Origin of the sequence: Xanthomonas sp. LMG 12462, from assembly GCF_009192885.1 — a bacterium.
Lineage (GTDB): Bacteria > Pseudomonadota > Gammaproteobacteria > Xanthomonadales > Xanthomonadaceae > Xanthomonas_A > Xanthomonas_A sontii.
The window spans coordinates 56,609-110,251 of sequence record NZ_NMPP01000002.1; the positions used below are offsets into that span (position 1 = coordinate 56,609).

Here is a 53,643-nt window from a genome sequence, read left to right on the forward strand (position 1 = left end):
ACCACCGCTGTTCTCCTGATCCACGGGTTGCCGTTCCCGTGCCGCGGCATCGCTGCGGCACGCCCTCGTGCCGATGGAATTTTCGCCATGTTCCGTTTTCCTGCCATGCCACCGGTGGTGGCGTGCTGTTGTGTGTGTCTCGCCGCGGCCGCGCCCGCCCATGCCGCCGACGCGCCGCCCGGCGCCGCCGGCGATTCCGTGCTGACCCTGGGCAAGGTCCAGGCCGTCTCGCCGCTCGCCGCCGGTTCCAGCGCGCGCAGCGTGTTCAGTTCCGTCGACATCCTCGGCGGCGATCTGCTGCAGGACCAGTATGTGGACTACAGCTGGGAGTTGCTGATGCGCGCGCCCGGCGTACAGGTGACCCAGTTCAAGATGGGCACCGACGCCGGGCGCTTCTCCTTCCGCGGCTTCAACGGCGAAGGCCGGATCAATGCGGTCAAGCTGCTGATCGACGGCGTGCCCAGCAACGACAATGCCGGCGCCATGCCGTACCTGGATGCGGTGTTCCCGCTGGACATCGCCGCGATCGAGATCGTGCGCGGCACCAACGACCCGCGCTACGGCCTGAACGCGATCGCCGGCAGCGTCGACGTGCTGACCCGCAGCGGCGGCAACGACGGCCGCGCCAGCGTCACCGTCGGCAGCTTCGGCACCCGCGAGGTGCAGGCGACGCAGGGCATCGAGCGCGGCGCCTGGAGCCAGAACTACTTCGCCGCCTGGCGCGACAGCGACGGCTACCGCGACCACGCCGACGCGCGCAAGCATGCGTTCGCCGGCAAGTGGTTCTACACTGATCCGGACGGGCGCTGGCGTGCCGGACTCAGCGCGCGCGACTACCGCAACACGGCGCTGGAGGCGGGGTATCTGGACTACGCGACCGCGCAGCGCGCGCCGCGCAGTTCGCCCGACTACGCGCGCGACGACCGCAGCCAGCGCCACACCACGCAGGTGTCGCTGCACCTGGATGCGCGCCTGGCCGAGACCGTGCAGGGCAGCGCCAAGGCGTACTGGAACCGCTACGACAACCAGCGCTGGGTGCGCTTCACCGCGGCCGGCGCGCAGCAGGAACGCGACACCGACGAGCGCCAGCGCGGCATGCTGGCCAGGTTCAGCTGGCGCCCGGCGCTGGCGCGTGCCGACGCCTTTGCGCTGGAGGGTGGGGTCGACGCGCAGTGGCAGGACAACCTCTCGCAGCGCTACCGCACCGTGGCGCGCGTGCGCACCGCGCCGCTGCGCGACTGGGATTTCGATCTGCACACCGAAGGCGCCTACGTGCAGGCGGTGCTGCGGCCGACCGCGCGCCTGCAACTGGTGCCGGGCTACCGGGTGGATCGGGTCGGCGGGCAGTTCCGCGACCTCGCCAGCGGCGCGCGCTATCCGACCTACGCCTACGGCACGATCCGCCAACCCAAGTTCAGCGCGGTGTACGCCCTGACCGCGCAGGCCAGCCTGTACGCCAACATCGGCCGCACCTTCCAGATCGGCAGCGGCAACGGCGCCTACCGTACCCAGGCGCGCAACCTGGCACCGTCCTACAACGATGGCTGGGAGACCGGCCTGAAGTTCGCCGGTGCGCAGCAGCGCTGGGACGCACGCGTGGCTTACTGGGAGCAGCGTGCGTCCGACGAAGTGGCGACCATCCTCGGCGTGAACGGCAGCGTCGGCACCGGCGAGGTCGGCAACGTCGGCAAGACCCTGCGCCGCGGCTGGGATGCGCAACTGAACCTGCGTCCGGACGAGCGCTGGACGCTGTGGCTGGCGTATTCGCGGCAGCGCGCGGTCATCGTCACCCCCGACCCGAGCGCGCCGGCCACACGCGGCAAGGAAATCGAGAACGTGCCGCACTACCTGGCCAACGCCGGCATCGACTGGCAGGCCACGCCGCGGCTGACACTGTCGGCCTGGGGCAACGCACAGGGCGATTACTACGTGGAGCGCAGCAACACCCTCGGCCGCTACGGCGGCTACGCACTGGCCAATCTCGGTGCGACCTGGCGCTGGCGTGCGCAGCGCGAGGTCTCGCTGCAACTGAAGAACCTGACCGACCGGCACTACGTCTACGCCTGGTACGACAGCGGGTCCTCCGGCTACTCGCCCGGCGACGGCCGCGCGCTGTATGCCACGTTGAGTTGGGGCTGGTGATGGCGACGCACTCTCCCGCGTCCGCTGTGGCGCCGGCACGCTTCTACCGCGCCGTGTGGCGCTGGCATTTCTATGCCGGCCTGCTGGTACTGCCGCTGCTGGTCTGGCTGGCGTTGACCGGTGCGGCCTTCGTCTATCAGCAGCCGATCGACGGCTACTTCCACCGCGCGCTGAAGACCGTGCCGGTACCCGCCCACGCGCAGACGCTGGCGCCGCAGCGGCTGCTGGACGCGGCGCTGGCCGCGCAACCGGGCCAGGCACTGCGCTACACCACGCCGCCGCGGCGCGATGCCTCGGCGGAAGTGACCATCGCCACCGCCGATGGCCGCCGCGAGGTCGTGTACGTGGACCCGTACCGGGCGCGGGTGCTGGGGCAGTTGCCCGAGCACGGCACCGTAGCCTGGACCATCCGCCGCCTGCACAGCCTCGACTACGTCGGCTGGTTCGCCAATGCGCTGATCGAGGTGGCCGCTGGCTGGGCGATCCTGCTGGTGTTCACCGGCGTGTACCTGTGGTGGCCGCGCGGGCGCCGCGGCGGCGTGACCACGGTGCGCGGGCGGCCGGCGCAGCGGCTGTTCTGGCGCGATCTGCATGCGCTCACCGGCAGCGTGGTCGGGGTGCTGCTGCTGTTCCTGGCGCTGACCGGGATGCCGTGGTCGTGGTTCTGGGGCGCGCAGGTCAACCGCCTGGCCAATGGTCATCACTACGGCTACCCGTCCGGGCTGCGGGTGGACCTGCCGATGTCGACGCAGCGGCTGAGCGACAGCGAGGTGCCGGCGTGGTCGCTACGCCAGGCGCGCCTGCCGCAGTCGTCGCCGCCGGCCGCGGACCCGCACGCGGCGCACGGCGCGCATGGCGGACACGAGGAGCATGGCGAACATGGCGAACATGGCGGCATGGCCGACATGCCGGACGCCATGCCGGCGGCGGGCGCGATCGGCCTGGATGCGGCGGTGGCGCGGTTCCAGGCGCGCGGCATCGCACCGGGCTACAGCGTGGCGCTGCCGCGCGGCGTGCGTGGGGTCTATACCGCTTCGGTGTATCCGCCGGACCTGGCGCAGCAGCGGGTGATCCACCTGGACCAGTACAGCGGCCAGGTGCTGCTGGACATGCGTTATGCAGACTACGGCCCGCTGGCCAAAACGCTGGAGTGGGGCATCAACGTGCATCTGGGCCAGGAGTACGGTGCGCTCAACCAGATCGTGCTGATCGTGGCCTGCCTGGGCATCGTGCTGCTGTGCGTGAGCGCGGCGGTGATGTGGTGGAAGCGGCGGCCACAGGGCGGGCTCGGGGTGCCGCCGCTGCCCGCGGACCGGCGCACGCTGCGCGGCGTGGTTGCGCTGCTGGTGCTGGGCGGGATGCTGTTTCCGCTGGTGGGTGTGTCCTTGCTGCTGATGCTGGGGCTGGACTGGGTGTTGGTGCTGCGGCGGGAGCCGGTGGTGGCGGCTTAGCAGGTCGATGTCGGAATGTGCTGTGATGCTGCCGCGATAAGCCGATCCATCGGCGCATCCGACTTGTTGCAGTCGGGACTGAAGTCCCTCTCACAAAGAGCGATCCGCGGTCATTGTTGCCGTCAGCCTTGCACTGGAGACAAGGGGCTGTCTCTATAGAGGCGGCTTCAGCCGCGACCGGGCGTTCCCATGAAACCCGGTCGCGGCTGAAGCCGCTTCTACTGAAAAGACGCGGTGTGGCCGGTAACGCCTGTCGCAGTTGACGCCGCGCCTACAAAAAGCCCGAACATGTGCTGGCACGTCTCACAGATCCTCGTGGATCCCGCACTCGCGCTTGAGGCCGAAGAAGCGGGTGTCTTCCTCGCGCATGCCCGGTTCCCAGCGGCGGGTGGTGTGGAAATCGCCGATGGAGACGTATCCCTGTTCCCATAGCGGGTGATAGGGCAGGTCGTGCTGCTGCATGTATTGCCACAGGTCGCGGTCGCTCCAGTCGGCGATCGGGTTGATCTTGTAGCGCTCGCCGCGCTTCTGCACGAACGGGGTCTGCGCGCGGCTGTCGGACTGGCTGCGGCGCAGGCCGGTGAACCAGGTGCCGACCTTCAGTTCGTCCAGGGCGCGACGCATCGGCTCGACCTTGCGCAGGTTGTTGTACTGCTCGATGCCGACCATGCCCTGTTCCCACAGGCGGCCGTGGCGCGCTTCCATCCAGGCGCGGCTGACCAGCGGGCGATAGATCTTGAGATTGAGCTTGAGCCGCTCGGTCAGCGCGTCGGCGAAGCGGTAGGTCTCGGCGAACAGGTAGCCGGTGTCGATCAGGATCACCGGGATGTCCGGGCGCTGCCGGCTCAGCAGGTGCAGGGTGGCGGCCGATTGCGCGCCGAAGCTGGACGACAGCGCCGCTTCGGCCGGGCCGTGCTGCAGCGCCCAGGCCACGCGCTCCGGCGCGGACAGCGTCGCCAGCAGCGCATTGGCGGCATCGAGATCCAGGGCCGGCACCGGTGCGTTGGCGGAGGCGTCTTGGGAGGCGGCGGGCAGAGCGCTCATGCGTGCAGTTCCGACGGAATCAGGTGACGGTGGGTGGGATAGGCGGGCAACTCGACCACGCCGGTGCGGTGCAGGAAATCGCCGAAGCGCTCGTCCTCATGCCGCTCGTTGGCATAGCGCGCGAACAGCGGTTCCAGCGCGGCGAGGATCTCCGGCTCGGCGATGTTCTCGCGGTACAGGGTGTTGAGGCGCTGGCCGCGGTGGTCGCCGCCGAGCATCAGGTTGTAGCGGCCCGGCGCCTTGCCGACCAGGGCGATCTCGGCCAGGTAGGGCCGCGAGCAGCCGTTCGGGCAACCGGAGAGGCGCAGCAGGATCGGCGCGTCCTGCAGGCCGTGGCGCGCCAGCAATGGCTGCAGCTGCGCGGCGAAGGCCGGCAGGTAGCGCTCGGCCTCGGCCATCGCCAGGCCGCAGGTGGGCAGGGCCACGCAGGCCATCGCCGCGCGCGCCAGCGCGGTGGGTGCGCGGTTGCCGGCGTCCAGCGCATGCGCGCGCACCAGCGCGTCGATCGCCTCGCGTTGCGCGGCGGGAACGCCGGCGATGACCAGGTTCTGGTTCGCGGTCATGCGGAAGTGCGCGCCGTCGCCGGCGTCGCGCAGCTGCGCGGCGATCGCGCGCAGGCCGCTGAGGTGCTGTGAGCCGTCGGCGTGGTCGGCGATGCGCCCGGCCGGCAGCGACAGGGTCAGGTGCCAGCGGCCGTCCTCGCCAGCCTGCCAGCCGGCGCGGTCGCCGTTGTGCTCGAAGGCGAAGTCGCGCGTGGGCTGCAGGCGCACGCCGGCACGGCGCTCGATCTCCGCCAGCACCGTGTCCAGGCCGTGGTCGTCGATGGTGTACTTGAAGCGCGCGCGCTTGCGCACGGTGCGGTTGCCCAGGTCGCGCTGGGTGGTCACCACCGCGGTAGCGACATCGAGCAGGTGCGCGCGGTCGATGAAGCCGACCACGTTGGCCACGCGCGGGTAGGTCTCCGCATCGCCATGGCTGGCGCCCATGCCGCCGCCGAGGCTGACGTTGTAGCCGGCCAGCGTGCCGTCGGCGTCGAGCACCCCGATGAAGCCCAGATCGTTGGCGAACACGTCCACGTCGTTGACCGGCGGCAGCGCGAAACCGATCTTGAACTTGCGCGGCAGGTAGGCGTTGCCGTAGATCGGCTCGTCCTCCTGGCCGCTGCCGGCGACCTGCTCCTCGTCCAGCCAGATCTCGTAGTAGGCGCGGGTGTTGGGCAGCAGGTATTCGGACACGCGCGCGGCGTCGGCGTAGAGCGTGGCGTGTGCCTGCGATGCCAGCGGATTGGCGGCGACCTGCACGTTGCGGTTGACGTCGCCGCAGGCGGCCAGGGTGTCGATCAGCGCGGCGTTGATCGCCTGCATGGTCGCCTTCAGCTCGCGCTTGATCACTCCGTGGAACTGGAACGCCTGACGCGTGGTGACGCGCAGCGAGTGGTTGCCGTAGGTGGTGGCGATGGCATCGAGCTTGAGCCACTGCACCGGATCGACCACCCCACCCGGGGTGCGCGTGCGGATCATGAACTGGTAGGCCGGCTCCAGCTTCTGCCGGCGCCGCTCCTCGCGCAGGTCGCGGTCGTCCTGCTGGTAGCTGCCGTGGTACTTGATCAGGGTCTGATCGTCCTCGCGCAGCGCCCCGGTGACCGGATCGGCCAGGCTCTGCAGCAGCGACCCGCGCAAGCGCTGGCTGTGGTGCTTGATGTCTTCGACGGAGTGGGACATTGGGCAGGGAATCGAGAATAGGGAATAGGGAATGGCAAGAGCTGGTGCGTCGGATTATGGAAAGCCCGTCGAGGCCGGCTGTTGCCCATTCCCCATTCCCGTTTCCCGATTCCCCACCTCAATAGACATCACGCGCATACCGCCCCTCCTGCTGCAGTTGGCTGAGGTAGGCGGCGGCGTCCTCGGGGCTGCGGGCGCCGTGTTCGGCGACGATGTGCAGCAAGGTGGCGTGCACGTCCTTGCCCATGGCGATGGCGCCGCATACGTACAGGTGCGCGCCGTTCTGCAGCCAGTCGTAGACGGCACGGCCGTGTTCGCGCAGGCGCTGCTGCACGTAGACCTTGGAAGGAGCGGTGTTCCCGCGCAGCGGTTGCACGTCGCGCGAGAACGCCAGGTCCAGCCGGTGCAGTTCGCCGCTGCGCAGCGCCTGCTGCCATTCGGCCTGGTAGAGGAAGTCGCGGTTGAAGTGGCGGGCGCCGAAGAACAGCCAGTTGCGGCCGCTGGCGCCGCTCTCGGCGCGCTCCTGCACGAAGCCGCGGAACGGCGCCACGCCGGTGCCGGGGCCGATCATCAGGATGTCGCGGCTGGCGTCGGCCGGCACCCGGAAGCGTTCGTTGGGCTCGATGTAGATCGGGGCGCTGTCGCCTTCGGCCAGGGCGGCCAAATAGCCGCTGGCGGCGCCACCGTGCGCATGGCCGTGGGCGTCGTAGGCCAGCACGTCGACGATGAGGTGAGCTTCGTCGCCGACCCGCTTGCGGCTGGAAGCGATCGAGTACAGGCGCGGGACCATCGGCCGCAGCGCCTGCAGCAGCGCGGCGTGGTCCCAATCCGCCGGCCAGCGCCGCAGCACGTCGATCACTTGGTGATCGGCGAGCAGCGCCGCCAGGCCGGCGGTCTGGGTGGGGTCGAGCAGCTCGGTCAGCGCGGTCGCGCCGGCGCGTTCGGCGACCGCGCTGAGCAACGGGCGAGAGGCCCGGGTCAGTTCGCGGTGGCCGCTGAGCCACTCGTACAGGGACAGTGTCTGCCCATCGGCGGTGAGCTCGGCGTGACCGTCCAGTCGCGTCGCGGTCAACACCGCCTCGACCAGCGCAGGCGGGTTGCGATGGCGCACGCCCAGGGCATCGCCGGGTTCGTAGTGCAGGCCGCTGCCGGCCAGCGACAGCTCCAGGTGGCGTACGTCCTTGTCGGCCGGGCCGTGCGCGGCGTAGCGCGGTCCCTTGAAGTCGCGGCCGCTGATCGGCTGGTTGGCCAGCACCTCGGCGGCGAACGGCTGGGTGCGGCTCCAAGCCGTCGCCGCGGTGCCGCGCAGCGGGGTCACCGTGGCCGACGGCGCCGCGAGCGTGTGGCGGCCCAGCACGTCGCGCGCCTGCGCCAGCGCCTGCGCGCGCCATGGCGCCGCGACCGTCTCGATCTCCAGGTCGGCCTCGCCCAGCGGCAGCAGGCGTTGCGCGCCGAGTTCGGCCAGGCGCGCATCCAGGCGCCGGGCGATGCCGCAGAAATCGGCGTAGCTGGAATCGCCCAGGCCGAGCACGGCGTACTGCAGCTGCGGCAGCTTTGGCGCGCGCCGGCTCTGCAGGAACTCGACGAAGCCGATCGCATCGTCCGGCGGGTCGCCCTCGCCCTGGGTGCTGATGACCACGTAGAGCAGGCGTTCGTTGCCCAGCTCGCGGGTCGGATAGACGTCGGCGCGCAGCAGGCGCACCGCCAGCCCGGCGGCTTCGGCTTCGGCGGCGACCTGTTCGGCGGCGCGCCGCGCGTTGCCGGTCTGGCTGCCATAGACGATGCTCAACTGCGGCGCGGGCGAGGGTGACGCGGCGGCACCGGCGACCACGGCCAGCGCCGGCGTTGCCGGCCCCTGCGCCTGGGCCAGGCCGGCGGCGTAGCCGGACAGCCACCACAGGCCGGCCGCGTCCAGGCCCTCCACGGTCCGCGCCAGCAGTGCCTTGCGCTCCTCGGGCAAGGGGCTGGGCGGCAACGCGGGCGAGGCGGCGGTCATGGCCGGTCCGGGTGTTGGGAAGGGATGACCGATGTTAGGGAAGCGTTGCGCGGTGCAGAAAGGAACAGGGGTTATCGGCTCATGCCCGGGGCTTATTTCTGCCGGGCGGCCGGCGCGACGCACACTGCCGCCCCGACTGCCACGACCGCTGCTACGCTTCGGTCCGGTCTCCCACTGCCTGCCGCCGCCGTCTCGATGAGTGCGTTCCCCCTGTCCCACCTCGACCGCCTAGAGGCCGAGAGCATCCACATCCTGCGCGAGGTCGCTGCCGAGTTCCGCAACCCGGTGCTGCTGTATTCGGTGGGCAAGGACAGCTCGGTTCTGCTGCACCTGCTGCTCAAGGCGTTCGCGCCGGCGCCGCCGCCGATCCCGCTGCTGCACGTGGACACGCGCTGGAAGTTCCGCGAGATGATCGCCTTCCGCGACCGCCGCGCCGCCGAGACCGGCGTGGAGCTGCGCGTGCACATCAATCCCGACGGCGTCGCCCAGGACGTCGGCCCGTTCAGCCACGGCGCCAGCGTGCACACCGACGTGATGAAGACCCAGGCGCTCAAGCAGGCGCTGGACCTGTGGAAGTTCGATGCCGCCATCGGCGGCGCGCGCCGCGACGAGGAGAAGGCGCGCGCCAAGGAGCGCGTGTTCTCGTTCCGCAACGCGCACCACCGCTGGGATCCCAAGCAGCAGCGTCCGGAGCTGTGGAATCTGTACAACCCGCGCATCCATCCCGGCGAGAGCGTGCGCGTGTTCCCGCTGTCCAACTGGACCGAGCTGGACATCTGGCTATACATCTACCGCGAAGCGATTCCGGTGGTGCCGCTGTACTTCGCCGCCGAGCGTCCGGTGGTGGAACGCGACGGCGCGCTGATCATGGTCGACGACGCACGCCTGCCGTTGCGTCCCGGCGAAACCCCGCAACTGCGGCGCGTGCGCTTCCGCACCCTCGGCTGCTACCCGTTGACCGGCGCGATCGAGTCGCAGGCCGACACCCTGGAGAAGATCATCGCCGAGATGCTGCAGGCCACCACCTCCGAACGCCAGGGCCGGATCATCGACCAGGATCCGGGCGCGTCGATGGAGCAGAAGAAGGTGGAGGGGTATTTCTGATGGGCTGGGAATCGGGAACAGGGAATCGGGAATCGCAAGTGCAAAAGCAAGCATCGCCGCCATCTGGCGCGTCGCAGGAGACCGCTGTTTCCATTCCCCATTCCCCATTCCCTATTCCCGTAGGCGGCGACGCAGTCGCCGCCTACCTGCAGCAACACGAACACAAGCCGCTGCTGCGCTTCATCACCTGTGGCAGCGTCGACGACGGCAAGAGCACGCTGATCGGTCGCTTGCTGTACGACAGCAAGCGGCTGTTCGACGACCAACTGGCTGCGCTCGGTGCCGACAGCAAGCGCCACGGCACCCGCGGTGGGGCCATCGACTATGCGCTGCTGCTGGACGGCCTGGCCGCCGAGCGCGAGCAGGGCATCACCATCGACGTAGCCTACCGCTACTTCGATACCGACCGGCGCAAGTTCATCGTTGCCGATTGCCCGGGGCACGCGCAGTACACCCGCAACATGGCCACCGGCGCGTCCACCGCCGACGTGGCAGTGGTGCTGGTCGACGCCGCCAAGGGCGTGCTGACCCAAACCCGCCGGCACAGCTACATCGTCGCGCTGCTGGGCATCCGTCACGTGGTGCTGGCGGTCAACAAGATGGACCTGGTCGGCTTCGCGCAGGCGACGTTCGACGCGATCGCCGCCGAGTACCGCGCGCTCGCCGCGCAGTTGGGCGTCGCCGACGTGCAGTGCATTCCGCTGTCGGCGCTGGAGGGCGACAACCTGTCGCAGCGTTCGGCGCGCATGCCCTGGTATGCCGGCCCGGCGCTGCTCGAACACCTGGAAGGGGTGCAGTTGGACGCGCGCGGCGGCGACGGCGGTCTGCGCCTGCCGGTGCAGTGGGTCAACCGCCCGCACGCGCAGTTCCGCGGCTTCGCGGGCACCGTGGCCGCCGGCGCGGTGCAGCCCGGCGATGCGGTGGTGGTGCTGCCGTCGGCGCGGCGCGCGCAGGTCGCGCAGGTGCTGATCGGCGCCGAGCCGGTGCCACGCGCGGTGGCCGGGCAGGCGGTGACCCTGACCCTGACCGAGGAGATCGACGTCAGCCGTGGCGACGTCATCGCCGCTGCCGGCGATCCGCCGGAGGTGGCCGACCAGTTCGCCGCGCACGTGCTGTGGATGGACGATGCCGCGCTGCTGCCGGGTCGCCCGTACTGGCTGAAGATCGGCGCGCGCACCGTGGCCGCCAGCGTCACCGAGATCAAGCACCGCATCGACGTCAACACGCAGGAGCGGCTGGCGGCCAAGCGCCTGGAACTCAACGAGGTCGGCTACTGCAACCTGGCGCTGGACCAGCCCATCGCCTTCGCCCCGTACGCGCAGGACCGCGCGCTCGGCGGCTTCATCCTGATCGACCGCCACAGCAACGCCACCGTCGCCGCCGGCACCCTGGATTTTGCGCTGCGCCGCGCTGGCAACGTGCACTGGCAGCACCTGGACGTGGACAAGGCCGCGCGCGCGCGGATCAAGGGGCAGACACCGAAGGTGCTGTGGTTCACCGGCCTGTCCGGCGCCGGCAAGTCGACCATCGCCAACCTGGTCGACAAGCGCCTGCACGCACTGGGCTACCACACCTTCATCCTCGATGGCGACAACGTGCGCCATGGCCTGAACCGCGATCTGGGCTTCACCGACGAGGACCGCGTGGAGAACATCCGCCGCGTCGCCGAGGTGGCCAGGCTGATGACCGATGCCGGCCTGATCGTGCTGGTCAGCTTCATCTCGCCGTTCCGCGCCGAGCGGCAACTGGCGCGCGAGCGCTTCGGCGAGGGCGAATTCCTGGAAGTGTTCGTCGACGTGCCGCTGCCGGTGGCCGAGGCGCGCGACGTCAAGGGCCTGTACGCCAAGGCGCGCGCCGGCCTGATTCCCAACTTCACCGGCATCGACTCCCCGTACGAGGCGCCGGAGCGGCCGGAACTGCACCTGCACGCCGATGGCGACAACGTCGAAGCGCTGGCCGTGCAGGTGCTGGCGGCGCTGGGGTTGCAGGACTGAGGTGGCGAGGGGGGCAATTGGCGCGGCAGGTGTCGACCGTCTCGCCGTGCCCCTGTAGCGCCCTTTGTAGGAGCGGCTTCGGCCGCGACCACGCTTTCCCGGTAACGCCCGGTCGCGGCTGAAGCCGCTCCTACAAGTTCCGCTCGTCCGACAAGCAAAATCAAGCAACAGCAACGGCTTTCGCCCTTTCGGGCGAGTTACTTTTCTTTGCTCGCGCAAAGAAAAGTAACCAAAAGAAAGCGCGCCCTGCCTTGCGCCCTCCGCGCTTTGCGCTCCGGGTCCGCGTCCATCCCGGGGATCCGCGGAAGGGGCATCCTGCCCCTGCCGCGGACGGCGCACATCCATGTGCGCCGCCCTTCGGGTGTTTCCCCGCGATGGCCGCCGCTGCGGAAGGGAACCCGGCAAGTCAAAAGCCGAAGCAACAGCGATAGCAAAGCGAATGCGCTGTACTTGGTGGCCGACGTCGCCTGTTGATCGTGGTGGGCACGCAACAACGCTGGCCTCCGCAGCAGCCGCGGGCGTCATTCGCGCGTGTGGAACGACTTCTGCCGGGACTTACGATACGTTGGCCGAGTTCACTGTGGGAGGGACTTCAGTCCCGACGCCTTTCAAGGTTGGGGCACAGCAGGCATCGTTCGTCGCGGCTGCATGACAGTTGATTTCTAAGACGAACTGCTCCCCCGCGCTAGCGCCTGTGTTGCCACACTGACCGTCACCACGTGACAGCCGCGGCCGCGCATGCTTAAGTCGTCGCCCTCCTCATCGGCGAAGGCCCGTCCATGCCAGCTCTGTCCCGTCGCGTGCTGTTCTCCGTCCTCGCGCTGTGCTGCGGCGCGGCCTGTGCACAGGCCTCCGATGCGGTGCCGACCGGACGCCTGCCGGATTGGGCGGTGCCGGAGCACTATGCGCTGGACTTGAAGATCGATCCGGAGCGCACCGACTTCGACGGCACCGCCACCCTGCGCGTGCGCCTGGAGCGCGCCTCCGACCATCTGTGGCTGCACGGCAAGGAGTTGCGGGTGAGCAAGGCCACACTGCGCACCGCCGATGGTGCGTCGTTCCCGGTGCGCTACACCCAGGCCGACGCGCAGGCCGGCGTGGCCCGCATCGCTTTCGGGCGCACGCTGCAGCCGCAGGAACTGACCCTCACCATCGTCTACAGCGCGCCGTTCAACCAGCAGTTGCAGGGGCTCTACCAGGTCAAGGCGCAGGGGCATGCCTACGCCTTGACGCAGATGGAGCCGATCAGCGCGCGCTACGCCTTCCCCGGCTTCGACGAGCCGGCGCTGAAGACGCCGTTCGCGCTGCGCCTGACCGTGCCCGAGGGCGAGCAGGCACTGGCCAATACCCGCGCCGAGTCCACCGAACCGGCCGGCAAGGGCTGGAAGATCGTGCGCTTCGCCGAGACCGTGCCGCTGCCGACCTACCTGGTGGCTTACGCGGTCGGGCCGTGGGACGTGGTCGACGGGCCGGCGCTGCCGGCCACGCCGCAGCGCCCGCAGTCCACCCCCTTGCGCGGCGTCGCTGCACAAGGACAGGGCCCGCGCATCCGTCGCGCGCTGCAGCAGACGCCGGAGATCATCACCGCGCTGGAGGACTACTACGACTTCGGCTATCCGTTCGACAAGCTGGATCTGGTGGCCGCGCCGGACTTCTCCGCCGGCGCGATGGAGAACCCCGGTTTCGTCACCTTCCGCGACTGGCTGCTGTTGCTGGACGAGGATTCGCCGCGGCACAACGTCGAGGGCTCGTTCAACGTCACCGCGCACGAACTGGCGCACCAGTGGACCGGCGACACGGTGACCATGGCGTGGTGGGACGACCTGTGGCTCAACGAGGCCTTCGCCACCTGGATGCAGCAGAAGATCACCATGCGCCTGCGGCCGCAGTACCGCGCGGACCTGGACCGCATCAGCGCCGCGCATGACGCGATGAACAACGACAGCCTGGTCAGCGCGCGCAAGATCCGCCAGCCGATCACCGGCAACGGCGACATCGAGACCGCCTTCGACAGCATCACCTACCGCAAGGGCGCCGCGGTGCTGGGCATGTTCGAGCAGTTCGTCGGCGAGGACACCTTCCGCAGCGGCATGCGCAACTACATCCGCGCGCACCGCTTCGGCAACGCCACTGCCGACGATCTGGTCGATGCCATCGCCACTGCGGCCGGCAAGGGCGAGGATGTCAAGGCCGCGTTCCGCAGCTTCCTCGATCAGCCGGGCGTGCCCTATCTGCAAGCGCAGCTGCAGCCCGAGGCGGGCGGCGCGGTGCTGCAACTGCACCAGCAGCGCTTCCTGCCGCTGGGCTCGCGCGGCAACGCCGCACAGACCTGGGGCGTGCCGGTGTGCGTCAAGTACGGCACGCGCCAGGGCGTGCGCCGTGCTTGCCAGATGCTGTCTTCCAGCGACGGCCGCCTCACGCTCGCCGGCGCCGATGCGAACAGTTGGGTGATGCCCAACGCCGGCGGCACCGGCTACTACCGCTTCGCCCTGCCCAAGCCGCAGCTGGCCGCGCTCGGTCGCCATCTCGATGCGCTCGACGATGCCGAGAAGCTGGCCTATGCCGATGCCATCGACAGCGCGTTCCGCACCGGCGAGGCCGATACCGCGGACGTGATCGCGGCGATGCAGCAACTGGCGCCGGCCAAGGCCACGGCGGTGGCCACCGCGATGAACGACCGCATCGCCTGGATCTGGCGGGTGCTGGCGCGCGACGAGGCGCAGCGCGCCATGCTGCGCCAGGCCACCGACGCCGCGTTCGGTGCACGCCTGCAGGCGCTGGGCGATCGGCGCCGCGCCAGCGACAGCGATGACGACGTGGCGCTGCGCTCCGACCTGGCCGAGCTGCTCGGGGTGACCATGGGCGTGCCGGCGGTGCGGCAGGCGCTGCTGGCCCAGGGCGATGCGGTGCTGGCCGGCAAGGGCGGCGCGCTGGATTTCGCCGCCGCCAACCCGGATCTGCTTGGCGCAGCGCTGACGGTGGCGGTGCAGGCGCGCGGCGCGCCCGCGGTGGACGCATTGATCGCGGCCCTGCGCGGTCACGGCGAACCGGCACAGCGCAACGCGATGATCGAAGCGCTCGGCGCCGTGCAGGATCCGCAGCAGGTGCAGAAGGTGCGCGATTTCGCCCTGACCGATGCGATCAAGGTCGGCGAGATGAACAGCCTGCTGATGGGCGCGCATGCCGAGCCGGCCACGCACGCCTCGATGTGGCCCTGGTACACCGCGCACTTCGATCGCATCGTGGCGCGCTCCGGTTCCTTCGACGGCGGTCGCTTGCCGGCGCTGGCGGCCAGCGGTGGCTGCGATGCCGCCGAAGCGGACCGGCTGGAGGCGTTCTTCACGCCGCGCCTGAAGGCACTCAGCGGCGCCGACCGCGGCCTTGCGCAGACCGCCGAGACGATTCGCCTGTGCAGCGCGCTGCAGGCGCGACAGCGCGCCGCTTTTTCGCCGCACTGATTGCAGTTGCCAGGTCCCTGCGCCGCCCGCATGCTATGCGGCACGCACTCGCGCGGCAGGCGCAGGGATGGCGGATTCGGTGGCGGACGACGCTGCCGGGCAACGTTCAGGGGGAACGCATGGATCCGAAGCTGCATGACGTGTTGGCCAGAACCAATGTGGCCGAACTGGTCCAACCGGCGTGCGCCGAACAGGTGACGCATCAGCCGGTGCAGCCCGAGCCAGCGCCGCCGCCGCCGCCCAGATACGCCACCTCCGATCCGTTCCAGTACCACCTGGCCAGCACAGAGGTCGTCGGCAAATTAGCCGAGGGGCGTACGTCGCCGGCGCTGCGCTTTTTCGGCTGGTTGGTGTTCGGACTGCCAATGGCCTCGTTCGGATTGATGATGCTGCACGCGATCTGGTATGACGCGTCGGCACATGCCCTGTATGTGCCGCACACCCTGGGGCAGGCGGTGCGCATGCTGCTTGGGACTGCATCGGCGCTTGCCTTCGTGGTGGCCTATCCGTACTTCACCCGGCGTCGTACCGGCAAGGACTGATTGCGCGGCCCAAGCCGCGCCACGCGTGCGCTGCGTCTCATCGCGCAGCGCATGCGTTGGCCGGCAAGGGTCGTCGGTCATGGTTGCGACGTGTCAACGCCCGTCACGCCAGGCCGTTAGACTGGGTCGAACTCCACGCGTCCGGGATCTCCATGCCGCACCGACCACGCGCCGGCGTCCGCCTGGTGTGCCTTCTGTTGTCCTCGCTCGCGCTCGTGCTCGCCGGTTGCGGCAAGGCCCCGGCGCCGGCCGCGGCCAGTGCCGCGATTCCGGTGACGCTGCAGACGGTGCAGCCCCGTGAGTGGAACGACAGCCTGGCCGCGCTGGGCACGGTCAAGGCCCGCGAATCGGTGACGCTGACCGCCAAGGTCAGCGAGATCGTGGAGCGCGTGCATTTCGAGAGTGGCCAGGAAGTAGCGGCCGGCGCGCCGCTGGTGACGCTGCGCGGGCAGGGCCAGCAGGCGGCGTTGCGCGAGGCGGAGGCCACCTACACCGAGGCCGAGCAACTGTATCGGCGGCAGAGCGAACTGGTCGGGCGGCAACTGGTGTCGCGCGCGCAACTGGACACGCAACGCGCGCTGCGCGATGCCGCGCAGGCGCGGGTGCTGCAGATGCGCGCGGAGATCGGCGACCGCAGCGTGCGCGCGCCGTTCGCCGGCGTGCTCGGCCTGCGCCAGGTCAGCCCCGGCGCGCTGCTGACGCCCGACGCGACCATCGCCACGCTCGACGACGTGGCCCAGGTCTACGTGGATTTCCAGGTGCCGGAGGTGGCGCTGTCGACGGTGAAGGCGGGCGATGCCGTCGGCGGCCGCAGCGTGGCCTATCCGGGCCGCGCCTTCGATGGCAAGGTCGCCACCGTGGACGCGCGGGTGGATAGCGCCACCCGCGCGGTCACCGTGCGTGCCGCGTTCGACAATGCCGACCGCGCGCTGCGCCCGGGCATGCTGATGGACGTGCGCCTGTATCGGCCCGCCCGGCAGGCGCTGGTGATCCCGGAGATCGCGGTGGTGCAGGTGGGGCGCGACGCTTTCGTCTATCGCGTCGGCGCCGACGCCACCGTGGCCCGCGCCGACGTGCGCACCGGCGCGCGCCGCGACGGCCTGGTCGAGATCGTCGACGGCCTGCAGCCCGGCCAGCGCATCGTGGTCGAGGGTACCGGCAAGCTGCGTCCGGGCGTGGCGGTGGTCGATGCGAGGTCGACTGCCGCAGCCGCTCCCGCCACCACCGGCCCGAGTCCCGGTAGTGGCGCCGCGGAACGCGCCCGATGAGGCTGTCCGACGTCTCCATCACCCGGCCTGTGTTCGCCGCGGTGATGAGCCTGTTGCTGGTGGTGTTGGGGGTGATGGCGTACAGCCGGCTGACCCTGCGCGAGCTGCCGGCGATCGAGCCGCCGATCGTGTCGGTGGAGGTGCGCTACCCCGGCGCCTCGGCGGCGGTGGTGGAGAGCCGCATCACGCAGGTGCTGGAGGACGCGCTGGCCGGCATCGAAGGCATCGAGACGATCCAGGCGCGCAGTTCCAACGGCGTGGCCGACATCAGCATCGAGTTCCGCGCCACTCGCGACATCGAGGCCGCCGCCAACGACGTGCGCGACGCGGTCAGCCGCGTGCTCGACCGCCTGCCCGACGGGGCCGACGCGCCGGAGATCGCCAAGGTCGAGGCCGATGCCGACGCCATCCTGTGGCTCAACATGAGCTCCAGCACGATGGATGCGCTGCAGCTGTCCGACTACGCCGAACGCTACGTGGTGGATCGCCTGTCCAGCATCGACGGCGTGGCGCAGGTGCGCCTGGGCGGGCGCCAGCGCTATGCGATGCGGATCTGGCTGGACCGCGACCAGTTGGCCGCGCGGGATCTCACCGTGGCCGACGTGGAGAACGCGCTGGCCCGCGAGAACGTCGAACTGCCGGCCGGCCGCCTGGAGTCGGCCGACCGCGACTTCACCCTGCGCGTGGAGCGCAGCTACCGCGCACCGGCGGATTTCGCCACGATTCCGCTCGGCAAGGGCCGCGACGGCTACGTGGTGCGGCTGGGCGACGTGGCCAAGGTGGAACTGGCCTCGGCCGAGCGCCGCGCCTACTTCCGCAGCAACGGCGTGCCCAACGTCGGCCTGGGCATCGTCAAGACCTCCACCGCCAACAGCCTGGATGTGGCCCGTGCCGCGCGCGCGGCCGCGCAGCAGATCCAGCAGACCCTGCCCAAGGGCACGCAGATCTTCGTCGCCTTCGATTCCACCGTGTTCATCGATGCCTCGGTGGAACGCGTCTACCACACCCTGATCGAGGCGGTGGTGCTGGTGCTGGTGGTGATCTGGCTGTTCCTGGGCAGCGTGCGCGCGGCGCTGATCCCGGCGGTGACGGTGCCGGTGTGCCTGGTGGCCGCGTTCATCGCGCTGTATGCGTTCGGCTTCTCGATCAACCTGCTGACCCTGCTCGCCCTGGTGCTGTGCATCGGCCTGGTGGTGGACGACGCGATCGTGGTGGTGGAGAACATCCAGCGTCGCGTCGACCTGGGCGAACCGGCGCTGGTGGCGGCGCGGCGCGGCACCGCGCAGGTCGCCTTCGCGGTGATCGCCACCACCGCGGTGCTGGTGGCGGTGTTCCTGCCGGTCGGCTTCCTCGAAGGCAACACCGGGCGCCTGTTCCGCGAACTGGCGGTGGCGCTGGCCGCGGCGGTGGCGATCTCCGCCTTCGTCGCGCTGACCCTGACCCCGATGATGTCGTCCAAGCTGCTCAAGGCGCACGCGCGCGAAAAGCCCAACCGCGTGCACGGCTGGGTCGAGGCGCGGCTGCAGGGGCTGAGCGCGCGCTATCGGCGCGTGCTCGAGCGCCACGTCGGCCGCGCCTGGGTGTTCGGCGCGCTGATGCTGGCGGCGCTGGCGGCCAGCGCGCTGCTGGCGCGGATGATTCCCTCGGAACTGGCGCCGGCCGAGGACCGCGGCTCGTTCCAGGTGATGATCGATGCGCCGGAAGGCGCCGGCTTCGACTACACGGTGGGGCAGATGCACCATGTCGAGGCCATCCTCGACCGCCACCGCGGCGACGGCCAGCCGATCGCGCGCGCCAATCCGCGCGTGCCCGGCAGTTTCGGCGCCAGCGAGGAGATGCACACCGGCCGGGTCAGCGTGTTCCTGCGCGACTGGAGCGACCGCGACGTGGCCACCGCCGACGTCGCCGCGACGCTGCAGGAAGAGTTGCGCGCCTTGCCCGGCGTGCGTGCGCGCACCCAGGTCGGCGGCGGCCTGGTCAACAGCCGCGGGCAACCGTTCCAGATCGTGCTCGGCGGCCCCGACTACGCCGAGATCGCGCAGTGGCGCGACCGCCTGCTCGCGCGCATCGCCGACAACCCTGGCCTGGTCGGGGCGGACTCGGACTACAAGGAAACCCGGCCGCAGATGCGTGTGGAGATCGACCGCCAGCGGGCAGCCGACCTCGGCGTGCCGGTGACCGAGATCGGCCGCGCGCTGGAGACGCTGATGGGCGCGCGCCAGGTCACCACCTTCGTCGACAACGGCGAGGAGTACGACGTGATGCTGCAGGCCAGTCGCGACGGCCGCGCCGATCCGGCCGACCTGGCGGCGATCCGGGTACGCGCCGACAGCGGCCAGCTGATCCCGCTGTCCAACCTGGTGACCCTGCGCGAAGTCGCCGAGCCGGGCAACCTGCACCGCTTCAATCGCCTGCGTGCCATCACCATCAACGCCGGCCTGGCCCCGGGCTATCCGCTCGGCGAGGCGATCGCCTGGGCGCAGCAGGTGGCGCGCGAGGAACTGCCCGATTACGCGCAGCTCGACTGGAAGGGCGAATCGCGCGAGTACCAGAAGGCCGGCGGCGCGGTGCTGCTGACCTTCGCCCTGGCGCTGCTGATCGTGTACCTGGTGCTGGCGGCGCAGTTCGAGAGCTTCATCCACCCGCTGGTGATCATGCTGACCGTGCCGCTGGGCGTGCTCGGCGCGCTGATCGGCCTGGCGATCAGCGGCGGTACGCTCAACATGTTCAGTCAGATCGGCATCGTGATGCTGGTCGGGCTGGCGGCCAAGAACGGCATCCTGATCGTCGAGTTCGCCAATCAGTTGCGCGATGCCGGGCGCAGCGTGCGCGATGCGATTGTAGAAGCCTCGGCGGTGCGATTGCGGCCGATCCTGATGACCTCGCTGGCCACCGTGGTCGGCGCGATCCCGCTGGTGGTCGCCGGCGGCCCCGGATCGGCCAGCCGCGCCACCATCGGCATCGTGGTGATCTTCGGCGTGTCGGTGTCCACGCTGCTGTCGCTGTTCGTGGTGCCGGCCTTCTATGCGCTGCTGGCGCCGTACACGCGCTCGCCGGACGCGGTGCAGCAGCGCCTGCAGCAACTGGAAGCGCAGACGCCGTCGGTCGGCGGCCACGCCTGAGCCGGGCCGCTCAGGCAGCCGCGCTCAGGCCGGATCGACGCGCGACGGCGCCAGCGGCTGCGGCGCGCAGCGCGGCTGCTGCAGCAGGTGTACGAACTGCGCGGCGATCACCGCGCCACCGAAATGGCGCTGCACGAAGTCGCGCCCGGCCTGGCCCATGCGCTGGCGCCGTTCGCCGTCGCACAGGCGCAGGATCGCATCGCGCCAGCCGTCCACGTCGCCGGGCGTGAGCAGTTCGCCGCTGACCCCGGGGTCCAGCGTCTCCGCGGTGCCGCCGACGTGGCTGGCCAGCACTGGCACGCCGCTGGCCTGCGCCTCCACCGAGACCCGGCCGAAGGTTTCCGGCGCCAGCGACGGGAACGCCAGCATCGACATCGCGTTGTAGTAGGGCGTGGTGTCGTTGACCCAGCCGACGAAGCGGTGGCGCTGGCCGTGCGGCTGGGCCGCGGCCTGCGCCTGCAACTGCGCCGCGTCCGGGCCGTCGCCCAGCCACAGGCAGTGCAGCCGCGGCTCCTCCGCCATCGCCGCCCCAGCGGCTTCCAGCAGCGGGAAGATGCCCTTGCCGGCGTGCATGCGCCCGCTGTAGCCGAGCACGATCGCGTCCTCGGGCAGGCCCTGCGCGGCGCGGATGGCGCGGCCGCGTTCCGGATCCGGGCGCAGCCGCTCCATGGTCACCGGGTTGTACAGCACCTGCACCAGCGCCTCGGGCACGCCGCGCTCCAGGTAGGCCTGGCGCGCGTAGTGCGACACCGCGAAGAAGCGCGCGGCCAGGCGCGGGATCGCATAGCCGGACAGCGCACTCATCGCCGGCGTGCGGTGGCGGAACAGCGTGACCGGGATGCCCAGCACGCGTCCGGCCAGCAGCAGCGGCCAGTATTCCTTGCCGAAGTTGCCCACCAGCCAGTCCGGCCGGCTGCGCCGCGCCACGCGCAGCAGCGGCCGGTAACCGTCCGGGTCCAGCACGTTGCGGAAGTGCCCGACGTGCACGGTGATGCCGCTGCGGCGCAATTCGTCGGCGATCAGGCCGCCCTCGCAGGCGATGACTTCGACCTGATGGCCGACGCCGGCCAGCGCCTGCGCCAGCGCCACGAAATGGGTGGCCGCGCCGGTGTTTTCGGGATTGGTGCCGACGAACAGGAATTTCATCCGCGCCGGTCCTCGTAGGCGGTGAAGGCGCGCAGCGCGAACTGCGGCAGCAGGTGGTGGCGCGCGACCTGGATGCGCGGGTAGCGCATCGGGTCCGAGCCGGCCGGGGCGCGGCCGCGGCGGGTGCTGGTGGCGGCGGTGTAGCCGGCCTCGCGTACCACGTCGGCGACACGGTCGTCCACATCGCCATAGGGGTAGCAGAACTGCGGCACCGCCTCGCCGAGCAGGTCCTCCAGTTCGCGCTTGCAGCCGCCGATCTCCTCGCGCAGCGCCGCATCGCTGCAGCCGGTGAGGTGCGGGTGCGAGCGGGTATGCGCGCCGATCTCCATGCCGCCGGCGCGCCACTGGCGCAGCTCGGCGAGGTTCATCAGCGGCTTCTCGATGCCCAGCTTCTGCGCATCCCACACGTTGTGGCGGCCGATGCAGCCGCTGACCATGTACACCGTGGCGGTGAAACCCAGCCGCTGCAGCACCGGCAGCGCCGCGTGCAGGTTGTCCAGGTAGCCGTCGTCCAGGGTGACCACCGCGATCTTGCCCTGGCGCTCGCCGCGCAGGTACGGCATGGCGTCGGACATGGACACGCCGCGGTAGCCCAGCCGCTGCAGCAGGCGCATCTGCCGGGCGAAGCGGCCCGGGCTCACGTACAGGCTGCGGTACACCTGCAGGTGCCGCGGCGCCTCGGCCACGTTGTGGTACATGAAGATCGGAATGCGGGCCGTGGTGGCGGTGTCGGAGGGCATCGGGGAACGGCTCTTTGGACAGAAAGGCGAGGTGCGGCGCGGGAGTCTACCGGGCCTGGCTTTCGCTGGTCTGTCGGGTAAAACCCTCAGCCGTAGACGATCGCGCCGCCGTGCAGGCCGCGGCCGGCGGCTATGCTGCGCGTCCCTTGCCGCAGGAGCCGCCGATGTCCGAGACCGCCGCTGCCGCCCCCTGGCGCGATCTGCAACTGCATCTGGACGGCATCGTGCTGCGGCGCTGGCGTGCCGAGGACCTGGATGCGCTGGTCCGCCACGCCGACGACGCCCAGGTGGCGCGCGGGCTCAGCCGGCGCTTTCCGCATCCCTACACGCGCGCCGACGGCGAGGCCTTCCTGGGCGGGCAGGTGATCGACCTGAACGACCAGGTGCTGGCGATCGAGATCGGCGGCGAGGCCTGTGGCGGGATCGGCCTGCATGCAGCGGCGCAGCCGGCGCCGGAGCGGGCCGAGCTCGGCTACTGGCTCGGCCGCGCGCACTGGGGCCAGGGCCGGATGACCCGCATCGTCGCCGCCTACCTGGACTGGGCGGTGCCGGCGCTGCGCCTGCAGCGGATCGAGGCGTTGACGCTACCAGACAACCATGGCTCGGCGCGCGTGCTGCAGAAGAACGGCTTCGTTGAGATCGGCACGCGCCGCGAACTGTCGTTGCGCGATGGACAGCCGCGCGATTTGCGCCTGTTCGCGCGGACCGGGGCGGCGGCCTGAGTCGCGCGTCGCCCGTGCGAGCGACGCGCGCGGGCCACGGCTTCAGTAGGAAATGGTGGCCGAGGTCGCGGTGGTGTCCACCGCGTAGTTGCATTGCACGTCCAGGCCCGAGCTGTCGCTGTACGACACCCACGCCGGCGACGCCACCTTCTGCATGCGGTAGTCGTAGACGCCGATCGCATCGAAGGTGATGCTCCCGTCCGGCGGATATTGGTCGCAACTGTCCACCGCATAGACTTCCAGCGCACCGCCCACCACCAGGTGCGTCCGGGAATTGATGTCGTAGGTGGTGCTGAGCCGCACGCTCTGGCCGGTGGTGACGTTGCGCGTGTCGACGTTCCAGTTCGTGCAGGGCAGGCCGTTGTTGCAGGTGGCGTAGGTGTCGCCGACGATCCGGTCGCCGGCCCTGGCCGCGATGAAGTCGCTGTGCCACACCATGCCGTCCTGGCAGCAGTTCCAACTGCTCAGGTCCCAGCTGTCGTTGTAGCCGCGGTAGCCGAGCACCGGTTGCAGGATCGTGGGATCGTCGCTCTGCATCCCCGGGAAGAAGTACACCGTCTGCTGCGCCACGTTGGTCGGGTTCTGCGGCACCGTCCAACTGGCCACGATGCGCCCCATCTTGTTGCCGGTCACGTCGATGGCCGACTGCACCCAGTCGTGGGTGATCGGCGGCGGCACCGCGCCGCGCGCGCGCGCTGCCCGCAGCGCCGCGCCAGCGCGGATCGGCTGGCCGTCCAGGCCACGTCCGTCGGGGTGGACGCGGGTGCCGTTGGGGGTGAAGTTGTCCTGGGTGCAGGCCTGCGCCTGTTCGCGCGCGCCATCGGCATGCTGCAGGGCGCCGTCGGCGAGCACGCGGTCGCTGCGATGGACCTGGCGCACGCAGGCCGGCGCGAAGTAGCCGAACGGCGTCTGGATGTAGTCGTCGGGGACGTTGGTGGGCTTGTGCGCGGCAGGCAGGGCGCCGACCCGCGCCAGGCGGGCGTCGGGCGCGGCAGTCTGGGCCAGTGCGCTGGCGCTCAGGCCGAGCAGGGGCAGCATCAGCAGCAGGGCGGCGTGCACGCAGCGGCGTGCGGACGAGGAAAACGGACGGATGTCGGAGTGCATGGGAATCGCCTTGTCGTGAGAATGCGGAGTGCGTTCTCGGGAGCCCGCGGAGCACGGCGCTGCGCGATGCGGCGGCGCAGGCCATCGCAGGTATCCCGTCTGCGAAGCGAATGGCACGGTGATGGTGGGTCGATGGCGCCTGCATGGTGGCGGAAGGAGCGGCGACAATGGACCCGATGCGCGCGCCAGGCTTGTCGGATTTGCGCATGCGCTGCCGCGAATTCCGCACGGTGGAAGCCGGGAGCGAACCACTTCACGGTGCGGCCGGAATGCGGGTTGCGCTTTGCGGTGCATGACGTAGACAAGTCTCGGGGCCGCGCTGCGTCATGCCGGGGCAGCCAGTGGGGCGCGGATGAGCGAAAATCCCCACAGCGCGCCGTCCCGGGCGCGCGCCCCGTGCGTTTTTCAGGAGAGTCCCATGCGTCATGCCCTTCGTTTCCGCTGTGCCGCGTCGGCGCGGTGCGCCTGCGCCGCGGGCGTGCGCCGATGACCTCGCCCTGGGGCAACCGCTCGCGCGGTGGGAATCCCCCCTCTCCCCCCGGGAGAGGGGCCGGGGGCGAGGGTGCGGCGGCGACCAACCGCAACGAACTGCGCCTCTACGGCCTCAACGCGGTGCGCGCGGTGTACGCGCGGCGGCCGGAGGCGATCCGCAAGCTGTACCTGAGCGAGGCGCGGATTCCGGCATTGCAGCCGCTGCTGAAGTGGTGCGTGGCCAACCGGGTCGGCTACCGCGTGGTGGACGAGGCCGATCTGCACAAGCTCGCCGCCAGCAGCCACCACGAGGGCGTGGTCGCCGACGTGCTGCGCGTCGCGCCGCTGGCCCTGGCCGACTGGCTGCAGGCGCTGGCGCCGGGTCCGGCGCTGGCGCTGTGGCTGGATGGCGTGGGCAACCCGCACAATTTCGGCGCGATCCTGCGCTCGGCGGCGCACTTCGGCGTGGGCGCGATCCTGTTGCCGGAGCAGGCCGCACTGGCGCTGTCCGGTGCCGCCGCGCGCGTGGCCGAGGGCGGCGCCGAGGCGGTGCCGCTGGTGCGGCTGCCGCCCACGATGCAGGCTCAGGCGCAATTGCGCGGCGCGGGCTTCGCCCTCGCGGCGACGCTGGTGGACGGCGGCGACGATCTGTTCGCCACTGCCTTGCCGCAGCGCCTGGTCTACGTGATGGGCGCCGAGAGCGACGGGATGGACCGCGACTTCGCGCAGGCCTGCGATCTGCGCCTGTCCATCCCCGGCAGCGGCGCGGTGGAAAGCCTCAACGTCGCCGCCGCCACCGCGGTGTTGCTGGGCACCTGGCGCAGCCGGCATCCGCACGGGCGTGCGGCGCGCTGAGCACGGCGTCACGCGCTGAGATGCGGCTGCATTTGGCTACGCAATAGTGTGCGCGCCGGCCGGTTTCGGGTTTGCGAGGGGCCTGCCGGCGGCGTAGCGTGCAGGCGCGCCTCGCCGATGCGATCGCGCCACGCGCGCTGGCGTCGGCGAAACCGCGCAGTCCCCCGCCCGAAAGGGCCATCGTCACTCCTGCGGAGATGTCGCTCATGAAGCTGCTGTTCTCCATCAAGCACCTGCTGTCGTCGAAGAAGCCGCTGAAGTCGTACGCCTGGTACATCTGGTACTGAGCGCCGTGTGCGATGCCGCGCGGCATGCCGTGCGGCCGGTGCCCGGCGGATGCGCTGCGCCGGGCGTCGTTCCTCCAGGAGACTGGCGATGTCCGCCACCATGGTCGACCGCGATGCGCGCGCCACGGTCTTCGCGCCGCGTCTGCAGGCGTTGCTGCGCGCGCATGTGGGGCAGGACGCGTTCCGCCTGGATGCCGACACGGTCGGTGTCGCCGGCGCCGCGCTGAGCGACCGCCTGCTCGCGGCCCGGCCCGCCACCGAACACGAACGGCCGACCTTCAAGCCGTTGCACGGCCGCTCGATCGCGCGCAGCGAAGCGGCGAAACTGATGCAGGCGATCGGCCGCGACGTGCGCGAGGCGCTGAAGCGTCCGCCGCCGCCCACGCTCGACCTGTCCGGTCCATGGCCGCACATCGGCCATGTCTATCTGCGCGACCTGCTGCTCGGCGGCGACCCGTGGCGGCTGCGCCTGCTGATGGACCGCACCCTGGAACTCACGCCGCGCCTGACCTGGGCGGTGATCGCCGCCGGCGCGCTCGCACCGCTGGCGCCGTGCGCGGAGGCCTCGGCGTTGGCCACGCTGCTGTCCGCGGCCGACGGCTACCGCGCGCGCCGCGATGCGATGGGCCTGTACCGGCGCACCGCCGCGCCGGTGTGCTTCACCATTTCCACGCTGGTTGCCAACGCGCTGTGGCTGGGGTCGCCGTTCGACGCGCGCGTCTGCAACCGCAACATCCTCTACGAAACCCTGCGCCTGCTGCCGCCGTCCTGGAACATCCTGCGCAATGCCTCGCCCGAGTACGGTGCGCTGGATCCGCGTATCAGCGCCGCCGACGACGTGCTGGTGCTGCCCTTGCTCAGCCATCGCGATCCGGCGCTGTGGGAGGAGCCGGAGGCGTTCCGGCCCGAGCGCTGGGACGGCGTGGATCCCGATGCGTTGCCCGGCTACCTGCCGTTCGGCCATGCCTCCGAGCGCTGCTGGGGCCGGCACATGGTCATGCCGCTGGCGGAGCGGCTACTGGACCTGCTGCGCGGTCAGGACCTGGTCGCGGACCCGCAGCAGCGTCGCGCCACTGTGCCGTTGACCGGGCTGCTCGGTGTGGCCCAGGTCGACGTGATCCGGCACGCGCGCGCTCGAGGCGTTGCCTGCCGCACGCGGTGACGGCGCTCAGCGCGGGGCGGGCGGCGCGGTGGACCCGCGCGTGACCAGGGTGTAGTCCAGCACCTGATGGGTACCGCGGCTGGGCAGTCCGTCGCGGCGTTGGCGAATTTCGCCGAGCAGTAGCGTCACCGCGGCCCTGCCCATCGCCGCGACCGGCTGGTGGATGGTGGTCAGCTCCGGCCAGATCGTGGTGGCCACCGGCGTGTCGTCGAAACCGGCGATCGACAGATCCTCGGGAACGCGCAGGCGCAGTCCGTGCGCGATCGCCAGCGCTGCCGCGGCCATGTCGTCGTTGCTGCACAGGATCGCGCTGGGACGCGGGGCGACCTGCAGCAACGCAGTGGCCGCGAGCAGGCCGGAGCGGTAGGTGAACAGGCCTTCGGCCACGCGCTCCGGCGCCACCGTCAGCCCGGCCCCGGCCATGGTGTCGAAGAACGCGCGGCTGCGCAGCGCGCTGGGCGTGTGCCCGGGATCGCCGCTGACGAAGCCGATGTCGCGGTGGCCCAGGTCGAGCAGATGCCGGGTGAGCGCGCACGCCGCCTGGTAGTCGTCGATGCGCACCGAGCTGACCCCGGGCATCGGTGCGCCGGTGGCGACCGCGACCAGCGGAATGCCGCGCGCATCCAGTTCGGCGATGGTCTGCCGCGCATCGCACAGCGGCGGCGGCAGGATCAGGCCATCGGCACCGGCCTCAAGCAGGCGTTCGGTGGCGGCGCGCTGGCTGGCGCTGTCGTCGCTCTTTTCCACCAGCACCTGGCAGCCTTCCAGGCTGCTCTGCTCGAGCATGCCGAGCATGAACTGGTTGAGGTAGGCCGCGCTGGGATTGCTGTAGAGAACGCCGATGCGCGCCAGTCCTGCGGTGCGCAGCGAGCGGCCGGCGAGGTTGGGGCGGTAGCCGAGCGCCTTGATCGACGCTTCGACGCGCTCGCGCATGGTAGCGCTCACGCGCGGGTGGCGATTGATCACGCGCGAAGCAGTCATCGGCGACACGCCCGCATGGCGGGCTACATCCAGCAACGTCACCGCTGAGCCCGCGCGACGTTGCCGTATGCCCATCAAAGGTCCTGGCGCTGCTGCGGAGGGGAAGCCCCTGCGCGCGTCCTGCGCAGGTCCGGTTTACTTTACTCCCTGGGCGGTTCCACTGTCTTGGCCTGGCTGCCGAAACCGCCGTCGGCCTGCGCCGCCAGATATGCGAACACCGCATACGCGGCGACGTTCTGCGCCAGCGCCTTCGGGTCGATCTTGTCCAGGGTGTCGTCGGCGGTGTGATGCAGATCGAAGTAATCGCTGCCGTCCTGCGCCAGCCAGGCCCAGGCGCCGCCCCTGGCGGCGAGCGGCCCGACGTCCGGGCCGGGGCCGCCGGCGTCCGGCGCATAGGCGATGCCGAGCGGCGCCAGCGCCTCGGCGATCTGCCGGGTCGCCGCGCGCGAGCCGGCGGCATCGCCGGAGCCGGTGTTGAAGGCATAGATGCGGCCGGCGCCGAAGTCGCTCTCGGCGGCGATCTGGTGCCGCGCCACGTCCTTGGCATGCGCCTGCGCGTAGGCCTTGCCGCCGTACAGACCCTGCTCCTCGTTGGCGAAGGCGACCACGCGGATGCTGCGCTTGGGAGCCTGCTTGAGCTGGCCGATCAGATGCCCGGCGGCCATGCTGATCGCCACGCCGGCGCCGTCGTCGATCGCGCCGGTGCCCAGGTCCCAGGAATCCAGGTGCCCGCCGATCAGCACCACCTCGTTCGGCAGCGTGCGCCCGGTGATCTGCCCGATCACGTTGTAGGAGGTGGCGGTGCCGTCCCAGCCGCAGTCCAGCGCCAGGCGCAGGCGTACCGTGCCGCGCGCGAGCAGGCGCGCCAGCTGGTTGGCGTCGGGCACCGACAGCGCCGCCGCCGGCACCGGCGTCAGTCCTTCGTCGAAGCGGGTGATGCCGGTATGCGGCACGCGGTGCGAATCGGTGCCGGCCGAGCGCATCACGAAACCGATCGCGCCCTTGCGGATCGCTTCCGACGGCCCCTTGCTGCGCACCGCGCCGCCGTTGCCGTAGTCCTTGCCATCGCGGGTGCGCAGCATCTGGTAATCGACGAAGGCGATCTTGCCGCGCAGCGTATCGGCCGGCGCCGCCTGCAACGCAGCCAGGTCGGCGAAGCGCACCACCTCGGCCTCGACCGTGCCGCCGGGGCTGCCGCCCAGCGCGGTGACGGTGAGCGGTTGCGCATGCGCGCCGAGCACCTGCGCGTGTTCGCTGCGCCGCTCCCATTTGGGGAACGTCACCGGCTCGGTCCACACCTTGTCGAAGCCGAGTGCCTTGAATTTCGCGGTGGCCCAGGCCACCGCGCGTGCATCGGCCTCGCTGCCGGCCATCCGGGGGCCGATCTCGGTGTTCAGCGACTCGACCACCTTCCAGCCGGTGTCGTCGGCCAGTGCCCGCTCGCGCAAGGCCGACGCGTCGCGGAGTGCCGCCTCCGGGATGCGCGTGGCCTCGACGGCAACCGCAGGAGAGGACAGACTCAGCACAGCAGCGATGACGACGGCAAGACGACGCATGGAAAACTCCGCGGACACAGGAACCGCGAGCTTAGCAGTGCCTCACCGCCGTGCACGACGCGGCCTCCATGGCGGAAGCCGCGTGTGCCGTCGCGCTTACTCCGCGCGCGGCTCGTGCTTGAGCGAATCGCGGATCTCGCGCAGCAGCAGCACTTCCTCGGTCGGGGCCTTCGGCGCCGGCGGTTCCTTGCGGGCGATGCGGTTGATCGCCTTGACCAGCATGAAGATGGCGAAGGCCACGATCACGAACTGGATGATGGTGTTGAGGAAATCGCCGATGCCGATCACCACGGCCGGTACCGGCTTGCCGGCCGCGTCCACCGTCGCCGCCTTGAGCGTCCATGCCCAGCGCGAGAAATCCACGCCGCCGACGAGCAGCCCGATCGGCGGCATGATGATCTTCTCGACCAGCGCGGTGACGATCTTGCCGAACGCGGCGCCGAGCACCACGCCGACCGCCAGGTCCAGCACGTTGCCGCGCATGGCGAATTCCTTGAATTCGCGGATCATGCTCATCGGGACTCCTCTCTTGTCAGTGCGGGCCTGTCGCCGCGGCGCTAGCCTAGCGCAGTCGCCGTGGTGGTCGAATCACAGGCGTGCGTATGCCGCGCGACAGGCGTGCCCCTCAGCCGACGATGCGGCCGTGCCGCTCGGCCACGTTCTCCAGGCGCGCGCTGAAGCGATCGCCCGGGCGCAGCGCGGCCACGCCGGCCGGCGTGCCCATGAACACCAGGTCGCCGGCGCGCAACGCGAACAGCTTGGACAGTTCGTGCAGGATCTCCGGCACGTTCCAGATCATCTGCTCCAGCAGCGACTGCTGACGGACTTCGCCGTTGACTTCCAGCGAGAGGTTCAAGGCCTCCAGCGCCCCGACCTCGCCGGCCGGGATCAGCTCGCTGATCGGCGCGGAGGCGTCGAAGCCCTTGGCGATGTCCCACGGCAGGCCCTTGGCCTTGGCCGCGGCCTGCAGGTCGCGACGGGTCAGGTCCAGGCCCACGCCGTAGGCCAGGATCAGGGCCTCGGCGCCGTCCACCGGCAGCACGCCGGCGGGCGCGTCCTGGCCCAGCGCCACCACCAGTTCCACTTCGTGGTGCAGGTCCTGGGTCGCGGACGGGTAGGGGACGGCCTCGTCGCCGATCACCAGCGCATCGGCCGGTTTCATGAAGAAGGTCGGCTGGCCGCGCTCGGCCTTCGAGGCCGGCGCACTGGCGCCCATCTCACGCGCGTGGTCGGCGAAGTTGCGACCCACGCAGTAGATGCGATGCACCGGGAAAAGCCCCTGGCCGCGCACAGGTACGCGAGGAGCCTCGGCAGCAGCGAACAGGTCTTTCATGAGCGTGCATCCAACGAACGGGGGATGCAGCAGTTTAGCGCGTCGGGTTCAACCCGATTCCAACAGGGAAGCGGATGTCGCTCTCGCGATTCCCCAATCCCGATTCCCCATTCCCAGCTCTAAAGCGGCAAGGCCGGCTTGCGCACCACTCGATACTCGCCATCGACCACATGCCGGCGCGCGGTGGCCGGGCGCTTGCCGCGCTGGCTCAGCAGCTTCATGGCGATGCCGCCCAGGATCATCGCCGCGCCCACGAACACGCTGACGAACACCAGCCCGGCCAGGATCGCCAGGCCGAGCAGGCCCACGGCCAGCTTCACCAGCGGATGGCGCGGCTTGCGCGGCGCGAACAAGTGCCGGAATTGGTCGAAATTGAAGAGGCGAGCGCGCATGGCAGAACTCTGTTTCAGTTTGAACCGAAGGGGCGCAGTATCGGCGCTGTTTTATGTGACGGAGTGAAAACTTCGTTAAGCGAAAAATTAACACTTTCCGGTCAGGGGCTTGCATGTGCTCGTCGGGTGAAGGGCGTGCGGCGTCACGGCTGCCGATCGCCCATGCCAGAATGAACACCCCTTGCTGCCCGCGCTGCGTTCCATGACCGAATCATCTGCCGTGCTGGCGCCGCTGCACGACCTGGTTTCCGGCGAACTGGCCGAGGCCGAGGCGCTGATCGGCGGCGAGCCCGAATCGCTGCTGCTGTATCGGGAGGGCGACCGCGTGCGTGCGTGGTTGAACGTGTGCCCGCATGCCGGGCGCCGCCTGGACTGGGCGCCGGGGCAGTTCCTGAAGAGCCGCGAGGGCCACGTGGTGTGCGCCGCGCATGGCGCCGCGTTCGAACTGCAGGGCGGTGAGTGCGTGTCCGGCCCCTGTCGCGGCCAGAGCCTGCACGCGGTGCCGGTGGACGTGCGCGACGGGCAGGTGGTGCTGGTTTAGCGCGCAGCGCAGGTGCTTGCGATGGGGCACGCTACAGCGCGTGCCACCAGCCCATCGACATCAGGTTGACCATCAGCACCACCACCAGGGTGTAGACCAGCGACAGCGGGCCGCCGACGCGCCACAGTTCGCGCGGCTGGTAGTTGGCCGGGCCGGTGATCATCGAGATCACCGGATTGGACGCGGTCATCAGGTTGTTGGACGCCGACAGCGCCACGATCAGTGCGAACGCGGTGGGATTGCCGCCGGCCGCCAGCGCCAGGTTGACCGCGATCGGCACCATCACGATGGTCGCGCCGACATGGCTGATCACCAGCGAGAACGCGGTGGTCAGCAGGCCCAGGGCGATCTCCAGCGCCCACACCGGCATGCCCTCGGGTAGTCGCGCAATGGTATGCCCGGCGACCCAGGCCGCCGCGCCGCTGCTGTCCATCGCCCAGCCCAGCGGGATCAGCCCGGCCATCAGGAACACGGTTTTCCAGTTGATCGCCGCGTAGGCCTCGTCCATGCGCAGCACGCCGGTGAGCAGCATGCCGGCCACGCCGGTCATCAGGGTCAGCGCCACCGGCAGCCTGGAAGTCAGCGCGATCAGGATGGTCAGGGCGAAGATCGTCATCGCGATCTTGAACTTGTGCGGGCGGTGCTCGCCCTTGGGGTAGTCGGTGACCACCACGAAGTCGCGGCTTTCCGAGGCCTGCGCCAGGTCCTGCCAGATGCTGTGGAACACCAGCATGTCGCCGGCGCGCAGCGGCACCTTGCGCACGTCCTCGCGGATCACCTGCTTGTCGCGGTTGATCGCCAGCAGGCTGATCCCGGCCTGCTTGCGCAGGCGCAGTTCTGCCGCGCTCTTGCCGATGAAGCGCGAGGTCGGCGGGATCACCGCCTCGGAGATGCCGGCGCGGCTGGGGTTGAACAGATCGCCGAGGTTGCGCAGGCGCGAGGACAGGCGCAGGAACTGGTTCTGCGCGAAGTCGGCGACCTGCTGGCGCGCGCCCATCACCCCGAGCACGCTGCCGACCCAGATGCGCATGTCCGCCGGCGGCGCCAGGCGGGTGTCGTTGCCGGTCTTCAGGGCGAGCAGCAGCGGTGCGTTGTGCACGGTCTCGGCCTCGCCCAGGGTCATGCCGACCAGCGGACTGTCGGCGCTGACGATCAGCTCGAACACATCGCCTTCGATGCCGTAGGTGCGGGCGAAGTAGCTCTCGGTGCGCGCCGGGGTGACGCCGTCGTTGATCAGCCGCTCTTCTTCGGCCAGCGCCTTGTCGCCGCGCACGCGGAAATAGATCAGCGAAGCCGCCAGCAGCGCCACGCCGATCGGCAGCGGCGCGAACATGCGCAGCGGCTCGATGGTGGCCATGCCCGAGGGCAGGTTGTTGTTGGCCGACTGCAGCAGGTCGTTGAGCAGGATCAGCGGCGAGTTGCCGACCATGGTCAGCGCGCCGCCCATCACGATGGCCGCGGCGATCGGCAGCAGCAGCCGCTGCAGGGTCAGCCCGGTGCGTCCGGCCAGGCGCGAGGCCACCGGCAGGTACAGCGCCATCACCGAGGGGTTCTGCATGAACGAGGAATTGAGCCCGGCGATGGCGGTGGTCAACAGCATCAGCCGTTCCTCGACCCCGCGCGCCCGGCGCAGCAGCCACGAGGCCAGCCGGTTCAGCGCGCCGGTGCGCTCCAGCCCGGCGCCGAGGATGGTGGTGGCGATGATGCTCATCACCGCGTTACCGGAGAAGCCGCTGAACAGTTCCTCCGGCGCGATCAGCCCGGTCACCCCGAGCACCACCAGCACCACCAGCGCCACCACGTCGGCGCGGATCCGCTCGAACACGAACATCGCCATGGTGAAGCCGACCAGCCCGAGCACGAGCTTCATATCGGTGGTCAGCGTCAGCGCGGTATCCATGCGAGGCCGGGAATGGGGAATCGGGAATGGAGAATGGCAGAAGCGGCCGGTCGTCGCAGGTCGTCGCTATCGGGGGGCGGCAGACGAGGGCTCTTCCGATTCCCCATTCCCCGTTCCCGATTCCCGGTCGTACAACAAATCCCACACCCCATGCCCCAGATTCTGGCCGCGGGTCTCGAAGTGGGTCTGCGGGCGCCAGTCCGGGCGCGGCACGTGGCCGCGCGGGCCGGCGCGGTTGACCAGGCCGGGGGTGGCGTCGAGCACGTCCCACATCTGCTCGGCGTAATCGGCCCAGTCGGTGGCGCAGTGCAGGCGGCCGCCGGCGCGCAGCTTGCGCACCAGCAGCGCGGCGAAGGCCGGCTGCAGCAGGCGCCGCTTGTTGTGGCGCTTCTTGTGCCAGGGGTCGGGGAAGTAGATGCGCACTTCGTCCAGGCTGCCGTCGGCGATCTCGTGCTGCAGCACCTCCACCGCATCGTGGTGGTACAGGCGCACGTGATCGGCGCCGTCCTCGGCCAGGGCGTTGAGCAGGCGGCCCACGCCCGGCGCGTGCACCTCGATGCCGATGTAGTCGCGGCCCGGATCGTGCTGCGCGGCATGGCGCAAGGCGGCGCCGTTGCCGAAGCCGATCTCCAGCACCTTGGGCGCGCTGCGGCCGAAAGTGGCGTCCAGGTCGCGCGGCTGGCCGCTGTAGTCCAGGCCGAAGCGCGGCCACAGCGCGTCGAACGCGCGCTGCTGGGCGGGAGTGAAGCGGCCCTGGCGCAGCACGAAGCTGCGCACCTGGCGATGGCCTTCCTCGACGGTGAAGGGTTTCGGCGGGGTCTTGGCGCCGGCGCTGGAGAACGGATCGGTCATCCCTGCGGCCTCACCCGATCAGTCCGTCGACCGGCGAGGAGGCGCTGGCGTAGCGCTTGCGCGGGATGCGCCCGGCCAGGAACGCCTCGCGGCCGGCCTCCACCGCCTTGCGCATGGCGCTGGCCATCAGCACGGGGTTGCGCGCGCCGGCGATGGCGGTGTTCATCAGCACGCCGTCGCAGCCCAGCTCCATCGCGATCGCCGCGTCCGAGGCGGTGCCGACGCCGGCGTCGACGATGATCGGCACCTTGGCGTTGTCGATGATCTCCAGCAGGTTGTAGCGGTTTTGGATGCCCAGGCCGGAGCCGATCGGCGCGGCCAGCGGCATCACCGCCACGCAGCCGATCTCTTCCAGGCGCTTGGCCAGGATCGGGTCGTCGCTGGTATAGACCATCACCTCGAAGCCGTCGGCGACCAGGATTTCCGCGGCCTTGAGGGTCTGCACCACGTCCGGGAACAGGGTGCGCTGGTCGCCCAGCACTTCCAGCTTGGTCAGGTTGTGGCCGTCGAGCAGTTCGCGCGCCAGCCGGCAGGTGCGCACCGCGTCCTCGGCGGTGTAGCAGCCGGCGGTGTTGGGCAGGATGGTGTACTGCTCCGGCGGCAGCACGTCGAGCAGGTTGGGCTCGCCCGGATTCTGGCCGATGTTGCTGCGGCGGATCGCCACGGTGACGATCTGCGCGGCGGCGGCCTCGGTGGCCAGGCGGGTCTGTTCGAGATCGGCGAACTTGCCGGTGCCGGTGAGCAGGCGCGAACGGTAGGGTTTGCCGGCGATCACCAGCGCATCGTGGGGGGCGGGAGCGTTCATCGGCGGATTATCGCCCATCGCACCGGCCCTGCCGAGCCCGCGCACCTGCGCGCGGCGGTGAGATTCAGCCGCCGCCCAGCGCGTGCACGATCTCGACCCGGTCGCCTGCGTGCAGTTCGTGCTCGGCATGCGCGCCGCGCGGCACGATCTCGCCGTTGACCTCGACCGCCACGCGCCGCTGGCCCAGCCCTTCGGCCTGCAGCAGCGCGGCCACGGTGGTGGCCGGCGCCAGCGTGCATTGTCTGCCGTTCAATTCGATGTTCATGCCATCATTGTGCAATGCGCGCCGTGGGCGTGCGAGTCGCAATCTTGCGGCAGTGCAACGTGAGCGTGTCCGGCAGAGGTGGAATGATGTCGGCCATGCGGCTACGTATGGTGCGGCCGCTTCCCCCGTTTCGCTGCATTTCTCGTGTTCCATTTCTGCCCGGGAGGGCTTCCATGACTTCGTCCATCCGTCCGCTCCGCTCGCTGCTCGCCGCCGCGATCGTGCTCGCCGCCGCGCCTGCGTTCGCGCAGTCCACCTACAGCCGCACCGTGTTCTTCGGCGACAGCCTGACCGACGCGGGCTACTACCGTCCGCTGCTGCCGGCCTCGGTGCGTGCGGTGACCGGCCAGTTCACCACCAACCCCGACTTCGTCTGGGCGCAGTACGTGGCCGAGTACTACGGCACCAACGCCGCCGCCAACGGCAACGGCCAGATCGGCGACGACTATGCCGCCGGCAATGCCCGTGTCGGCGTGGCCAACCCGAGCGCGCTGGGCGTGGCACCGTCGCTGGCCACCCAGGCCAGCAACTACCTGGCCGCCAACGGCGGCAAGGCCGACCCGAACGCGCTGTATTCGGTGTGGGGCGGTGCCAACGACCTGTTCGCCATCGCCGGCGGTGCGCCGGTGCAGGCCACCATCGGCAATGCCGTGACCGCCGAAGTGGGCATCGTCGCCAGCCTGCAGAACGCCGGTGCGCGCTACGTCATGGTCAACAACCTGCCCGACGTCGGCATCACCCCGCGCTTCCGCGCCGGCGGCGCCGCGGCGATGGCGCAGGGCACCGCACTCGCCACCGCCTACAACACCGCGCTGTTCTCCGGCCTCAAGAGTGCCGGGCTGCGGGTGATCCCGGTCGATACCTTCCACCTGCTGCAGGAAGTGGTGGCCAACCCGGGCGCCTACGGCTTCACCAACGTCACCGGCACCGCCTGCCAGCCGCAGATCACCGCGCAGTCGCTGACCTGCAACCCGACCAGCTACGTCAGCGCCGATGCCGCCGACACCTACGTGTTCGCCGACGGCGTGCACCCGACCGGCCGCACCCACGAACTGCTGGCGCAGTACGCGCTGTCGATCCTGGAAGGCCCGCGCACCCAGCAGATCCTGACGCACTCGGCGCAGATGGTCGGCCGCTCGCGCGCCGACCAGGTCGCCTGGCACGTCGATGGCCGCCCGGAAGCGGACGGCGTGCGCTGGTGGGGCAACCTGCGCGGCGACATGCAGCGCTACCAGCACGGCGACCTGTACGACGGCATGGCCCCGGCTGGTCTGTTCGGCGTGGACTGGTCGCGTGGCGAGTGGGTGTTCGGCGGCTTCGGCGGCTTCGGTCGCACCGATGCCGACTTCGGCAACCGCGGCGGCGACTATACCCAGGACGACAGCACCCTCGGTGGCTTCGCCGGCTGGTACGGCGAGCATGCCTGGGTCAACGCCCAGGTCAGCTACACCTGGCTGAGCTACGACGTCACCCGCAAGGTCAACCTCGGCCCGGCCACCATCGAGCACAAGGGCTCGCCGGACGGCAGCAACCTGACCGCGGCGCTGCAGGGCGGCTACGAGTTCGGCGAAGGCAGCTTCAAGCACGGCCCGGTGGCCGCGGCGATCTGGCAGAAGGTCAAGCTCGACGGCTACACCGAGAGCAACCCGAACTCCAGCGCGCTGGGCTACAGCGACCGCGACGTCGAGTCGATGGTCGGCCGCATCGGCTGGAAGGCCAGCATCGATGCCGGCACGGTGAAGCCGTACCTGCAGGCCACCTACGACCACGAGTTCAAGAAGAACCAGGAAGCCACCGCGTGGCTGCAGACCATGTCCGACCTGGGCGAGTACGCGGTGCCGGGCATCAACTTCGACCGTAACTACGCGTCGGTGGTGCTGGGCGCGCGGACCAAGCTGTGGGGCTTCGAGAGCAACGTCGGCCTCGCCACCACCACCGGCCAGTCGCGCGCGCACGACACCTCGCTGTTCGTGAACTTCGGCGGCAGCTTCTAAGCACTGCCCGACGTTGCCTGCCTTGCCCGGCTGTGTGCCGGGCAGGGTGGGGCAGATGGGGTGACGTAAACCAACGGCATTGGATGCCAGTTGTGGGAGGGGCTTCAGCTCCGACGCCTCTGATCTCGAGCCGTCGGGACTGAAGCCCTTCTGCATTTCCAGGGCGCGCTGCTGGGAGTGCCGGGATCGCCCGCGCGCTGCAGCCGCATTGCGCCGATTTCTTGCGCAACCCCCGGCCCAGCGCATAGACTGCACCGGCAACGCGGGCGTAGCTCAATGGTAGAGCTGTAGCTTCCCAAGCTACTGACGTGGGTTCGATTCCCATCGCCCGCTCCACGATTCCAACTCAGTCTGCAAGTGATTGATTGAGTTGAAGATTCAGGCCGATTGATGATTCCGAGCGATGCCCTCCGAGGTATCAATCGAGGTATCAATCTTGCCCAAGCCTCTGATCATTTCGCGCTCGGCTGGCCTGTATGCGCGCTTCTTTGTTCACGCTGATCTGAAGCCCATGGTCGGCGCACGCTACGTCTTTTCGACCAAGGCGAGTATCTTGGAACCATCCAAGTTACTGGCTTGATTTTCTATAGGTCGGGCTTGGCGGACTATCGCGTGGGTTGAGATGTGGAGCGCGCTTTGAGGGGCATGAAAGATGTATCGCTTTGGTGCGTCTTGACCACATTCGGAAATCGGTTGTCTCCGGCAAGACAAGAGTGAACTTCATTTTGCAAATTTCAAGCGAGAATATGAATCTGGCCTCGATAGACGAGATTTTCGTCGGGCGGGGGTTTTCAAGTATCCAGGGCGAGATGTCTCTGGCGATCGCAGTTTTTGGGTCTGATAGCTATCAAAGGTTCATCAAAAATCAGTCCTTTCCAGAATTCTTTGTTGCCGCTAAGGAGCGTGAGAGTGAGCTTGGCGTCCGACTCGCGGAGTGGAATGCCACCTCTCGAGAAGAGGTTGGTAAGGCCATTGAGCTTATCTTGGATGATCCTATTCTCGATTTCTTGCGAAAGCGTGATTTGTTCGTGCGGTTCTTTCCTGAGCAACTCGGACAGATGCTCTCTGTGCATCTGCCGGCATATCAAGAAAGCGTCGAGCAGGAGGTTGAAAATCTCTGCATCGTCACGCGTGGAGCGGCCATCGATTTGAAGGGAGGCGAAGCGATTGTTGCGCGCAAGCAAATATTCAATGAGGTGGCGAGAGACGCCTTTGCGAAAGTTGGGCTATCTGTTGCCGGCGAGAAGGATGGGATGCTTCACTTTTCTGGGGTAGGAAACGACGGTGCCAAGTTTTCGGCGCAGATGGAGCCTTCATCCCTCACTAGAATATACTTGACGTATATGTGGCCGACCATTCGATACTGGCCTTTGATGTATTTTAGCTTGGTCGTTAAGAAGAGAGTGAAGGGCGAGAAGAAAGCGGCGATCATGATGCCGCCCGGCGTCCAGTCATTGGCAGCGCTGCGCTTGGGCAAATACGAAGACAGTCACTCGCTAGAAATTGCTGTGCGCGCCTTGGCGCTCTGGATCGAACTGGGATTTTTCGGTGGCCCAGCCAAAAATAACTGTTGAAATGATCAGAACTTTGAGCTTTTCCGGGTGTCTGGTTGCGCTCTGCTCAGAGCAGGCCTTCGCAGTCACATGCACGACAGTGCCTTCCAAGGCCGGAAACAAGCGCATTGGACTGCACTAGGCGCGAAGCCCGAGCGTGTGATGGGTTTCGTTGAGGCGATAGAGGGTGAAGTCATTTTCTTCGATCACGATTTGATTCACGCAGCACGGCTCCTGCTTGATGCGCCAATAGCGCCTCAGCGGAAGTCCTAGGCATTGCAGCAGAAGCACCCGATTGATGCTGTCGTGGCCGACGAGGACCACGGTCTGGCCGCTGTGATGGTGCAGGATGTTCTGTAGAACCCGCATGGCGCGAACCAGGACATCTGCCAGCGTTTCGCCCCCTGGAATCACCGCCAGGTCCGGCATCGCAAACCAGGTCCGTGCGATGTCGGGCCAGCGCGCAGCCACCTCTTCGTGCGTCAGTCCCTGCCACTGGCCGTAATGGATGTCGGACAGGTCGTCCAGGGTTCTGGTCGGCACGCCGGTCGCTTGCGCGATCGCTGCACCGGTCCGCACGCACCGCGACAGCGGACTGGTGTAGATCGCGTGCGGTGTCCAGCTTTGCGCGACGCGCGTCGCCAAGGCTGCGGCCTGCAGTTCGCCAAGCTGCGATAGCGGCAGTTCCGCACGCCCGCGGAACCGCTCGGGTGCAATCCAGTCGACATGCCCATGGCGGGTAAGGATCAGGGTGGTCATGGCCCCTTTCTCTCATTGTCTTGTCGAACCAGCGCTGAGCGGTCGCGAGCCAGCCGAGACAGCCGCCGGCGCACTGTCAAACCCGCTTCATCGACCAGCGCTAGGCTGGCAAACGCCTGAGCGTTCGCTCGTTGCCGGTGTTGCTTCTCGTGGTCGATCACAGTCGTCGTCGTTTTCTCACCCGCACGTCCATGGTCCTTGGGGCTGGCGCGACCATGCCGCTGTTGCCGGGCGTCATCCGCAGTGCGCTGGCGGTGCCGCCGGCGCGGGTCACCGGCACGCTGCAGGACGTGCAGCATGTGGTGATCCTGATGCAGGAGAACCGCTCCTTCGATCATTACTTCGGCTGCCTGCGCGGGGTGCGCGGCTATGGCGATCCGCGGCCGCTGCGGCTGCCCAGCGGCAAGCCGGTCTGGTACCAGCCCGAGCGCAAGGGCAGCGACCGCTATGTATTGCCGTTCCGGCTCAACAGCCAGACCAGCAGCGCGCAGTGGATGAAGGATCTTAACCACGACTGGAAGGGCTCGCACGAGACCTGGAAGCACCACGATGCCTGGATCGCGCAGAAGAGCGCGATGAGCATGGGCCACTTCCAGCGCGAGGACCTGCCGTTCTACTACGCGCTGGCCGATGCCTTCACTCTTTGCGACGGCTACCACGCCTCGCTGTTCGGTCCGACCAATCCCAACCGCATGTACATGTTCACCGGCACCAGCGGCCTGAGCGTCGGCAACGACGGCGAGCAGGCGGTGAACAACCGCGACGACGGCAACTGGACCGCGGACATGGCGCGCGACAATCCGCGCTTTCCCGGCTACACCTGGAGCACCTACTCCGAGCGCCTGCAGCAGGCTGGCATCAGTTGGCAGGTCTATCAGGAGTTCGACAACTACGGCGACAACAGCCATCCGTACTTCGCCAACTTTCGCAAGCTGGACCGCGCGTCGCCGTTGTACCGCCGGGGCCGCGCCATCGTGCCTGGCTCCACCGCCGACAACGCCAAGGCCTCGCGCGGCGAACACCTGGTGGCCGCGTTCGAGCGCGACGTGCGCGCCGGCACGCTGCAGCAGGTGTCGTGGATCGTCGCGCCGTACCTGCTCAGCGAGCACCCCGAGGCCACCCCGGCCTATGGCGAATCCTTGAGCGCGCGGCTGCTGGAGGTGCTGGCCGCTTCGCCGGAGGTCTGGTCGAAGACGGTGTTCCTGATCAACTACGACGAGAACGACGGCTTCTTCGACCATGTGCCGCCGGCGTTGCCGGCGATCCGGCCGGAGCTGGGCGCCAGCAACGTGGACCTGCATGGCGAGGACTATCACGGCGTGCCGGTCGGGCTGGGGCCGCGGGTGCCGATGCTGGTGGTGTCGCCGTGGAGCCGCGGCGGCTGGGTGAACTCGCAGGTGTTCGACCACACCTCGGTGCTGCGCTTCCTGGAGCAGCGTTTCGGCGTGATGGAGCCGAACATCAATCCCTGGCGCCGCGCGGTTGCCGGCGATCTGACCTCCACGCTGGACTTCGTCGGCCACGATCCGGCGCCGGTGGCCTTGCCGGACACCCGCGACTACATCGCCCGCATCGATGCCACCGCGACGCTGCCGCCGCCACAGCGCCCTGCCCAGCAGGCGCTGCCGGTGCAGGAACCCGGGCAGCGCCCGGCACGCGCGCTGCCCTACGATTTCGATGTGCGGCTAGAGGTGCAGGCGGATGCGCGCGTGTTGCGCATGCGCAACCGCGGCACGGCCGGCGTTGCGCTCAATGCCTATGCCGACGAGGGTGTGGCCGGGCCCTGGTTCTACACGCTGGCCGCCGGCAGCGAGCTGCAGGATGCGCGCCCCTGGCGCGGCGCTGCCGCCGATGCCGGCTACGCGTTGCGCGTGCATGGCCCCAACGGGTTCCTGCGCGAGTTCCATGGCGACGGGATCGGCGATGCCGGTCTGCAGGCAGAGGCCGACTACGATGCTGCCGCGCAATGCTTGCTGCTGACGCTGGTCAATGCCGGTGAGCAGCCCTGCGCGTTGCGCGTGCGCGACGGGTATCGCGGCGATGGTGGCGAGCAGGCGATCACGCTGGCTGCCGGTGATCGCACCGTCCTGCGTCTGCCGTTGCAGGCGCAGCACCACTGGTATGACCTGACCATCGACAGCGCGACTTTGCCGCAGTGGCGGCGGCGCCTGGCCGGGCACATCGAGACCGGCCGACCGAGCATGAGCGATCCGGCGATCGGCCGCGCGGTCGACGCGTAGTGGCTGCACTGGCGCTCCGATGCGTGACCAGGTTTCTGGCTGAGCACGGACACTGCTTGAGCAGGTCCCATAGGTAATGTGGCCGCTGTAGAAGTCACTGTGATCCGGGTTCACTAAGCGAGGCCATTGGCGCTTTGACCCTGTTGCAGTCGGGACTGAAGTCCCTCCCACAAGGATGGGGACGGCCTTCGACGTCGCTGCCAGCAGGTGCGCATGACGCCCGGCGATGCGCCGGCGGTGGCGGCAGATTCAGTCGCGATCCTTTCGAGCGCATGCGATTCTGAAACGACGGCCAATGCCGCATGGCCATCCCCGTGCACTGCAAGTTCGCCTCGCTCCCAAAACGCAAACGCCGCCGCTGCAAGAGCAGCGGCGGCGCGTGATGCCTTCCCTGGCAGTGTCGCGTCGGCTCAGAACTTGCCGCTGAAGGTGACGAAGAACTGGCGCGGCGCACCGGCCATCAGCGTCTGGTTGTAGCCGTTGGGGTCGGAGACGACGTAGCCGTTGGTGCCGACGGTGGCGAAATAGCGCTTGTCGAACAGGTTGGTGACGTTCGCGCTCAGGCCCAGGTTCTGGAACATGCCGACCTGGCCGAAGTCGTAGCCGGCGCTGAGGTCGAAGCGCCAGTAGCTGGGCACCGACGAGTCGTTGAGGTAGCTGATGTAGCGGCGGCCGGTGTACTTGCCGTCCAGCGAGGCGTGCCAGCCGGCGTTTTCGTAGGCCAGGCTGCTGGAGAACATCCACTCGGGGATGCCGACCACGCGCTTGCCGGAGGTCGCCACCACGCCGCCGTTGAGGTAGTCGTCCTGGTAGGTCGAGTCGTCATAGGACAGCGAGTTCAGCCAGCGCAGCTGTTCGATCGGACGCCAGATCACCGCCAGGTCGGCACCCTGGCTACGCACCGAACCGACGTTGTTGAGCGTGGCCGAGCAGGTCTGGATCGCGCTGCACGGCGAGGTCACCAGCAGGCGGTCGTCGAAGGTGGTGTGGTACAGGGCCAGCGACGCTTCCACGCCGGCGCCGCGCACGCGGTAACCCAGTTCGTAGGTCTGCGCGGTCTCCGGCTCCAGCGAGCCCTTGATCGCATTGAACGCGGCCTGCGATTCCTGGAACGGGGTGAAGCCGAAGCCGGCCATGTTCTTGTTGTAGGAGGCGTAGACCTCCTGGTGATCGTCGATCTTGTAGTTGATGCCGACCTGCGGCAGCAGGTCCGAGTCGGCCTTGATCTCGCCGGCGGCATTGGACGCGGACGGCACCTGCGACTGCGCGGTGGTGTCGACGATCAGCTTCTTGGCGCCGAAGTTCAGGGTCAGGCGCTCGTCCATCAGGCGCAGCGTGTCCTGCGCGTAGACCATGGTCGTGTCGGTATCGTAGTGCTGGGCGAAGCCGCGCGCGAACAGGGTGCCGTTCTTGTTGAAGTAGTACAGATCGGTGAACGGGCCGTCGAGCAGGAAGTAGTTGCGCTCCTGCACGGTCTTGGCGTTCTGGTACCAGCCGCCGATCTCGATCTCGTTGCCGGCCACGGTGAAGTTCAGCGAGCCGGTGACGCCATGGCGGTTGAGGCGGTAGTCGGTGGTGCGCATCGACAGCGGCACGCTGGGCGAGGACGCGACGTACGGCGTGGTCCACTGGCCTTCGCCGTTGTTGTCGTGGTAGTAGCCGGTCAGGTTCAGCGTGGCGCTGCCGCCGAGGTTGAACGTGCCGCTGAGCGCGGCCAGGTTGTCGCGGCGCAGGCCCGCGCCGGAGTAGTAGGACGCGTCGGCCTTGTCGTAGTCGGCCGGCAGGCCGTTGAGGCTGGCCGGGTAGCTGCCCTTGCCGTTGAGCGCGTTGGCGATCTGCACCGCGCTGTTCCAGTCCGGCATCAGGTAGTCCCAATCCCAGCCGAGGACCCGCTGCGAGGTCAGCGACAGGTCCATGATGTCGTATTCCTTGCGGTGCGAGCTGTCCAGGTACAGGCTGACCCGGTTGCCGTCGCCCCACTGGTACAGCGCCTTGGCGTTGGCCTGGTTGTACTCGTTGTTGCCGTAGCCCTTCCACTTGTCCATTTCGCCGTGCACCAGCGAGGTGTACAGCGAGAAGCCGTGGATGTCGCCGGTGTCGCCGCGCAGGTAAGTGCGGCGGGTGCTGTCGGAGCCGAGGGTCTGGCTGAAGCGGAAGCCGGCGTCGGCATCCGGATCGGCCGAGTAGTAGCGCACGGTGCCGCCGAGGTTGCTGCTCGACGGCGTGCCCAGGCCGCCGGCGCCCTGCGCCAGTTCCACCGAGGCCACGTTCTCGGAAATGATCGCGCGGGTCACCTGCAGGCCATCGGTGACGCCGTAGCTCATGTTGCCCAGCGGCACGCCGTCCAGGGTGAAGCCGAGGCGGCTCTGGTCGAACCCGTGCAGGCTGATCGCGGTGGACCATTCGTAGGCGCCGAACGGGTCGGCCGACTGGAACTGCACGCCGGGCAGCTTGTCCAGCACCTTCAGCGCGCTGGTGCCGGGGGCGGCGATTCCGATGTCCTCACGGGTGATGCGCTGCACCTGGCGGGTGGTGCCGCTGGACACGACGGTGATCGCGTCGAGCATGGTGGCATCGTTGCCGCTCGCGCTGGCCGCCGCATCGGCGGTTGCGGTGGCGGCGGCCGGCGCGGTCTCGGCCAGCGCGGCGAAGGCCGGCAGGGCGGACACGATGGCGAGCACCAGCGCGTGCGGGCGCAAGGATCTGGAAGTGGGGGTCATCGAAAGTCACCAATCAAGAGGGGGAGACGTTCCGGTCCTGCCGCGCGGGGCGCGGGCAGCCGGCACCGGGCCGGTACGCGGCCCGCCCGCCACGATGCAACGGTTTTGTGAACGTTTCGGGGCGGTCCGATGTCGGCTGTGGGACAGCACGCGGAACGTGGGTGATGGCGATCACCGCCGATCCCGGCCTTGCCGCGCGGGCGGCGGCGACGCGCGGCATCGCGGCGCCGGTGGCGCGACGTATGATGCCGGGCCAGCCACCGCCGCCGCCTTCGATGAAGCTCGCCATCCTGTCACGCAATACCAAGCTGTACTCGACCCGGCGCCTGGTCGAGGCCGGCCGCGAACGCGGGCACACGGTGCGCGTGCTGGACCCGCTGCGCTGCTACATGCGCATCGCCGCCGGCGCTTTCACCATGCATTACAAGGGCAAGCCGATCACCGGCTACGACGCAGTGATCCCGCGCATCGGCAATTCGGTGACCCGCTACGGCACCGCGGTGCTGCGGCAACTGGAGATGATGGGCGTCTGCACGCCCAACCCGTCCGACGCGATCCTGCGCGCCCGCGACAAGCTGCGCGCGCACCAACTGCTGGCGGCCAAGGGCATCGACATGCCGATGACCGTGTTCGGCGACAACCCGGACGACACCGGCGATCTGCTGTCCATGCTCGGCCCGCCGCCGCACGTGGTGAAGTTGAACGAGGGCACCCAGGGTACCGGGGTGATCCTGACCGAGAAGGCCAGCGCCTCGCGCGGCGTGGTCGAGGCGCTGCGCGGGCTGTATGCCAATTTCCTGGTGCAGGAGTTCATCGGCGAGGCCGAGGGCGCCGACCTGCGCTGCTTCGTGGTCGGCAACCAGGTGGTGGCGGCGATGCGCCGCACCGCGCCGGAGGGCGACTTCCGCTCCAACCTGCATCTGGGCGGCACCGCCGAGAAGACCGCGGCCAGCCGTGGCGAGCAGGAGGTCGCGGTACGCTCGGCCAAGGCGCTGGGCCTGGGCGTGGCCGGCGTCGATCTGATTCGCTCCAAGCGCGGGCCGCTGGTGTTGGAGGTCAACTCCACGCCGGGCCTGGAAGGCATCGAGACGGTCTGCGGGCTGGATATCGCCGGTAAGGTCATCGAGCACCTCGAAGCTTGCCTGAAACGAAAGAAATCAGGGGCTTAGTCGCATTACTGGCCGTTCGTTCTGGCTTAACACCGGTTTAATTCCGCCCTGCGTAAGCTTCTCCGGACCGCAGCTCTGCCCTCCTCAGCAGGAACGGTAATCGGGATAGAAAAACTTTCGGCCCAGGCAGCTCCGCTGCCTGGGTCTTTTTCTTGGGCGATTTGTTGGCGATCGCAGACCCCGGCCGACGCCGGGGTCGCGCTTGCGGGCATGTTTGCGCGGCAGCTACATTGCGACGCAATGGGGAACTGCGGAATGCAGGAGCCCGGATCGGTCACGGCGCCAAGGTGAGGCGCCCATGAACGTGAAGAAAGTGTTCGCACGGCAACTCAGTACAATTCGGCAGCGATCTGAGTCGGGTGAACGTGTTCAAGAAGCAGGCGAGCCTGGCTTGGCGCAGGCGTTGCCGAAGAACGAATGGCAGGCCGCGCCGTTTGCGAGCGCCGTAGCTCGCGAGCGGATCGGCTGGAGCGAGAACTGATAGCGGCGACGCGCTGTCCAAGGCAGCGAATCGTCAGGTGGATCGCGAGGGCGAAAGTTCGCCTGGGCATCCATCGGAACGCATTGCAAATACCATGGCGGCGTGCCGCCGTGGACGACGAGGAGGCGCGGCATCCGCGGCGCACTCTACTGATACGTAGTACGACTGACGGGGTACATGTTGGTGCGAATTCTAGTGATCGAAGACAACAGTGACATCGCTGCCAATCTCGGCGACTACCTCGAGGATCGCGGTCATACCGTCGATTTCGCCGCCGATGGCGTCACCGGTCTGCACCTGGCGGTGGTGCACGAGTTCGATGCGATCGTGCTCGATCTCAATCTGCCCGGCATGGACGGCATCGAGGTCTGCCGCAAGCTGCGCAACGAAGCGCGCAAGCAGACGCCGGTACTGATGCTCACGGCGCGCGATTCGCTGGACAACAAGCTCGCCGGCTTCGATTCCGGCGCCGACGACTACCTGATCAAGCCGTTCGCGCTGCAGGAAGTGGAAGTGCGGCTCAACGCGCTGTCGCGCCGCGGCAAGGGCGTGCACACCCGGGTGCTGGAGACCGGCGATCTGGAATACAACCTGGATACGCTGGAAGTGCGTCGCCAGGGCAAGCTGCTGCAGCTCAATCCCACCGCGCTGAAGATCCTGCAGGCGCTGATGGAAGCCGCGCCGGCGGTGGTGACCCGGCAGGAACTGGAAACCCGCGTATGGGGCGAGGAACTGCCCGATTCCGATTCCCTGCGCGTGCATATCCATGGCCTGCGCGCGGTGGTGGACAAGCCGTTCGACGTGCCGATGATCCAGACCCGCCACGGCATCGGCTACCGCATCGCCGCACCCGATGCCTGAAGCGCCTGCGTTGCCGCGTGTGGTGCGGCGGCGCGGACGCTACCGCCGCCGCCTCCGCAGCCGCATCATCCTCTCGTTCGTGCTGTTGGGCTTCGGCCTGACCGCACTGTTCGCGTTCGCCACCAACTGGGCGCGGGCACGCGTGGAGAACCAACTGGTCGAGGTGGTGCTGAACCGCAACATCGACGAGTACTCGCACCGGTTCTTCTCCGATCCGTCGAAGAACCCGGACCTGCCGGTGCAGCAGATGGTCGGCCGGGTGGTCAAGAGCGACCGCTTCGAGGCGCTGCGACGCGAGCAGCCGGAGTGGTACAACTTCTCCGACGGCATCCACAACGTGTCCGGTCGCGACGAAACCGGCAAGCCGTTCTCCTACAAGGTGGCGGTGCGCAAGACTCCGAACGTCTGGTTCTTCCTCGCCTATGACATGACCCAGACCATGCAGGGCGAGGTGCAGCTCAAGCGCACCCTGATCCTGTCGGTGCTGGTGTTCAGCGCGTTGTCGCTGGTGATCGGCTGGTGGTCGGCGTCGCGGGTGATGCGGCCGGTGTCGGATCTGGCGGCACGCCTGCGCGCCTATCGCGGCAGCAGCGATCCCAAGCCGCTGGCGCCGCACTTCCCCGACGACGAGGTCGGCCAGCTGGCCGAGGCGCTGGACGACTATTCGGCGCGCCTGACCGAAGTGGTGCAGCGCGACCGCGAGTTCAATGCCGACGTCAGCCATGAACTGCGCACGCCGCTGGCGGTGATCCGCGGCGCCACCGAGCTGCTGCTGACCCGGCCCAATCTCGACGAGAAAGTGCTGCAGCGCCTGCAGCGCATCCAGCGCGCCGAACAGCAGTGCAGCGACTTGATCGGGTCGCTGCTGCTGCTGTCGCGCAACGAGCGCGGGCAGGGACACAGCAACGTCGCCAAGGTGGCCGAGCAGTTGATCGAGTCGCATCGCGCGCAACTGGGCGGCAAGCCGCTGCAGTTGCTGCTGGAAGGCGAGCGCAACCTCACCATCGATGCACCGGAAGCGGCGCTGTCGGTGGCGCTGGGCAATCTGATCGGCAATGCCGTCAAGTACACCCAGGAAGGGCAGGTGGTGGTGCGGGTGCTGAGCGACGCGGTGCAGGTGATCGATTCCGGCCCGGGTCTGAGCGAGGAGGACGCGGCCAAGCTGTTCCAGCGCGGCTACCGCGGCACCCACGCGGGCCATTCGCAGGGCGGCGGCATCGGCCTATCGATCGTCAGTCGCCTCTGCGATCTCTATGGTTGGCAGGTCAACGTGCGTCCGGGCGCCACCAAGGGCGTGGTGGCGACACTGTGGTTCAAGCCGGCCTGAGGCTGACGACGAAGCTTCGTCCATCGCGTAGGAGCGGCTTCAGCCGCGACCGGGCGTTCCTCCGGTAAGGATTGATCGCGGCTGATCCCAGCGGGAACAAGGGCGCCTACCTACAAAGACGCTGACGCCTTGGCCGCAGCCAGCGCACGGTACTGCTCGTCCAGCTTCTCTACCGCTTCCTGCAGTGCCGTCGCAGCGCCGTCGTTGACCACCACATCGTCGGCGATGGCCAGGCGCTCGACGCGGGTGGCCTGGGCCGCCAGCATGCGCTGCGCCAGGTCGGCGGTGATGCCGTCGCGTTGCATCAGGCGCGCGTGTTGCAGCGCCTCGGGGGCGTCGATCACCAGGATCCGGTCGAGCCAGGGATAGCGGGCGCGTGCACCGACTTCTGTCAACAACGGGATGGCGGCGATCGCGTATGGTCCGGCGGCCGCGCGGCACTGTTCCTGCAGCAACCGGCGAATGGCCGGGTGGGTGATCGCTTCCAGGTCGCGGCGTGCCGTTGCGTCCTCGAAGATCCGCTGGCGCAAGGCGGCGCGGTCGAGTTGCCCATCGTCCTGCAGGATCTGCGGCCCGAACCGCGCCACGATCTGTGCCAGGGCGGGGTGGCCGGGCGCGACCACCGCACGCGCGGCGAGGTCGGCATCGGCGACGGCGATGCCCTTGGCCTCGAAGCGGCGGCTCAGCTCGCTCTTGCCGGAGGCCACGCCTCCGGTCAGGCCGACGACGAAATCAGTCAAGCCTTGGGCTCCGTCAGCGCAGTCCCGACCAGCGCATGTAGGTCTCCACGATCTCCGTGCCCCAGAAGAAGGTGATCCAGCCGGCGATCGCCAGATAGGGGCCGAACGGGATCGGCGTGGCGCGGTCGCGGCCCTTGGCCGCCAGCCACAGCGAACCCAGGATCGCACCGACCAGGGAGGAGATCAGGATGGTCGGCAGGATGCCCTTCAGGCCGCACCAGGCGCCGATCGCGGCCAGCAGCTTGAAATCGCCATGGCCCATGCCTTCCTTGCCGGTGATCTGCTTGAACAGCCACCACACCGACCACAGCGAGAAGTAGCCGACCGCAGCGCCGAGCAGGGCGGGTTTGGCCGGCATGTACAGGTTGTCCATGCTGCCGATCAGGCCGAGCCACATCAGCGGCAGGGTCAACTGGTCCGGCAGCAGGCGGGTGCGCAGGTCGATGCCGGACAATGCCACCAGGAAACAACTGAACACGATCGCGCCGAAGCCCTGCCAGCCGAAGCCGAAGCGCCACACACTGGCGACCACCAGCAGGCTGGTGAGGAGCTCCACCAGCGGGTACTGCGGCGAGATCGGCGCATGGCAGTAGCGGCACTTGCCGCGCAGCGCCAGCCAGCTGAACAGCGGGATGTTTTCGAACCAGGCCAGCTTGTGCTTGCAGTGCGGGCAGTGCGACGGCTCCACCACGATGCCGGGCGGCGGCGGATCGTAGATGTCCGGCAGCTCCAGGATCTCGCGCGAATCGCGCTTCCACTGCCATTCCATGCGCCTGGGCATGCGCAGGATGACCACGTTGAGGAAGCTGCCCACCAGCAGGCCGAGCCCGGCCGCGGCCGGGAAGCCGAGGCCGGGGTGTTGATCGAGAAATGCCATTAATGCTTATCCAACGACGGAGGCCAGCTTGAAGATCGGCAGGTACATGCCGATGACCATGCCGCCGACGATGGTGCCGATGAACACCATGATCAACGGCTCGATCAGGCTGCTCAAGGCATCGACCGCATTGTTCACTTCCTGCTCGAAGTACTCGGCGACCTTGAACAGCATCGCGTCCAGCGCGCCGGCCTCTTCGCCGATCGCGGTCATCTGGATGACCATGTGCGGAAACAGATTGGTCTGCTTCATCGCCACATTGACCGGATAGCCGACCGCCACGTCGTCACGCATGCGCAGTACAGCCGTCTCGTAGACGCTATTTCCGGTGGCGCCTGCGACGATATCCAGCGCTTCCACCAGCGGTACACCGGCGCGGAAGGTCACCGCCAAGGTGCGCGAGAAGCGCGCGACCGAGCTGTTGTGCATGATCTGGCCGATGACTGGTACCTTCAGGATCAGCCTATCCATGGCGTGTTGCATCGAGGGCGAGCGTTTATAGGCAAAGACGAGTCCGCCGATGGTGCCGATCATCGCCAGCAGAAGAATCAACCAGTAAGCCACCATGAACCGCGAGGCCGCCACGATCATCTGGGTGAAGGCCGGCAGTTCCGCGCCGAAGCCCTTGAACACATCCTCGAACTGGGGAACCACCCATACCAGCAGAATGGAGCTGACAATCAGCGCTACGGCCATGACCATGGCAGGATAGAACAAGGCTTTCTTGATCTTGCCCTTCAGTGCCTCGATGTTCTCCTTATAGGCCGCCACCGTCTCAAGAACGGTTTCTAGCACGCCGGCACCTTCGCCGGCTTTGACCAAATTGCGATACAGCTCGTCGAACTGCACCGGGTGCTTGCTGATCGCCTCGTAGAGTGATGAGCCACCCTCAATATCGGTGCGGATCTGGTCGACCATCTTCTTCATCCGCGGGTTCTTATGCCCGCTGGCGATGATCTCCAGCGAACCCACGATCGGGACACCGGACTTCATCATTGTCGCCATTTGTCGGCTGAAGAAAGCGATGTCCTTAGGGCTGATCTTCTTGCCGGCTGCGCCGAACAATGGCTTGGGCTTGGGCTTTACCACAGACGGCGTGATTCCCTGGCGGCGCAACTCGGCACGCAGCAGGTTGGCGTTTTTAGCGATTTGCTCGCCCTTCATCTTGATGCCGCGCTTGTCAATGCCCTCCCATACGAAGGGCACCTGCTGACTGATGCTGCGTGCGACCGGCTCTTTTTTGACTGCACTTCGAGTTGCGGACATCAGGTCGTCTCCCCATCCAGCCATCCCCGGGCGGACATGTCTAGCATGGTATCGGTTTCCAGCCGTGGCTGACAGACATGGTCGCGATGGGTGACAGGTCCTGAACCAGCGGGGTGACGCATAGCGTCACTTTGTGCCGCTTGTGGGCGAATGCGCCATCCGGTCGCAATAATGGATCTACCCTGCGCTTCGGCTGTCGCTCTAGGGCATGATGTGGCACGCGGACGTTCATTAAGATGCGCGTGGGAAGTTGGCACGCAGTCTGCTTGGGTTGTCCTGCACGTGGCGCTTAGCCGCGGCGCTCGGGGAGTATGATCCGCGGGCGAGTGCCTAACTTCAACATCCACTCTAGGGGTTCACTATGAAGAAGCAGCAAGGCTTTACCCTGATCGAACTGATGATCGTGATCGCGATCATCGCCATCTTGGCCGCTATCGCGCTGCCGATGTACCAGGACTATGTGGCTAAGTCGCAGGTCGCTGCTGGCTTGGCGGAAATTACCCCTGGAAAAGTTGCTGCGGAAACTCGCAACTCCGACGGTGGTGCTGCGTCGACTACTCCCGCTGATTTCGGTCTGACCACCCCGACCAAGCGTTGCAGCTCCATCACGGTGAACTATGCGGTCGGTGGTGCGACGACTCTCACCTGCAACCTTCTGGGTAATGGCCAGGTGAACGGTAAGAACATTGTGTGGACCCGCACCGCCGATAACGCAGGCACCGGTGTCGCTGGTACATGGACCTGCTCCACCACTGTTGCTGCCAAGTTGCGTCCGTCGACCTGCCCGTAATTCAATGGCAGTAGAGGTGATTTTTAATCATTTCTTTGACGTTAAAAAGCCCGCTTAAAGCGGGCTTTTTAATGGCTGCGCATATTATTTCTCGGTTTGCTTTTAAAATTTGTTTCGCTTAAATCCTTGATCTTTTTATAGTATCTTGGTGGCATATGAATATTCTTGCGTCTGCAAACCTTGTCGGCATCACCGGGATCGCCCGCCGCCTCGTGCAGGACGGGGTGCTGGACGAAGCCGCGGCGCGGACCGCGATGGCCCAGGCGGGCGAGGCCAAGGTGCCGCTGCCGCAGTGGTTCTCCGAGAAGAAGCTGGTCACCGCCGCGCAGCTGGCCGCCGCCAATGCGGTGGAGTTCGGCATGCCGTTGATGGATGTCTCGGTTTTTGACGCCAGCCAGAACGCGATGAAGCTGGTCAGCGAGGAACTGCTGCAGAAGTACCAGGTGCTGCCGTTGTTCAAGCGCGGCGGCCGCCTGTTCGTCGGCATCAGCAACCCGACCCAGACCCGGGCGCTGGACGACATCAAGTTCCACACCAATCTGACGGTGGAGCCGATCCTGGTCGACGAGGACCAGATCCGCCGCACCCTGGAGCAGTGGCAGGCCAGCAACGACTCGCTCGGCAGTGCCTTGGGCGACGACGAGGGCATGGACAACCTCGATGTCGGCGGCGGCGACGAGGACATGGGCGGCGGTGGCGACACCGGCATCGACGCCAAGGGGGAGGACACCCCGGTCGTCAAGTTCGTGAACAAGGTGCTGGTCGATGCAATCCGCCGCGGCGCGTCCGACATCCACTTCGAGCCCTACGAGGACGACTACCGGGTGCGCCTGCGCATCGATGGCCTGCTCAAGAGCGTGGCCAAGGCGCCGGTCAAGCTCAACCAGCGCATCGCCGCGCGCCTGAAGGTGATGGCGCAGCTGGACATCGCCGAGAAGCGGGTCCCGCAGGACGGCCGCATCAAGCTCAATCTGTCCAAGAACAAGCAGATCGATTTCCGCGTCAGCACCCTGCCCACGCTGTTCGGCGAGAAGATCGTGCTGCGTATCCTGGACGGCAGCGCGGCCAAGCTGGGCATCGACAAGCTCGGCTACGAGCCGGAGCAGCAGAAGCTGTTCCTGGACGCGATCCACAAGCCGTACGGCATGGTCCTGGTCACCGGCCCCACCGGCTCGGGCAAGACGGTGTCGCTGTACACCGCGCTGGGCATCCTCAACGACGATACCCGCAACATCTCCACCGCCGAGGATCCGGTCGAAATCCGCCTGCCCGGGGTCAACCAGGTGCAGCAGAACAACAAGCGCGGCATGACCTTCGCGGCGGCGCTGCGCTCGTTCTTGCGCCAGGACCCGGACATCATCATGGTCGGCGAAATCCGCGACCTGGAGACCGCCGAGATCGCGATCAAGGCCGCGCAGACCGGCCACATGGTGTTGTCCACCCTGCACACCAACGACGCGCCGCAGACCATCGCGCGCCTGATGAACATGGGCATCGCGCCCTACAACATCACCAGTTCGGTGACCCTGGTCATCGCCCAGCGCCTGGCGCGGCGCCTGTGCAACAACTGCAAGCGTCCGGTCCAATTGCCGGAGAAGGCCTTGCTGGCCGAAGGCTTCACCGAGGCGGAGATCGCCGCCGGCGTCCAACTGTACGAAGCGGTGGGCTGCGACGAGTGCACCGAGGGCTACAAGGGCCGCACCGGCATCTACCAGGTGATGCCGATGAACGACGAGATCGCGGCGATCGTGCTGCAGGGCGGTAACGCCATGGACATCGCCAGCGCCGCGCAGAAGATCGGCGTCAAGGACCTGCGCCAGTCGGCCTTGCTCAAGGCCCGCAACGGCATCACCAGCCTGGCCGAGATCAATCGGGTGACGAAGGATTGAAGAGCCGGGAATGGGGAATCGGG

Annotated in this window: 43 protein-coding genes and 1 tRNA gene (1 of these 44 running past the window's edge); 24 read left to right on the forward strand and 20 right to left on the reverse strand. The window is 68.4% G+C overall.

What is annotated here, in order from left to right; all coding sequences use genetic code 11:
- The 3 genes from CEK69_RS00790 to CEK69_RS00800 form a co-directional block, all read left to right on the forward strand.
- Nucleotides 1–19: the final stretch of a DUF2946 family protein gene (locus CEK69_RS00790; protein WP_152243223.1), read on the forward strand. 386 nt of this gene lie to the left of the window's left edge; the window shows 19 of its 405 coding nt (coding positions 387–405); the start codon falls outside the window, past its left edge; its stop codon occupies nt 17–19.
- A gap of 68 nt (nt 20–87) precedes the next feature.
- On the forward strand, nt 88–2,142 hold the full coding sequence (locus tag CEK69_RS00795; protein ID WP_152243225.1) for a TonB-dependent receptor: 2,055 nt from the start codon (nt 88–90) through the stop codon (nt 2,140–2,142).
- Nucleotides 2,142–3,593 carry a PepSY domain-containing protein gene (locus tag CEK69_RS00800; protein ID WP_152243227.1) on the forward strand — a complete coding sequence of 484 codons (1,452 nt, stop codon included), beginning with the start codon at nt 2,142–2,144 and terminating at the stop codon, nt 3,591–3,593. Before CEK69_RS00795 ends, CEK69_RS00800 begins: the two co-directional genes overlap by 1 nt.
- Nucleotides 3,594–3,896: 303 nt before the next feature.
- Here the strand turns inward: CEK69_RS00800 and CEK69_RS00805 are convergent, their stop codons facing one another.
- The 3 genes from CEK69_RS00805 to CEK69_RS00815 form a co-directional block, all read right to left on the reverse strand.
- On the reverse strand, nt 3,897–4,637 hold the full coding sequence (locus CEK69_RS00805; protein WP_152243229.1) for a phosphoadenylyl-sulfate reductase: 741 nt from the start codon (nt 4,635–4,637) through the stop codon (nt 3,897–3,899).
- The gene (gene cysI, locus CEK69_RS00810) at nt 4,634–6,358 is read right to left on the reverse strand and encodes an assimilatory sulfite reductase (NADPH) hemoprotein subunit (protein ID WP_152243231.1); all 1,725 of its coding nucleotides are present in this window, start codon (nt 6,356–6,358) and stop codon (nt 4,634–4,636) included. Before cysI ends, CEK69_RS00805 begins: the two co-directional genes overlap by 4 nt.
- Before the next feature lie 118 nt (nt 6,359–6,476).
- Nucleotides 6,477–8,354, reverse strand: coding sequence for an assimilatory sulfite reductase (NADPH) flavoprotein subunit (locus CEK69_RS00815; protein ID WP_152243233.1), 1,878 nt, complete (start codon nt 8,352–8,354; stop codon nt 6,477–6,479).
- A 195-nt stretch (nt 8,355–8,549) separates the two neighbouring features.
- Here CEK69_RS00815 and cysD point away from each other — a divergent pair, with 195 nt between their 5' ends.
- The 6 genes from cysD to CEK69_RS00850 all read left to right on the forward strand — a co-directional run bounded on the left by cysD (nt 8,550) and on the right by CEK69_RS00850 (nt 19,842).
- Nucleotides 8,550–9,458, forward strand: a complete 909-nt coding sequence (gene cysD, locus CEK69_RS00820) for a sulfate adenylyltransferase subunit CysD (protein ID WP_017910600.1) — start codon at nt 8,550–8,552, stop codon at nt 9,456–9,458.
- Nucleotides 9,458–11,452: a sulfate adenylyltransferase subunit CysN gene (cysN, locus tag CEK69_RS00825; RefSeq protein WP_152243235.1), complete on the forward strand. Its 1,995-nt coding sequence runs from the start codon at nt 9,458–9,460 to the stop codon at nt 11,450–11,452. The genes cysD and cysN overlap by 1 nt, the downstream gene beginning before the upstream one ends.
- Before the next feature lie 779 nt (nt 11,453–12,231).
- Nucleotides 12,232–14,910: a M1 family metallopeptidase gene (locus tag CEK69_RS00835; RefSeq protein WP_152243237.1), complete on the forward strand. Its 2,679-nt coding sequence runs from the start codon at nt 12,232–12,234 to the stop codon at nt 14,908–14,910.
- Between the two features lie 119 nt (nt 14,911–15,029).
- Nucleotides 15,030–15,452 carry a hypothetical protein gene (locus CEK69_RS00840; RefSeq protein ID WP_152182694.1) on the forward strand — a complete coding sequence of 141 codons (423 nt, stop codon included), beginning with the start codon at nt 15,030–15,032 and terminating at the stop codon, nt 15,450–15,452.
- A 152-nt stretch (nt 15,453–15,604) separates the two neighbouring features.
- Entirely contained in the window at nt 15,605–16,720 is a 1,116-nt protein-coding gene (locus tag CEK69_RS00845) for an efflux RND transporter periplasmic adaptor subunit (RefSeq protein ID WP_152243239.1), read from the forward strand.
- The gene (locus CEK69_RS00850; protein WP_152243241.1) at nt 16,717–19,842 is read left to right on the forward strand and encodes an efflux RND transporter permease subunit; all 3,126 of its coding nucleotides are present in this window, start codon (nt 16,717–16,719) and stop codon (nt 19,840–19,842) included. The genes CEK69_RS00845 and CEK69_RS00850 overlap by 4 nt, the downstream gene beginning before the upstream one ends.
- 24 nt (nt 19,843–19,866) lie before the next feature.
- Here CEK69_RS00850 and CEK69_RS00855 read toward each other — a convergent pair whose 3' ends face one another.
- On the reverse strand, nt 19,867–20,988 hold the full coding sequence (locus CEK69_RS00855; protein WP_148828493.1) for a glycosyltransferase family 4 protein: 1,122 nt from the start codon (nt 20,986–20,988) through the stop codon (nt 19,867–19,869).
- Complete coding sequence (locus CEK69_RS00860) at nt 20,985–21,728, reverse strand: polysaccharide deacetylase family protein (RefSeq protein WP_152243243.1); 744 nt, start codon at nt 21,726–21,728, stop codon at nt 20,985–20,987. Before CEK69_RS00860 ends, CEK69_RS00855 begins: the two co-directional genes overlap by 4 nt.
- 164 nt (nt 21,729–21,892) lie before the next feature.
- Here CEK69_RS00860 and CEK69_RS00865 point away from each other — a divergent pair, with 164 nt between their 5' ends.
- On the forward strand, nt 21,893–22,450 hold the full coding sequence (locus CEK69_RS00865) for a GNAT family protein (protein WP_226974990.1): 558 nt from the start codon (nt 21,893–21,895) through the stop codon (nt 22,448–22,450).
- A gap of 42 nt (nt 22,451–22,492) precedes the next feature.
- Here the strand turns inward: CEK69_RS00865 and CEK69_RS00870 are convergent, their stop codons facing one another.
- The gene (locus CEK69_RS00870; protein WP_150410285.1) at nt 22,493–23,554 is read right to left on the reverse strand and encodes a hypothetical protein; all 1,062 of its coding nucleotides are present in this window, start codon (nt 23,552–23,554) and stop codon (nt 22,493–22,495) included.
- A gap of 486 nt (nt 23,555–24,040) precedes the next feature.
- Here CEK69_RS00870 and CEK69_RS00875 point away from each other — a divergent pair, with 486 nt between their 5' ends.
- The 3 genes from CEK69_RS00875 to CEK69_RS21395 all read left to right on the forward strand — a co-directional run bounded on the left by CEK69_RS00875 (nt 24,041) and on the right by CEK69_RS21395 (nt 26,329).
- Complete coding sequence (locus tag CEK69_RS00875) at nt 24,041–24,880, forward strand: TrmH family RNA methyltransferase (protein WP_152243247.1); 840 nt, start codon at nt 24,041–24,043, stop codon at nt 24,878–24,880.
- A 197-nt stretch (nt 24,881–25,077) separates the two neighbouring features.
- Nucleotides 25,078–25,167, forward strand: a complete 90-nt coding sequence (locus tag CEK69_RS21155; RefSeq protein WP_017911958.1) for a tryptorubin family RiPP precursor — start codon at nt 25,078–25,080, stop codon at nt 25,165–25,167.
- Nucleotides 25,168–25,255: 88 nt separating this feature from the next.
- Nucleotides 25,256–26,329, forward strand: coding sequence for a cytochrome P450 (locus tag CEK69_RS21395; RefSeq protein WP_152243249.1), 1,074 nt, complete (start codon nt 25,256–25,258; stop codon nt 26,327–26,329).
- Between the two features lie 6 nt (nt 26,330–26,335).
- On the opposite strand, the gene CEK69_RS00890 is transcribed toward CEK69_RS21395, so the two are convergent.
- The 5 genes from CEK69_RS00890 to CEK69_RS00910 form a co-directional block, all read right to left on the reverse strand.
- Nucleotides 26,336–27,388 (reverse strand): LacI family DNA-binding transcriptional regulator, encoded by a 1,053-nt coding sequence (locus CEK69_RS00890; protein WP_026143254.1) that lies wholly within the window; start codon nt 27,386–27,388, stop codon nt 26,336–26,338.
- Nucleotides 27,389–27,450: 62 nt separating this feature from the next.
- On the reverse strand, nt 27,451–28,866 hold the full coding sequence (locus CEK69_RS00895) for a M28 family peptidase (protein ID WP_152243250.1): 1,416 nt from the start codon (nt 28,864–28,866) through the stop codon (nt 27,451–27,453).
- A 96-nt stretch (nt 28,867–28,962) separates the two neighbouring features.
- Entirely contained in the window at nt 28,963–29,382 is a 420-nt protein-coding gene (gene mscL / locus CEK69_RS00900) for a large-conductance mechanosensitive channel protein MscL (protein WP_019802352.1), read from the reverse strand.
- A gap of 109 nt (nt 29,383–29,491) precedes the next feature.
- Nucleotides 29,492–30,199 carry a fumarylacetoacetate hydrolase family protein gene (locus CEK69_RS00905; RefSeq protein ID WP_017914737.1) on the reverse strand — a complete coding sequence of 236 codons (708 nt, stop codon included), beginning with the start codon at nt 30,197–30,199 and terminating at the stop codon, nt 29,492–29,494.
- A gap of 119 nt (nt 30,200–30,318) precedes the next feature.
- The gene (locus CEK69_RS00910) at nt 30,319–30,591 is read right to left on the reverse strand and encodes a hypothetical protein (protein WP_010341808.1); all 273 of its coding nucleotides are present in this window, start codon (nt 30,589–30,591) and stop codon (nt 30,319–30,321) included.
- A gap of 202 nt (nt 30,592–30,793) precedes the next feature.
- On the opposite strand from CEK69_RS00910, the gene CEK69_RS00915 reads away from it, so the two are divergent.
- On the forward strand, nt 30,794–31,132 hold the full coding sequence (locus CEK69_RS00915; RefSeq protein ID WP_152181786.1) for a Rieske (2Fe-2S) protein: 339 nt from the start codon (nt 30,794–30,796) through the stop codon (nt 31,130–31,132).
- Nucleotides 31,133–31,163: 31 nt separating this feature from the next.
- On the opposite strand, the gene CEK69_RS00920 is transcribed toward CEK69_RS00915, so the two are convergent.
- The 4 genes from CEK69_RS00920 to thiS all read right to left on the reverse strand — a co-directional run bounded on the left by CEK69_RS00920 (nt 31,164) and on the right by thiS (nt 34,954).
- The gene (locus CEK69_RS00920) at nt 31,164–33,032 is read right to left on the reverse strand and encodes an SLC13 family permease (protein ID WP_010341810.1); all 1,869 of its coding nucleotides are present in this window, start codon (nt 33,030–33,032) and stop codon (nt 31,164–31,166) included.
- Between the two features lie 66 nt (nt 33,033–33,098).
- Nucleotides 33,099–33,884, reverse strand: a complete 786-nt coding sequence (trmB, locus tag CEK69_RS00925) for a tRNA (guanosine(46)-N7)-methyltransferase TrmB (protein ID WP_152243252.1) — start codon at nt 33,882–33,884, stop codon at nt 33,099–33,101.
- Nucleotides 33,885–33,894: 10 nt separating this feature from the next.
- Nucleotides 33,895–34,689 carry a thiazole synthase gene (locus tag CEK69_RS00930; protein WP_017910410.1) on the reverse strand — a complete coding sequence of 265 codons (795 nt, stop codon included), beginning with the start codon at nt 34,687–34,689 and terminating at the stop codon, nt 33,895–33,897.
- Between the two features lie 64 nt (nt 34,690–34,753).
- Nucleotides 34,754–34,954, reverse strand: a complete 201-nt coding sequence (thiS, locus tag CEK69_RS00935; protein ID WP_017914741.1) for a sulfur carrier protein ThiS — start codon at nt 34,952–34,954, stop codon at nt 34,754–34,756.
- 173 nt (nt 34,955–35,127) lie between these two features.
- On the opposite strand from thiS, the gene CEK69_RS00940 reads away from it, so the two are divergent.
- From CEK69_RS00940 to CEK69_RS00950, 3 genes are all read left to right on the forward strand, one after another.
- A complete protein-coding gene (locus tag CEK69_RS00940; RefSeq protein ID WP_017910408.1) occupies nt 35,128–36,948 on the forward strand; it encodes an autotransporter domain-containing esterase in 1,821 nt (606 codons plus the stop codon).
- A gap of 262 nt (nt 36,949–37,210) precedes the next feature.
- A tRNA-Gly gene (locus CEK69_RS00945) sits at nt 37,211–37,284 on the forward strand.
- 377 nt (nt 37,285–37,661) lie between these two features.
- A complete protein-coding gene (locus CEK69_RS00950) occupies nt 37,662–38,522 on the forward strand; it encodes a hypothetical protein (RefSeq protein ID WP_152243254.1) in 861 nt (286 codons plus the stop codon).
- 117 nt (nt 38,523–38,639) lie between these two features.
- Here the strand turns inward: CEK69_RS00950 and CEK69_RS00955 are convergent, their stop codons facing one another.
- Nucleotides 38,640–39,260, reverse strand: a complete 621-nt coding sequence (locus tag CEK69_RS00955; protein ID WP_152243256.1) for a histidine phosphatase family protein — start codon at nt 39,258–39,260, stop codon at nt 38,640–38,642.
- Nucleotides 39,261–39,451: 191 nt separating this feature from the next.
- On the opposite strand from CEK69_RS00955, the gene CEK69_RS00960 reads away from it, so the two are divergent.
- On the forward strand, nt 39,452–41,500 hold the full coding sequence (locus CEK69_RS00960; RefSeq protein ID WP_193313849.1) for a phospholipase C, phosphocholine-specific: 2,049 nt from the start codon (nt 39,452–39,454) through the stop codon (nt 41,498–41,500).
- 410 nt (nt 41,501–41,910) lie between these two features.
- Here the strand turns inward: CEK69_RS00960 and CEK69_RS00965 are convergent, their stop codons facing one another.
- A complete protein-coding gene (locus tag CEK69_RS00965; protein ID WP_026143299.1) occupies nt 41,911–44,220 on the reverse strand; it encodes a TonB-dependent receptor in 2,310 nt (769 codons plus the stop codon).
- Between the two features lie 275 nt (nt 44,221–44,495).
- On the opposite strand from CEK69_RS00965, the gene rimK reads away from it, so the two are divergent.
- The 4 genes from rimK to CEK69_RS00985 all read left to right on the forward strand — a co-directional run bounded on the left by rimK (nt 44,496) and on the right by CEK69_RS00985 (nt 48,058).
- On the forward strand, nt 44,496–45,389 hold the full coding sequence (rimK, locus tag CEK69_RS00970) for a 30S ribosomal protein S6--L-glutamate ligase (protein ID WP_026143298.1): 894 nt from the start codon (nt 44,496–44,498) through the stop codon (nt 45,387–45,389).
- A gap of 298 nt (nt 45,390–45,687) precedes the next feature.
- Complete coding sequence (locus CEK69_RS00975) at nt 45,688–45,870, forward strand: hypothetical protein (protein WP_152243260.1); 183 nt, start codon at nt 45,688–45,690, stop codon at nt 45,868–45,870.
- A 183-nt stretch (nt 45,871–46,053) separates the two neighbouring features.
- Nucleotides 46,054–46,731 carry a response regulator transcription factor gene (locus CEK69_RS00980; RefSeq protein ID WP_010340533.1) on the forward strand — a complete coding sequence of 226 codons (678 nt, stop codon included), beginning with the start codon at nt 46,054–46,056 and terminating at the stop codon, nt 46,729–46,731.
- On the forward strand, nt 46,724–48,058 hold the full coding sequence (locus CEK69_RS00985) for a HAMP domain-containing sensor histidine kinase (RefSeq protein ID WP_148828478.1): 1,335 nt from the start codon (nt 46,724–46,726) through the stop codon (nt 48,056–48,058). Before CEK69_RS00980 ends, CEK69_RS00985 begins: the two co-directional genes overlap by 8 nt.
- A 110-nt stretch (nt 48,059–48,168) precedes the next feature.
- Here CEK69_RS00985 and coaE read toward each other — a convergent pair whose 3' ends face one another.
- The 3 genes from coaE to CEK69_RS01000 are packed head-to-tail and all read right to left on the reverse strand — an operon-like array spanning nt 48,169 to nt 50,941.
- On the reverse strand, nt 48,169–48,798 hold the full coding sequence (coaE, locus tag CEK69_RS00990; protein WP_152243262.1) for a dephospho-CoA kinase: 630 nt from the start codon (nt 48,796–48,798) through the stop codon (nt 48,169–48,171).
- Nucleotides 48,799–48,811: 13 nt separating this feature from the next.
- A complete protein-coding gene (locus CEK69_RS00995; protein WP_017910397.1) occupies nt 48,812–49,675 on the reverse strand; it encodes an A24 family peptidase in 864 nt (287 codons plus the stop codon).
- 6 nt (nt 49,676–49,681) lie between these two features.
- Nucleotides 49,682–50,941, reverse strand: a complete 1,260-nt coding sequence (locus tag CEK69_RS01000; protein ID WP_152243263.1) for a type II secretion system F family protein — start codon at nt 50,939–50,941, stop codon at nt 49,682–49,684.
- Nucleotides 50,942–51,302: 361 nt separating this feature from the next.
- Between CEK69_RS01000 and CEK69_RS01005 the strand changes: the two genes are divergently transcribed.
- Both CEK69_RS01005 and pilB read left to right on the forward strand, forming a co-directional pair.
- Nucleotides 51,303–51,731 carry a pilin gene (locus tag CEK69_RS01005; RefSeq protein ID WP_152243265.1) on the forward strand — a complete coding sequence of 143 codons (429 nt, stop codon included), beginning with the start codon at nt 51,303–51,305 and terminating at the stop codon, nt 51,729–51,731.
- Nucleotides 51,732–51,886: 155 nt separating this feature from the next.
- A complete protein-coding gene (pilB, locus tag CEK69_RS01010) occupies nt 51,887–53,620 on the forward strand; it encodes a type IV-A pilus assembly ATPase PilB (protein ID WP_152243267.1) in 1,734 nt (577 codons plus the stop codon).
- The last annotated feature ends 23 nt before the right edge of the window (nt 53,621–53,643 follow it).

Bases quoted from the DNA above. Each gene is read 5' to 3' on its own strand.
- CEK69_RS00795 (WP_152243225.1), top strand. From the start codon at position 88: ATGTTCCGTTTTCCTGCCATGCCACCGGTGGTGGCGTGCTGTTGTGTG.
- CEK69_RS00800 (WP_152243227.1), top strand. From the start codon at position 2,142: ATGGCGACGCACTCTCCCGCGTCCGCTGTGGCGCCGGCACGCTTCTAC.
- CEK69_RS00805 (WP_152243229.1), bottom strand. From the start codon at position 4,637: ATGAGCGCTCTGCCCGCCGCCTCCCAAGACGCCTCCGCCAACGCACCG.
- cysI (WP_152243231.1), bottom strand. From the start codon at position 6,358: ATGTCCCACTCCGTCGAAGACATCAAGCACCACAGCCAGCGCTTGCGC.
- CEK69_RS00815 (WP_152243233.1), bottom strand. From the start codon at position 8,354: ATGACCGCCGCCTCGCCCGCGTTGCCGCCCAGCCCCTTGCCCGAGGAG.
- cysD (WP_017910600.1), top strand. From the start codon at position 8,550: ATGAGTGCGTTCCCCCTGTCCCACCTCGACCGCCTAGAGGCCGAGAGC.
- cysN (WP_152243235.1), top strand. From the start codon at position 9,458: ATGGGCTGGGAATCGGGAACAGGGAATCGGGAATCGCAAGTGCAAAAG.
- CEK69_RS00835 (WP_152243237.1), top strand. From the start codon at position 12,232: ATGCCAGCTCTGTCCCGTCGCGTGCTGTTCTCCGTCCTCGCGCTGTGC.
- CEK69_RS00840 (WP_152182694.1), top strand. From the start codon at position 15,030: ATGGATCCGAAGCTGCATGACGTGTTGGCCAGAACCAATGTGGCCGAA.
- CEK69_RS00845 (WP_152243239.1), top strand. From the start codon at position 15,605: ATGCCGCACCGACCACGCGCCGGCGTCCGCCTGGTGTGCCTTCTGTTG.
- CEK69_RS00850 (WP_152243241.1), top strand. From the start codon at position 16,717: ATGAGGCTGTCCGACGTCTCCATCACCCGGCCTGTGTTCGCCGCGGTG.
- CEK69_RS00855 (WP_148828493.1), bottom strand. From the start codon at position 20,988: ATGAAATTCCTGTTCGTCGGCACCAATCCCGAAAACACCGGCGCGGCC.
- CEK69_RS00860 (WP_152243243.1), bottom strand. From the start codon at position 21,728: ATGCCCTCCGACACCGCCACCACGGCCCGCATTCCGATCTTCATGTAC.
- CEK69_RS00865 (WP_226974990.1), top strand. From the start codon at position 21,893: ATGTCCGAGACCGCCGCTGCCGCCCCCTGGCGCGATCTGCAACTGCAT.
- CEK69_RS00870 (WP_150410285.1), bottom strand. From the start codon at position 23,554: ATGCACTCCGACATCCGTCCGTTTTCCTCGTCCGCACGCCGCTGCGTG.
- CEK69_RS00875 (WP_152243247.1), top strand. From the start codon at position 24,041: ATGACCTCGCCCTGGGGCAACCGCTCGCGCGGTGGGAATCCCCCCTCT.
- CEK69_RS21155 (WP_017911958.1), top strand. From the start codon at position 25,078: ATGTCGCTCATGAAGCTGCTGTTCTCCATCAAGCACCTGCTGTCGTCG.
- CEK69_RS21395 (WP_152243249.1), top strand. From the start codon at position 25,256: ATGTCCGCCACCATGGTCGACCGCGATGCGCGCGCCACGGTCTTCGCG.
- CEK69_RS00895 (WP_152243250.1), bottom strand. From the start codon at position 28,866: ATGCGTCGTCTTGCCGTCGTCATCGCTGCTGTGCTGAGTCTGTCCTCT.
- mscL (WP_019802352.1), bottom strand. From the start codon at position 29,382: ATGAGCATGATCCGCGAATTCAAGGAATTCGCCATGCGCGGCAACGTG.
- CEK69_RS00905 (WP_017914737.1), bottom strand. From the start codon at position 30,199: ATGAAAGACCTGTTCGCTGCTGCCGAGGCTCCTCGCGTACCTGTGCGC.
- CEK69_RS00910 (WP_010341808.1), bottom strand. From the start codon at position 30,591: ATGCGCGCTCGCCTCTTCAATTTCGACCAATTCCGGCACTTGTTCGCG.
- CEK69_RS00915 (WP_152181786.1), top strand. From the start codon at position 30,794: ATGACCGAATCATCTGCCGTGCTGGCGCCGCTGCACGACCTGGTTTCC.
- CEK69_RS00920 (WP_010341810.1), bottom strand. From the start codon at position 33,032: ATGGATACCGCGCTGACGCTGACCACCGATATGAAGCTCGTGCTCGGG.
- trmB (WP_152243252.1), bottom strand. From the start codon at position 33,884: ATGACCGATCCGTTCTCCAGCGCCGGCGCCAAGACCCCGCCGAAACCC.
- CEK69_RS00930 (WP_017910410.1), bottom strand. From the start codon at position 34,689: ATGAACGCTCCCGCCCCCCACGATGCGCTGGTGATCGCCGGCAAACCC.
- thiS (WP_017914741.1), bottom strand. From the start codon at position 34,954: ATGAACATCGAATTGAACGGCAGACAATGCACGCTGGCGCCGGCCACC.
- CEK69_RS00940 (WP_017910408.1), top strand. From the start codon at position 35,128: ATGACTTCGTCCATCCGTCCGCTCCGCTCGCTGCTCGCCGCCGCGATC.
- CEK69_RS00955 (WP_152243256.1), bottom strand. From the start codon at position 39,260: ATGACCACCCTGATCCTTACCCGCCATGGGCATGTCGACTGGATTGCA.
- CEK69_RS00960 (WP_193313849.1), top strand. From the start codon at position 39,452: ATGGTCCTTGGGGCTGGCGCGACCATGCCGCTGTTGCCGGGCGTCATC.
- CEK69_RS00965 (WP_026143299.1), bottom strand. From the start codon at position 44,220: ATGACCCCCACTTCCAGATCCTTGCGCCCGCACGCGCTGGTGCTCGCC.
- rimK (WP_026143298.1), top strand. From the start codon at position 44,496: ATGAAGCTCGCCATCCTGTCACGCAATACCAAGCTGTACTCGACCCGG.
- CEK69_RS00975 (WP_152243260.1), top strand. From the start codon at position 45,688: ATGAACGTGAAGAAAGTGTTCGCACGGCAACTCAGTACAATTCGGCAG.
- CEK69_RS00985 (WP_148828478.1), top strand. From the start codon at position 46,724: ATGCCTGAAGCGCCTGCGTTGCCGCGTGTGGTGCGGCGGCGCGGACGC.
- CEK69_RS00995 (WP_017910397.1), bottom strand. From the start codon at position 49,675: ATGGCATTTCTCGATCAACACCCCGGCCTCGGCTTCCCGGCCGCGGCC.
- CEK69_RS01000 (WP_152243263.1), bottom strand. From the start codon at position 50,941: ATGTCCGCAACTCGAAGTGCAGTCAAAAAAGAGCCGGTCGCACGCAGC.
- CEK69_RS01005 (WP_152243265.1), top strand. From the start codon at position 51,303: ATGAAGAAGCAGCAAGGCTTTACCCTGATCGAACTGATGATCGTGATC.
- pilB (WP_152243267.1), top strand. From the start codon at position 51,887: ATGAATATTCTTGCGTCTGCAAACCTTGTCGGCATCACCGGGATCGCC.